Here is a 45,451-nt window from a genome sequence, read left to right on the forward strand (position 1 = left end):
GGCGACGATCCGGTCCCGCACCCGGGCGTCCACCGGCCCCGGCAGCACGCCGTCGAGCAGCGCCCGGGCGTCGGCGTCGGCCAGTCCGCGCACCCACAGCTCCGGCAGTCCGGCGAAGCCCTCCTCCGCCCGCCCGCCGGTGACCCGCTCGGCGAACACCAGCGCCACCGACTCCGCGTCCAGCCGACGCCCGACGAAGGCCAGGATCCGCTGCGACATCAGGTCCAGCCACTGCGCGTCGTCGACCAGGCACACCAGCGGGGACCGCGCCCCCGCCTCGGCAAAGAGCCCGAGCACCGCCATCCCGACCAGCAGCATCTCCGGCGGGTTCCCGGCACTCAGCCCGAACGCCACCCGCAGCGCCTCCCGCTGCACCGCCGGCAGCGCGTCGAGGTGCGACAGCAGCGGCGCGCACAACCGCTGCAGGGCCGAGTAGGCGAACTCGGCCTCGGCCTCGACCCCGGCCGCCCGCACCAGCCGCAGCGGCCCGCTCCGCTCCGCCCGTACGGCCAGCTCGTCGAGCAGCGCCGACTTGCCGACCCCGGCCTCCCCCCGCACCACCAGCACCGGACTGCGCCCGCCCCGCACCTCACGCAGCAGCCGGTCCACCACCTCCAGCTCCCGTCCCCGCCCGAGCAACCGGCCCCTCACCTCGTACGTCATCCCATCCCCGCTACGGCTCCCCCTCGGAGGAGCTCCCGCCCTTCCCACGAACACCACCCCGCCGCCGCCGAAGAGACGACGGCTCGCCTCCGCCGTGACCCCTCCGCGGACGACGGCGCCGGTCCGCGGTCAGCGGGGGTCGACGATCTCCGGCGCGAAAACGGTCCCCAGCGGTTCGGGGCCGATGTACTGCTGGCAGTTGCACGACCGGGGCTCGTACCGCAGGGGCTTGCGCTCCGCGTCCCAGGCCGTCGGCGCCTCGACCACCTCGTGGCACTTGCCCTGCTTGTCGTGCTTGGCCAGGTGATGGGTGCAGCCGCAGACGGGCTCCGGCGGACGGCTCGCCGCGTCGAGCGCGAGCTGCCTCCGCTCGGCGGCCTGCTGCAGTTCCATCTTCCGCTCGTGGCGCGTCTTCAGCGCCCCTCGGACGTTGTCGCCGAGCCAGCCCCCACCGATGATCACGGCGGGTATCAGCGCCCAGATCCAGCCACCCATGCCACCACTCCCCCTCGTCCGAACAGCGACTCAGCATACGGCCTGCGGACCGAATCGCCCCGGTGACCTGCGGTGGATGGTCGGACGTGGATGGTCGGACTTCGAGAGCCTGCGCTCCAAAGCCCCCAAGGCCGAAGGTCCTTGGGGGCGGACCGGCTTTCCCGTGCGCCTCGGAGCGCTACTGGAGGCCGACCATGGACAGGTACGCGGGGATCTTTCCGACTGTCCTCCGGGGGACGGTGACCGATTGCAGGGAGCCGTGTACCAGGTCCCGCACGATCAACTTGTAGGTCCCGCTGTCGTTGACGAGTTCGGCGGTGTACAGCACGTCCACCGACGCGTCGTCCGCGGCGGTCGGTCAGAGCAGGTATACGGGCTCGGATTCACCCATTTCACCCTCACCCGATCGACTGACTTAGTCAGCTCTTCGGATTCTCACCGACGGGACGCCAAGTACCTTTTCTCGCGGTTCGTCATCGCAGATTCGTCCGAATACTGGTCGTACAAGCGTTTCAGTCTCGGACCGGATGATGTTCTGCGGCACATGAGCAGGCGAACCCGCGTCCGTACCGGCGGCGCTGCCAGCCGGGGCCGTGCGGGTCGCTGGTGGTCAGCCTGGTCACCGTACGGCGGGTGCCCGCGCCGGGGGCGGCCCACACCCGGTTCGCGGACGCCCCGGCGCGTCGGGCATGGAACCGCGCGTCCGGGGCAGGCGCCCGCGAGGGGCGGACCCCGCCCCACCGGGCGAAAGGAGCGCACGACATGGCTACCTCCGACAAGATGCGCAACATGGCCGAGAAGGCCCGCGGCAAGGTCAAGGAGACCGTCGGCCGGTCCACGGGCGACCGGCCCATGGAGGTCAAGGGCAAGGTCGAGCAGGCGAAGAGCGATCTGAAGCAGGCCGGCGAGAAGATCAAGGACGCGGGCAAGCACTGAACCGTTTCCCGGTCGGCCGCCGGGGCGGAGGGATCGCCCCGGCGGCCGACCCCGATGAGGGGCCGCTACGGGGCCGCGGCGGGGCGGTCAGGCCGTCGGCCGGGTGGCGTCGATCCACTCCCGGCCGGTGCGGACGGCCGTCTCGACGGCGGTGAACACGGTGTCGTCGGCGGGCACGATCGCCCCAAGGCCCAGGTGCCGGGCGAGGCCGGTGGCCTCGGCGATGCGCACCAGCGGGGGCTGCACCCCGGCGAGCAGGAGTCGGCCGCCGGCGCGGTGGAGGTCGTCGGCGAGGCGTTCGAGGAGTTTGATCATGGCCGAGGAGGGGACGTCGGGCAGGTGGCGCAGGACGAGGACGAGGACGGCCCGCGGGGCGGGCTCGGGCCAGGCGCGTTCGATCGCGGGCAGTTCGGCGAAGAGGCTGACGCCGGCGTAGTCGAGGACGGTGACCTCCCCGGGCGGCAGCCGGTCGGGGACCGCCGCGGTCCGCCAGCGGCCGTCGCCGGTGGGGGTGAGTCTGAGCAGGCTCGCCTGCCGGGCGGCCTGGGCGCAGTACAGCAGCAGGGACAGCACGGCGCCGAGGATGATCGCCTGTTGCAGCGGCAGCTGGGTGGTGCCCAGGAAGGTGACCGCCATCGCGGTCGCGGACAGCGCGGAGGTGCGCAGCACGAGCCTGATGTCGGGGATCTTGCCGACGATCAGTTCGGCGCCGACCACGATGACCAGCCCGCCGATGACGGGCATCGGGATGTGTTCGGCGAGCGGGGCGAGGGTGAGCACGATCAGGGCGAGCCAGACACCGGAGAAGACGCCCGCCCAGCGGGTCCGGGCACCGGCGGAGACGGCGACGCCGGTGCGCGAGAGGGAGCCGCCGACGGGCAGCGACTGGAACAGCGCGCCGGTGGCGTTGGCGAGGCCCTGCGCGGTGAAGTCGCCGTTGACGCCGGGCTTCGTCCCGTCCGGGTTGGGCACCGAGGGGCTGATCCCGGCGGCCTGGGCGAGCGCGACCAGGGCGATCGACAGCGCCCCGCCGAGCAGGTGGGGCGCGGCGGACCAGTCGGGCGCGGTGAAGTGCGGCAGCGCGGCGGGGATGTCGGCGATGTCGCTGACCAGTTCGACGTCGGCGCCCAGGGCCGCGACACCCGCGCTGACGGTCACCATCGCGACCAGCAGCGCCACCGTGCGCAGCCGTTTGACGGCGTGCGCGAGCGCCCAGGCGGCGACGGTGGCGGCCGCGACCAGCGTCGCGGCGGGCTGCCAGGAACCGGCGTGCAGCAGCCAGTCCGCCAGCTGCGCCAGCTTGTTGTGGCCGCGCGGCCGGTAGGCGGTGGCGTCCTTGAGCACGCCGACCACGATCTGCAGGGCGATGCCGGTGGAGAAGCCGACCATCACCGCGTTGGAGACGAAGCTGAGGATCACGCCGAGCCGCAGGACGCCCATCAGCAGCATCACCGCGCCGGACAGCAGGCCCAGGACGGCCACGTTCCCGGTGTCGGCGGGGTCGAGTCCGGCGTCGCTCAGCACGCTCTGCGCGGTCAGGGCGATGGCGCTGGTGAGGGTGGTGACCATCAGCACGGTGCGGGCGGCCAGGGAGCCGACGATCACCGGGACGACGCCGGAGAACAGGCCGGCGACCGGGTTGAACCCGGCGATCGAGGCGTACGCCATGCCCTCCGGGATCGAGAACAGGCCGGTGACCAGGCCCGCCGTGACGTCGCCGGGCGTCGGCCGGCCCAGGGCACGCAGGGACGGGGCGCGCAGGGACGGGCGCCGCATCAGGCCGGGCCCCGCAGGCCGTCACCGACCACCGCCCGCTCCCCCCGCTCTGCCCCGGCCCTGCGCCTGGGTTCGGTCATGCCCGCACCTCGCGATCGACCGGCGTCCTCAGGGCGTGACGATGGCGAAGTCCGGGTCGGGGGCGGTGAGGTGGCCGAGCAGGTCGGTGAGCACCCGCGGGTCGCCGGTGAGCTCGGCCCGGCCGTCCGCCGCCAGCTTCTCCAGGTCCGCCGCGCCCAGCAGGACCGCGCGCAGGTCCGCCTCGTCGATGGCGACCGTCACCCCGGGCGGGGCGACCGCGGGGCCGGCGCCCTCGATGTGGGTGAGCACGCCGTTGTGCAGGCGCAGGGTGACCGGCCGCTCGACGCCCCGCAGGTCCCAGCGGACCGTCAGGTCGGCGTCCCAGCTGCCCGGGCCGTCGATCCGGATGGCCAGCGCGTCGAAGAGCTGGTCCAGCGTCAGCGCGGCCAGCAGATCGGGGGAGGCCGCCTGGGTCGGCGTGCCGACGGAGCCGTCGCGCAGCTCCAGCGCCCCCATCAGGTAGAAGTTGCGCCAGGTGCCGTTCTCGCTGCCGTAGCCCAGCTGCTCCAGCGCCGCCGCCTGCAGGGCGCGGGCCTCCGCGTGGTCCGGTTCGGCGAACACCACGTGGTTCACCACCTCGACCACCCAGCGGTAGTCGCCCGCCGCGAACGTCTCCCGGGCCTTGCGCACCACCTCGTCCGCGCCGCCCATGAACGCCACGTACCGGGCGGCGGCCTCGACCGGCGGGTGCTGCCACAGGTGCGCCGGGTTGCCGTCGAACCAGCCCAGGTACCGCTGGTAGATCGCCTTGGTGTTGTGGCTGACCGAGCCGTAGTAGCCGTGCGTGTGCCAGGCCCGCTCCAGGGCCGGCGGCACCCGCATCAGCTCGGCGATCTCCGCGCCGGTCAGGCCGGTGTTCAGCATCCGCAGCGTCTGGTCGTGCAGGTAGGCGTACAGGTCGCGCTGCTCGGACAGGAAGGCCACCACCCGCTCGCGCCCCCACACCGGCCAGTGGTGCGAGGCGAAGGCCACCTCGGAGTCGGCGCCGAACAGGCTCACCGCCTCGGTCAGGTACCGCGACCACACGTGCGGGTCGCGGACCTGCGCACCGCGCAGCGTCAGCAGGTTGTGCAGGTTGTGCGTGGCGTTCTCCGCCATGCACAGGGCCGCGTGGTCCGGGAAGAAGATGTTCAGCTCCGCCGGCGCCTCGGTCCCGGGGGTCAGCTGGAACACCATCCGGATGCCGTCCACCACCTCCTCCTGGCCCGTACGGGTGATGTGCGCGTTCGGCGGGACCAGCGTCACGGTGCCGGTGGAGGTGGTCTGCCCCAGGCCCGCGCCGACCTGCCCGCGCGGCCCCTTCGGCAGCGCCGCCCCGTACATGTACGCCGCCCGCCGGCCCATCGCCGTGCCCGCGTACACGTTCTCGCTCACCGCGTGCTCCAGGAAGCCCTCCGGCGCGAACACCGGCACCTGCGCGTCCTCCGGCAGCACGCCGCGCACCCCGCCGAAGTGGTCGACGTGGCTGTGGGTGTACAGCACGCCCGTCACCGGGCGCTCGCCCCGGTGCGCCCGGTAGAGGGCCAGACCGGCGGCCGCCGTCTCCGCCGAGATCAGCGGGTCGATCACCAGGACGCCGCGTTCGCCCTCCACCAGCGTCATGTTCGACAGGTCGAAGCCGCGGATCTGGTAGATCCCCTCGACCACCTCGAACAGGCCGTGGTCGCCGACCAGCCGACTCTGCCGCCACAGGCTCGGATTCACCGTGTCCGGGCACGGCTCCGACAGGAACCCGTACGCCTCCAGGTCCCACACCGTCGTCCCCCGGCCGTCCGCGACCAGCGGCTCGGCCGCCGTGCCCAGGAAGCCGCGCTTGGCGTCCTCGAAGTCCCGGACGTCGTCGAACGCGAACCGGCCGAGCACCGCACGGTTGGCTTCGGCGATACCCGGCTGGGCGGGCTCGGGCTGGGTGCGCTCGGACATGACGGGTCTCCTCGGCTGCCGGGCTTGCTGCTCCTCCGCGAGCCTCCCCAGAACCCGCCGCCCCGGCAACCCGAACGGGCCGACAGGGCGACCGGAGCCTCCCCCGGACCGGGCGTGGTGGAAGACGTCGTGCTGGCTGGTCAGTCGGTGTCGGTGGCGGCCAGCACGGCCAGGCGGCGGCGGCCCGGCGCGAGGGCGGCCAGGCCGATGTCCCATGCCACCTGCTCGAACCACTTCGTGTCGGCGGCGAACCCGTGCCAGACGCAGCCCCGCACACGTGCCTCGACCTCGTCGGGGGTGGCGCCTTCGGGGCTTCCGGCCAGCGCGGCCAGGGACTGCCAGGCGGCCAGCCGGCCGTAGGCGCCGAAGGAACCGGAGCCGTACGCCCCACCTGTCGACGCCGCGGCGAAGAGCACTCGCCATGCCTGGGCGGGCGGCTGGACGGCGACCGACAGGGCGGCCCCGTCCCCCACCCCGTGCAGACACTCCAACCCCACTCCCAGCAGCGCGTTCGGGACCGACCGGGCCTCCAGGGGGTCGGCCAGCTCGAACACCCGTGCCTCCACGCGTCCGTTGGAGTCCGCGATCCAGCCCTCCACCGCCTTGCCCATCGCCGCGGCAGTGGCCTCCGTTGTCGTCTCCTCCCACGAAGGGACGTCGACGTCGGCGAGCACCGCCAGTTCGCGGCTCTCCGAGGGGTCGTACGGTATCGACTGGCCGCGGCCACGGACGCTGTGCCTCGGCAGGTCCGCGCTTCGCTCCAACTCGGACAGGGTGAGCGGCAGCCAGCCCAGTGGGTGCTGACCCCGATGGCGCGACGTCGCCCACCCCACGATCTCCGGCGTCCGCTCGACGACCACCCGCCTGAGGACCAGTTCATGGACCAGGCAGGCCAGAAGCTCCTCCGAAGCGCTGTCGGTGAACGCCACCGCCAGGTCCTCGGCCTCCTGGCACGCGGCCAGCAGCGAGGCCGCGTAGCGATCCAGCTTCCGGTCGGCGACCTCGGCCGAGGAGACCAGCCGCGCCGCCTGGGCGACGTTCCCGGGGCCGGCGGTGGTGGTCAGCAGCCGAAGCAGATGGTCGAAGACGTTTCGGTACTGCCACACCGGCTCCCCCGAGCCGTACGTCCCGGCCAGGGCGATGCCGAGGTCCGCGGCGAAGGCGGCATCGCCTCGCGCGACCCGGTCGTCGGCCACCGCCCACACGCCCTTGACGTTCCTCAGGTCCGGCAGTTCCGTCACGATCTTCTGTATCTGGTCGGCCACGGCCCCGAGCCTACGCATCCGCCGGCTCCGGTTCATCTCATTGACGAACCGGATTCCGGACCTGACCAACCATCAGCACGCCACCACGGAGCCCGGCTCAGGTTGCGGGGAGGATGCGGCGCGTTTCGTAGGCCCACATCGCGATCTCGACCCGGTTGCGGGCGCCGAGTTTGGCCATCAGGCTGGCCAGGTGCGTCTTCACCGTGCTGAGGCTGATATGCAGGGTGTCGGCGACCTCGGTGTTGGTCAGCCCGCGCGCGACGGCGAGGAGCACCTGCTCCTCGCGGGCGGTGACGGGTGAGACCGGCTGGGCCGCGGGCCGGCCGGCGGGCAGGTCCGCGAACGCCTGGAGCAGGCGGACGGTGACGCTGGGCGCGATGAGCGCCTCCCCGTCGGAGGCCGACCGTACGGCCTGGGCCAGCAGGTCCGGTCCCGTGTCCTTGAGGAGGAAGCCGCGGGCGCCGGCGCGCAGCGAGCCGTAGACGTACTCGTCGAGGTCGAACGTGGTGATGACGACCACGGCCAGCGGGTCGGCGACGCCCGGGCCGGCGAGCAGCCGGGTGGCCTCCAGGCCGTCGAGCACGGGCATGCGGATGTCGAACAGGCAGACGTCGGGGCGCAGTTCGCGGGCCAGCCGGACCGCTTCCCGCCCGTCGGCGGCCTCGCCGACCACCTCGATACCGGGCTGGGCGTTCAAGATGATCCGCAGCCCGGTGCGGATGATCGTCTGGTCGTCAGCGACGAGGACGCGTATGGACACCGCTCTCCTTCCTCGCTCTCGGCAGCTCGGCTTCGACGTGCCAGCCCCGGTCGTTCCCCGGGCCGGCTCGTAGGGTGCCGCCGATCAGGGTCGCGCGCTCACGCAGTCCGGTGAGCCCGTACCCGTCGCGACCCCGGCCGGTGCGCCGCCCGTCGTCCCGCACGCTCACCCGCACCGTGTGCCGTTCAGCGGCGACCCGGACGACGACCTCGGTCGCGTCGACCGCGTGACGCCGCGCGTTGGTCACCGACTCCTGCACGATCCGGTAGACGGCGGCGTCCACGGCCGGGGGCAGTGTATCCAGCTCGCCGTCGAGCCCCAGGTCGACCCTGATGCGACCGCCAGGGGTGCGCACCAGGCGCTCCAGGTCCGCGACGCCGGCGGGGGGTGCCAGCTCGGCGCCGACCCCGCGGTCGCGCAGCGCGGCGACCATGGCGCGCATCTCCTCCAGCGTCCGTGCCCCCTCCTCCTCGATCCCCTCCAGCGCCTCGACCGCGGCGGACGGGTCGGTGCCCGCGACCACCCGGCCCGCCTGGGCGATGATCACCATGGCCGACACGTGGTGGGCCACCGTGTCGTGCAGTTCCCGGGCGAGCTGCTCGCGCTCGCGGGAGCGCACCTGGTCCAACTGCCGCTCGCGGGCAGTCACCCGGAACCGCACCGCGGCCCCGAGCACGCCGGGCAGCAGCCCGAAGACGAAGCCCACGACCTTCTCGACGACCGGGGTGGCGTCCGCGACGGCGCACAGCGCGCACCCCACGACGATCACCGCGCCGCCCAGCACGACCTCCCGTCCCGATCCCCACCGGGGCAGCGCGTACACCAGCACGAGCACGACCGCGCCGGTGTACAGGCCGACGGGCTCGCGCGGCGCGGCGACCAGCGCGGCCACCTGAAGCAGGATCACCGAGCCGAACGCCAGCGTGACCGTCGCCAGCGGGCGGGTCCGGCGCCACAGCGGCAGCAGGCACAGCCAGACGGCGAACACCACCGCCACCGGACGCCACACGACGTCCTCGCGCAGGGTGGCCTCCAGCGCCACGCCGGCGAGGCCCGCGGCGGGCAGCGCCCAATCCCGTCGCAGCCGGGCGGGCGCGTCGGGCGGCCGGGGTTCGGTCCACAGGGTTCGCAGGTCGTCTCGGAGCACGGTTCCCAGCCTAGGGACCGCGGCGGGCCGCGCATCGGCCGAAAGTACGGGTCGTCACTCCGCTCCGGGGCCGACGGATCCGCGGCCCGCGGGCCGATGCCGCGCGGCGCCGTGGCGGCGAACCTCGACGTCGGCGGCCGTGCAAGGACGGCCGACGAGGTGGTTGGAGGACCCGATGCTCTCGAAAGCCCTGTTGCGCCTGGGCGCAAGCGCCGCCCGCCATCCCTGGCGGGTGATCGCGACATGGCTGGTCGTCGCCACGCTCGCCGTCCTCGCCGCCGTCGCCTTCGGCGGGCGGAACGCGGACTCGATGACCGCTCCGGGGCTCGACTCCCAGCGGGCCGCGGCACTGATCGAGCGGGCCGGCACCGGCCAGGAGGGGATGACCGCCCAAGTGGTCGTCACCCCCCTCGACGGCGCCGCGACGTTCTTCGACCACGACGGCGCGCGCACCGCTCTCACCCGGCTGCAGACCGAGGTGAAGCGGCTGCCGCACGTGCTCGGCACCGGCGACCCGGCGGGGGCACTCGACGCGGGCGGGGACGCCGCCGTGCGCGGCGGCCTCGTCTCGGCCGACGGGCGGATCGCGGTCGTCCGGGTCCAGTACCCCGACCAGAGCCGGCTGTCGGCCGAGGACCTCGCCGCCCTGGTGAAGCTCGGCGACCGGCTGCGCGGTGAACTGCCCCTGCGCATCGAGATGGGCGGGAGCCTCTTCTACGCCTTCTCCGACTCCGACGGCGGCGTGAGCGAGTTGATCGGCCTCCTCGCCGCGGCCACGATCCTGTTCCTGGCGTTCGGTTCGCTCGTCGCCGCCGCGCTGCCGATCGGCATGGCGGTCTTCGGACTGACCGTCGGGGTCGCCACGATGACGGTGCTGGCGGGGGTGACGGACGTCCCCACCTTCGCGCCGGTCCTGGGCAGCATGGTCGGGCTCGGCGTGGGCATCGACTACGCGCTGTTCGTGCTCGCCAGGCACCGGGAGTACCTCGCGCGCGGGCTCGATCCCCGCGAGGCGGCCGGGCGGGCGGTGGCCACGGCGGGCCGGCCCGTGGTCTTCGCCGGCGGCACCGTCGTCGTCTCGATCCTCGGCCTGGCGGTCGCGAACGTGCCGTTCATGACGGTGGGCGGGATCGCCGTCTCGATCGTCGTGCTGATCATGGTGGTCGCGTCGGTCACGCTGCTGCCGGCCTTCCTCGGCGCCGCCGGTCCGCGCCTGGCCCGGGCCGGCCGGATCGGCCGGGCCCTCCGGCGGGACCGGGTGACGGGCGCCGCCCAGGCCGCCGACGCCGCCGACGCCGCCGATGCCGCCGGGTGGCGTCGCTGGATCGGGCACGTCAGCCGGCACCCGGTGCCGTACGCGGTCGGCGCGGCGGGACTGCTGCTGACCGCGGCGCTGCCCGTGCTCGGCCTGCGCGTCGGCCTGCCCGACGACGGCTCACTGCCCCCCGGCCGTACCGAGCGCCGGGCCTACGACCTCGTCGCCGAGGGGTTCGGCCCGGGCACCAACGGTCCCCTCGTCATCGCCGCGGACCCCGCCGGTGATCCGGGAGTGCTGGACCGACTCGCCGCCACGGTCGCGGCGGATCCGGGCATCGCCTCCGTCGCGCCGGCGCACATCGACCGGGCCACCGGCATCGCGACCCTCGTGGTGTTCCCGACCACCAGCCCCCAGGACAAGGCCACCGCCGACACCATCGCCCGACTGCGCACCGATGTCCTGCCCACGGCGATCGGGCCCGGCCCCGCCAGGGCCCACGTCGGCGGCGCCGCCGCGAACCTGTCCGACGTTGGCCGACGCACCAGCCAGCGCCTGCCGCTGCTCGTCGCCACCGTGCTGGCGATGTCGTTCCTGCTGCTGATGCTGGTCTTCCGCTCGGTCCTCGTCCCGCTCAAGGCGGTGCTGCTGAACCTGCTGAGCATCGGCGCGGCCTACGGCGTCATGGTCGCGGTCTTCCAGTGGGGCTGGGGAGGCGCGCTCATCGGGCTCGAAGCGACGGTTCCGATCGTCTCGTTCATCCCGATGTTCCTCTTCGCCATCCTGTTCGGCCTGTCGATGGACTACGAGGTGTTCCTCCTCTCCCGCGTCCGCGAGGAGTACCTGCGCACCGGCGACAACGGCACGGCGATCGTCGAGGGCGTCTCGCGCACCGCCCGGATCATCACCTCGGCCGCCCTCATCATGGTGGCGGTCTTCCTCTCCTTCGCCGTCGCCGAGGACCCCTCCAGCAAGATGTTCGGACTCGGCCTGGCCACCGCGATCTTCATCGACGCCACGGTCGTCCGCATGGTGCTGGTCCCCGCGACCATGACCCTCCTCGGCCGCACCAACTGGTGGCTGCCGAAGTGGCTGGACCGGCTACTCCCCCATGGCCCGGTCCACAGCGACGACATGCACGACCCCGACGGCACCGACGCCGATTCCGACCGCACTCCGGCCATCTCGTCACTCTGAGCTCCATGGCCCTGCCTGCGCGGTACTCGGAAAGCCGGGTCACAGTGGTGGGGAGGCAGCGCGGAGGCCCGCTCCTCGGGGGACGAGGTGCGGGCCTCCGGGGCGTCCGGGGCAGTGGACACCGTTCAGAAGGTGGGACCAGGTCAGGGGACGGGGACCCGGACGGGGTCCGGGGCCGGGTGGGCGGTCGGGGTGCGGTGCGGGGTGGGGCGCAGCGGCCACCAGAGGGGACGGCCGAGCAGGGCGGCGACGGCGGGGACCAGGACGAGGGACAGGACCAGGGCGGACAGCAGGATGCCGAGGGTCATCGCGAAGGCGACCTGTTCGCTGCCCGGGGTGGTGGCGAGGGTGGCGAAGGAGCCGGCCAGGACGAGCCCGGCGGTGGCGATGGCGGGGGTGGTGTGGCGGACGGCGCGGGCGACGGCGGCGCGGGGCGAACCGGGGTGGCGCATCTCCTCGCGGATGCGGTCGGTGATGAGGATGTTGTAGTCGGTGCCGAGCGCCACCACGAACAGGAACAGCACCAGGGGGAGGGTGAAGCTGACGCCCGGTTCGTCCAGCAGGTGCTGGAAGAGCAGGGTGGCGGCGCCGAGGGTGGCGGCGAAGCCCAGGCCGACGGCCAGCATCAGCACCACCGGGGCGAGCAGGCTGCGCAGGAGCAGCAGCAGGATCAGGGCGATGAGGGCGGCGGCGACCGGGAACACCACGGTCAGGTCGTGGTCGACGGCGGTGGAGACGTCGGCGAAGACGGCCGCGGTGCCGCCGACGTGGGCGTTCAGCCCGGCGGGGGTGTGGGCGGCGACCGCGGCGCGGACCGGGCCGGAGGCCAGCTCGCGGGCCCGCGCGCTCTGTGCGTCGACGGTCAGGAAGAGGTCGATCCGGGCGGCGCGGTGGTCCCCGTTCAGGACCGCCCCGCCGACCTGGCCGACGCCGTCGACCTTGCCCAGGGCGCGGGAGAGGCCGTCGAGCCGGGCGGGGTCGAGGGTGGCGCCGTCCTTGGCGGTGAGGTAGACGCTCGTCGGGTCGGACACGCCGGCGGGCAGCGCGCGGGAGATCTCCGCGGCGGTGGCCGACGCGGCCGTTCCGGAGTCGCCGCCCTGGCCGTAGTCCATCCGGATCCCGGTCATCCCGGCGGCCAGCGCGCCGAGCAGCGCGACGGAGGCGCACAGCAGCGCCAGCGGCCGCCGGGCGACGAGGGTGCCGAAGCGGGCGGCGAGGCCCTCGCGCGGCTCCCGCCGCAGGCTGCGGGAGGGCCAGAACATCTTGCGGCCGCAGGCGGCGAGCAGGGCGGGCATCAGGGTGAGGCTGCCCAGCAGCATGACGAGCACCGCGACGGCGATGGCCGGGCCGAGCGAGCGGAACTGGCCGAAGCTCGCCACACCGAGGGTGGCGAAGGCGGCCACGATGGTCAGCGCGGCCGAGGTGATCGCGGTGCCGACCCGGCCGGACACCTCGGCGGCCGCCGCGCGGGCGGGCTGGTCGGGCCGGGCCCGCAGGTGCTCGCGGAACCGGAAGAGCAGGAACAGCAGGTAGTCGATGCCGATGCCGAGCAGGACCACCGAGATCAGGCCCGGGGTCGAGGCGTCCAGCTTGAGTCCGGTGAGCGCCGCGGCACCGGCCACGGCGCCGCCGGCCGCGCCGCCGATCATCGCGACCGCGAGCAGCGGCAGGACCGCCGCGAGCACGCTGCGGAACACCAGCACGTTGAGCAGCACGATCAGCACCGTGACGAGGATGCCGCCGACCGTCGCGGCGGTCCGGTTGTCGTCGGCGGAGTCGGCGGCCTCGGCCAGGCCGCCGGTGAACCCGGTGCGCATCCCGGCGTCGGCGAACCGCGCGCGGGCATCGTCCCGGAAGGTCCGGTAGACGTTCTGGACGCCCTCGTCGCCCGCGTGCCCGGTCAGTTCGACGGAGAGCAGCTGGAAGCTCCGGTCGGGCGCGGTCATCGCCGGTGCGACCCGCGGCGTCTGGGAGTGGTCGGGGACGAGGAAGGCCGGCTGGTCGTCCTTCCTGGGCATGACGACCCGGCGTTCGCCGAGCTTCACCGCCTCGGCCTCGATCCGCTGCTGGTCGGCGGCGGTGAGCACCTTGCCGTCGGCACGGGCGACCAGCACCGTGACCGTGGTGGCACCGGGCTTCACCCCGAACTTCTCCTCGGCGATCCGCAGGGCGGCGGCCGAGTCGTAGCCGCGGGGCAGGAAGTCCCCGGTCTGGGACTGGGTGACGCGGCCGAGCAGCATCGGCCCCAGCGCGGTCAGCCCGAGCCCCAGCACCGCCCACAGGGCGATGATCTTCCAGGCGTGTCTGGTGGAGAATCCGGTCAGTGCGCGGATCACTATGTCCTCCGGCTGATGGACGCGAACGTCGGCCTCGTCGCCGGGGGTTCCCGGCCGGGTTCCAGACCATCAGGCGGGAGGGGTGCCGGGCGTCCGAGCAGCGGACGATCCGGGTCCGGGCCCCCACTCCCCGGACCCGGCCGGACCTGGGACCGTGCTCCTGGTCCGGGCCGCCGGACCTCGGCCGCGGGGACCACGCCGGGCCCCGCGGGGCGATGCCAGAATGGGGCATCAGCACTGATCAGCCGGGGAGGACCGACATGGACGGGCGTCAGCGCCCCGACGCGGCGGGCGTGGACGACCGCAGGGACGACCGCAGGGACGACCGCGCGGACGACCCGCTGCCGGGCGGCCGGCGGCCGGGCCGCTCCGACGGCCCGCCGTGGACCCAGGCCGACGCGCTGGTGGCCGTCGGCGCCGGCATGCTCGACCTGCTCGCCTACCTGCTCTTCAACCAGGTGAACGGCGCCCACACCGTGAGCGTGCCGGGCTTCGTCATCGTCGCGCTGGCGGGCCTGCCGCTGGTCGCCCGACGCCGCCACCCGATGCGCGTGCTCGCCGCCGTCCTGGTGCTCGAAGCCGTGGCCAACCTGCTGGCCCCGATGGGCCCCCACTTCGGCGCCGTTCTCGCGGTCGGCCTGTACTCGGTCGCCCGGCACCGCCCCGTCGGGGTGGCGGTGGCCGCCGCCGTGGCGACAGCGGTCTCGACGGCGGTGAGCCAGAGCCACTTCCGCCTCCCGACCTGGGAGGGGTACGTCGCCGCGCCCCTCTCCTCGCTGCTCGTGGCCGGCGGCGGCTTCGCGGTCGCGCGCTGGCAGCGCGAGGTCGCCGCCAACCGCCGGCTGCTGGCCGACCGCGCGGTCGCCGAGGAACGCCGCCGCATCGCACGGGAGTTGCACGACATCGTGGCCCACCACATCACCACCATGCAGCTGATGGCCGGAGGCGCCCGCGCCAACCTCACGAACCCGGAGGTGGTCCGGGACGCCCTGGTCACCCTGGAGTCCTCCGGACGACTGGCCCTGCGCGAGATGCGCCAGCTGCTGAACGTCCTGCGGGCCGGCGACGAACCGGACACCGCCCCACCGCCGCCCCAGCCCGGGGCGGACGACCTCGACCGCCTGGTGGACGAGTCCTGCCGGGCCGGACTGCCGACCGACCTCGGCGTCCACGGGCCCCGGCGCCCGCTGCCGCCGACCGTCGGCCTGACGGTGTTCCGGATCGTCCAGGAAGGCCTCACCAACGCCCGCAAGTACGCGGGGCCCGCCCGCGCTTCCGTCCGGCTGACCTACCGTCCGGACGGGATCACCGTCGAGGTGCGGGACGACGGCGCGGGCGTCCCTGCCCAGGACGGCGGGCCGGCCGGTGACCGGGGCAGCGGCTACGGCCTGGTCGGCATGCGGGAACGCGTCGCCCTGCACGGCGGCACCCTGGTGACCGGCCCGCGGCCGGACGGCGGGTTCGCCGTACTGGCCGACCTGCCACTGGCCCCGGACGAGAACGCCGAAGCGGCCGTCCAGCACGGCGAGCCCGGAACCGACTCTCCCTCTGCCGGGCCGGCCGTCCGACACGCGGAGGCACGGCGATGACCGCCGGGACGCCGCGGATCCGGCTCCTCGTCGTGGACGACCAGCCGCTGGTCCGACGCGGCCTGACGCTGATCCTCTCCCCCGACCCGTCCTTCGAGGTGGTGGGCGAGGCCGAGGACGGACGGCAGGCCGTCGAACTCGCCCACCGACTACGCCCCGACGTCGTCGTGATGGACATCCGGATGCCGGTCCTGGACGGGGTCGGCGCCACGGAGGAACTGGCCCGCACCCTGCCGGACTGCCGGGTCCTCGCGCTCAGCACCTTCGACATGGACGAGTACGTGGTGGCCGCCCTGCGCGCCGGCGCCTACGGGTTCCTCCCCAAGGACGTGTCCCCGGAGGACCTGGGCACGGCGATCCGCACCGTCCACGCCGGGGAGGCGGTGGTCGCCCCCCGGCTGCTCACCCGGCTGATCTCCGCCTACGTCCGGACCCCGATCGGCGCTCCGCCACCACCGGCCGTCACCCCGGGCGACCTCACCCCACGCGAGGTCGAGGTGTGGCGGCTGATGGCCACCGGCCTCGACAACGCCGGGATCGCCCAGGCCATGGACATCAGCCACTCCACCGTGAAGAACCACATCACCAACGTCTTCGGCAAACTCGACGTCCGCGACCGAGCCCAGGCAGTCATCGCGGCCTACGAGTCCGGCCTGGTCACCGCCCGCACGGGGAGCGGCGACGGGGGCAGCGGGGCCGGCTAGCCGTATCGCACCGGCGACGAGAGCACCCGAACCCCGGGAGTCCACCATGACCGCACGACCCCACCGCTTCACGGGTCGCACCGCCCTGGTCACCGGGTCCTCCCGCGGGCCCGGCATGCTCCTGCGGGCCCGGCATGCTCCTGCGGGCGAACGCCTCCGTGGACAGCGGGCGAGATCGCCCCGTGATAGGTCGCGCTCGCGCGGCGAAAAACCGCCCTTGGGGTGAATGTGGGAATCAGGTTAGGTTCTCCTCAGTCCGCACCGGCAAATCGAGCCACCTCCATGGCGGGCTCGATCGACCGGCCGCGGACACTGCCGACGAGGTGTCATCCCACCTCCAGCCTACGCAGGGGGTCCAAAGACCGCCCGGACGCGCCACTTGTCCCGAATACAAACATCCACCGACTCCCCACTATCGGAGGACTACGAATGACTGCTTCCCCTGGCCGGCCACAGGGCCCGCGCCCGTCCCCGGGCGCGGCCGTGCCGGCCCGGGCCGCCACCGCCCCCGGGGCCGGCGGCTTGACAACAACGCAGGCCGCGACGGTCACCACCATGTTCGCGAGCGTCCCAGGCCGACCCCGCCGGACGGCGGGGTGTGAGCGGACGGCGGGGTGTGAGCACCGCACCCCCGGATGCTGCCCCACCCGGCGCCCGGAGGACCGGCGCCGGAAACCTGAAACCGGCCCGGATATCGGAAACATCCGGAATTCATTCGCGGTCCGGTCCGTCGCCCGACGGCTTCGGAGCGGTCGTTCCGCCGTCCATTGCCGGGCCGCGGGCGCTCCGATTCGATATCCGGATAAGGAGACCCGGCCCTCCACCAGCCGTCTCAGGAATCGGAGCGTCCATCGCGCCCCCGAATCGACCGGCAAACCGGGGTCGCTCCACTCGTCGGTCGTTCGTGCCTGTCGCCACCGGGGGTCAATCGTGTCGCCTGTCAGCATCCGTCCGTCGGTCCTGGTCGTCGAGGCGAACGTCCTGCTGCGCACGGGGCTCCAGACCCTGCTATCCGCCGAGGGCGACCTCACCCTCCACCCCGCCGTGGACGGCCTGGACGAGGCGCTGGAGGTCCTGGCGGGACAGCGGGTGGATGTCGTGGTGTACGGCGCGGGCGAGTCCGTGGCCGACACCGAGCGGGCCCTCGGGCGGCTGCTCGACCGGGGCACCCGGGTGGTCGTGCTGAGCCGCCAGGAGCAGCCGGGCGAGATGGAGATGTACCTCGGCTCCGGGGCGAGCGCCTACCTGACCGAGGACGCCGCCGGCGAGTACCTGTGCCCGGTGATCCGGGGCCTCACCACCGACCGGGAGCGGGTGTACATCATGGCCTCGCGCTCCGGCCTCGGCTGGATGGCCGGACGGCGTGGTGGTCGGCTCTCCGGTCGGGAGCGCGAGGTCTTGGGGCTGGTCGCGAACGGGCTGAGCAACTCGGACATCGCCAGGCGGCTCTGCATATCGCCCGGGACCGTCAAGCGCCATCTCAGGAACGTCTTCGTCAAGCTCAACGCGGTCTCCCGGATCGACGCCGTCAACAAGGCCCGCGCCGCCGCCATGCTGGTGCCGGTGGGCCGGGCCTGACCGAACCCGGCCCGACCGAACCCGGCTGGGCCGGGCCGACAGGTCTGACCGGTGGGCCCGGGCAGCGGGCCGACCACGGACTGGCCGGCCCGGCCGCATCAGGGGGCGGCCCTCACGCCGACCGGGCCCGAGGGCCCTGCTCCACCGTCCGCGCGGCAGCCGCCCGGGACTGCTGCCGCGCGGGCACGGTACCGCTCAACAGCTCGTTGTGCAGGTCCCGCACCGCCCGCGACGGGGTGATCCCGAGGTCCTCGTCGAGCCTGCGGTAGAGCGTGCGGTAGACGTGCAGCGCCTCGCTGCGGCGCCCGGCGGCGTCCAGGGCGAGCATGAGCTGTTCGTGATACCACTCGTTGAACGGCTGACTGTGCGTCAGCATCCTCAGCTCAGGGACGAGTTCGCGATGGCGGCCGAGTAGCTGGTCGGCCAGGATGCGTCGCTCCAGGGCGCGAAGGCGCATCTCCTCCAGGACCGCGACGTGGCCGGCGAGCACACCACCCACCGGGATGTCGGCCAGCGCGGTGCCCCGCCACAGGCCCAGCGCCAGCCGCAGCCGCTCCGCGGCGGCCTCGGGGTGCCCGGCGGCCAGCAGGCGGTCCCCTTCGGCGTGCAGGCGCTCGAACTGCTGGGCGTCGAGCTCCTCCTCGCTCAGCAGCAGCACGTAGCCGGGGGCCTTGGTGAGGATGACGTCGTGCCCCTTGGGGCGGCAGAGCTTGCGCAGTTGGTAGATGTACGTCTGCGCCGTGGTGACCACCGTCCGCGGCTGGCTGCCGCCCCAGATCTCCTCGATGATGAGGCCGAGGTCGACGATCCGGTTCGCGTTCATCAGCAGGATCGCCAGTGTCCAGCGGACTTTCAACGCGCTCGGGGTGCACGGAATTCCCCGGTCGAGGACTTCCAACGGGCCCAGGATGTTGAACTTCACCATGCCTCCGATGTCGGCCGGAATTTCCTCGAACCCAGGTATATCCGGGCTTCCGGCGGGGCCTCAAGAGGAATCCGTACAAGGTGGCAGCACCGTATTTCCGAGGTGACACCGGCGCATTTCCGGATCGGCCTGGCGAACTGTCCCGAGGGAAACACTCCCCGCCGATCGACCCCCGCCGATGGACCCCCGCCGATCGGCTGTCCATCCGTCAAGTGCTGTTACACTCGGGTCGGTTGGACTATCAGGCCCTGCCACCGCCAGACCCGCGAGGAGAAGGACGTGCCCCGAAAGATCCGTGTTGCTCCGGTTATCCGTACGAAGACCGAAGAACTAGGGGAACTCCGTCTTGTCAAGCGTGAACATCGGAATCCTGGCGCATGTCGACGCCGGTAAGACCAGCCTGACCGAGCGGTTGCTGCACACCGCCGGCGTCATCGACCGCGTCGGCAGTGTCGACCGCGGCGACACCCAGACCGACTCGCACGAACTCGAACGCCAGCGCGGCATCACCATCCGGTCCGCGGTGGTGTCCTTCACCGTCGGCGACGTGAAGGTCAATCTCATCGACACTCCCGGCCACCCGGACTTCATCTCCGAGGTGGAACGGGCCCTCGGCGTGCTCGACGGCGTGGTGCTCGTCGTCTCGGCCGTGGAGGGGGTGCAGGCGCAGACCCGGCTGCTGATGCGCACGCTGGTCAAGATGCGCATGCCGGTGATCCTCTTCGTCAACAAGATCGACCGCCTGGGCGCCCGGTACGAGGGCCTGCTGGACGAGATCCGCTCCGAGCTCTCGCCCACCGTCGTGCCGCTGACCAGGGTCGAAGGGCTCGGCACGCCCGAGGCGCACGCGCTCGCCCGGACCGTCGGACCGGACGATCCGGAGTTCGCCGCCGAACTGGCCGATCTCCTGGCCGAGCACGGCGACGAGTTCCTGGCCCGTTACCTCGACGACGAGGCGTCCCTGACCGCGCGGGACTACACCGAGGAACTGGCCCGGCAGGCCCGCCGGGCACAGGTCCACCCGGTGTTCTTCGGCTCGGCCGTGGCCGACGCCGGCATCGGCGCACTGGTGGACGGGATCACCAGGCTGTTTCCGGTCAATCACGGCGGCGCCGACGGTACGCTCCACGGCACCGTGTTCAAGATCGAACGCGGCTGGGCGGGCGAGAAGGTCGCCTACGTGCGGCTGCGGACGGGCACGCTCGGGCCGCGCTCCAAGGTGTCCGTCTTCCGGCGCGACCAGCACGGCGCGGTCGTCGAACTGCCCGGCCGGACCACCGTGGTCGAGGTGTTCGACCGGGGCTCCGCGGTGGTGGAGGAGCAGGCCCGGGCGGGTGACATCGCCAAGGTCTGGGGGCTCAAGGGCATCCGGATCGGGGACCGGCTCGGCTCCGACGAGGGGCTGGACGGCGAGCACCTCTTCGCGCCGCCGAGCCTGGAGACGGTGATCCGGCCGGCCCGGCCCGGTGCGATGCCCGAACTCCACGACGCGCTGCTGCAGTTGGCCGACCAGGATCCGTTCATCAACGTCCGCAAGGACGACGAGGAGCAGGAGATCTCCGTCTCGCTCTACGGTGAGGTGCAGAAGGAGGTCATCGCGGCGACCCTCGCCGACGACTACAAGCTGGACGTGGTGTTCGAGGGCACCCGGATCATCTGTGTCGAGCGCCCGATCGGGGTGGGCGAGTCGGTGGAGGAGATCGACTACCGGAGCAGGAGTTTCTTCTGGGCCACGGTCGGCCTGCGGGTCGAACCCGGGGAGCCGGGCTCGGGGGTCGTCTTCCGCCGGTCGGTGGAGCTCGGCTCGCTGCCGCACGCCTTCCACAAGGCCGTCGAGGAGGCCGTCCGGGCGACCCTGCAGCAGGGGCTGCACGGCTGGGAGGTGCTGGACATCCTGGTGACGCTCACCCACTCCGGGTTCGCCAGCCCGGTCAGCGCGGCGGGAGACTTCCGCAAGCTCACCCCGCTGGTGCTGATGAACGCGCTCAAGCAGGCGGGTACGCAGGTCTTCGAGCCGGTCAACCGGTTCGAGCTGGAGGTGCCGGCCGAGAGTGTCAGCACCGTCCTGCTGAACCTGGTGGAGTGCGGTGCGACCCCGGAGACGACCCGGGGGCAGGGCAGCAGCTGCTTGGTGGAGGGGACCATTCCGGCCCGCACCGTCCAGGAGTTCGAGCAGCGGCTGCCCGGGCTGAGCCAGGGCGAGGGCGTGCTGGTCACCCGGTTCCACAGCTTCCAGCCGACCGTCGGTCCGGTGCCGAGCCGGCGCCGCACCGACCTCAACCCGGCGGACCGGAAGGAGTACATGCTGCGGGTGTTCGGCCGCATCTGACGGGACGCCGGAAGGGCCCGACCACTGCTCCGGTGGTCGGGCCCTCGGTCGTCACGGCAATTCCCCGGGTCAGTCGAGCAGTGCCACCGCTCGCGTCCAACCCGCCCCCGCCCCAGCGATTTTGACCGGGAATGCCTGCACGGTGAATCCGGTCGGCGCGGGCAGCGCGCCCAGATTGGCCAATCGCTCGATCTGGCAGTATTCCCGCTGACGCCCCGCGAAATGCGCGGGCCACAGCACGGAATGATCCCCGGTGCGCCGGAACTCGGAGAGCATGTGCGTGAAAGGAGCGTCCAGTCCGAAGGCGTCCGTCCCGATGAGCCGCACCCCGAGATCGAGCAGGAGGTTCGTCGCCTCCCCGTCCAGACCCGCGAATTGGGTGAAGTACTCCGGAGTACCCGCGCGTTGGTCGGCGCCCGTGTGCAGCAGCACGATCTCCCCGGCCCCCGGGCAGTGGCCGATGTCGTCGAACGCCCGGCGCAGCCGGTCCGCGCCGATCACCCCGACCCCCGAGTCGGTGAGGTCGAGGACGACGCCCGGGCCGGTGAACCATTCGAGCGGCAACTCGTCGATGTGGCGCGGAACTCCGTACGCGGCCTTGCTGCCGTAGTGCGACGGCGCGTCGACGTGCGTGCCGGTGTGGGTGGTCAGGGTCAGGGTGTCCAGCGAGAGCAGTTCGCCGTCGGGCAGGTCGGCGATGTCGAACTCGATGCCGTGGTTGCGGAGCATGCCCTCGGCCATGTGGCGCGCGCCGTCGGCCGGCGTCATCACCTCGTGCCGGATGCCGTCCACCTCCCAGGCGCTGCCGTCGATCGTCGAGGAGAGGTCAATGACGCGCATGCGCGGCTCCGTCCGGTAGCAGATCGCAGGCCTGGAGGACGTCGAGGTAGCGTTCCGGCCCGCGGCCCCGCGCGGCGACGTGGCCGTCCGGCCTGATCAGCAGGAACTCGCCGGGAGTCAGCCCGAGTTCGCCACGCAGCGTGCCGTCGGGGTCGGGTAGGACGCCCGGGCCACCGGGGTCGGCGACCGTGCGGACGGAGACGGCCGCACCGAGCAGCCGTTCCACCCGGGCGAGTGCCTCCCGGTGTCCGGTCTGCCCGGCGGCCACCGAGGTGGCGAGCAACGTCCAGCGGGGGTCGGCGAGTTCGGCGCAGAGCGCGGACCAGCCGGGATGCCCGGCCGCTGTCGCCGCGTCGCAGCCCACCCGGTCGCCGGGGGCGAGGCGGCCCGCCGACGCCGGGTCCGGCCGGGTGAGCGGGCTGTCGGGGTAGGCCAGGGCGAGCCCGCAGAAGCCGCGGATCATCCGGCCCTCGACCTTGCGCCGCAGCGGCGGTATCCGGCGCAGCGCGGCGGTGCCGACGGTGAGCAGGGCCGGGGCGACGGCGGAGCGCAGCGAGACCAGGGCGGTGGCCGTGCGGGTGGAGCGGAGCAGGACGGCTCCGGTCGGCACCCGCTCGGCGTCGTAGCTGTCGAGGAGTCCCGGTCCGGCGTGGCCGCGGATCACGTCGGCGAGTTTCCAGGCGAGGTTGTAGGCGTCCTGGATGCCGCTGTTCATGCCCTGCCCGGAAGCGGGGCTGTGCACGTGGGCGGCGTCTCCGGCCAGGAAGCAGCGGCCCTCGCGCATCCGGGTGATCTGGCGCTGCTGGACGGTGAAGACGGAGAGCCAGGTGGGGGTGCCGACCTCGACCGGGCGGCCGAGCGCCCGGCCGATCTTGCCGGCCAGGCGGCGCCGGACGAGCTCGGGGTCGTCGGCTCCGTCGGTGTCCGCGGTGTCCACCACGCGCCACTTGCCGGGTCCGGGAAACGGGACGAGCAGCAGGGTTCCGGGGTCGGTGTGCAGCAGGTGGTTGCTGTCCGGCGGCAGGTCGGCGTCGAGGGTGACGTCGGCGTTGAGCCAGACCTGGGTGGAGTCGCCGATCAAGCGGATGCCGAGCTGCTTGCGCACGGTGCTGCGACCGCCGTCGGCGCCGATCAGCCAGGGCACCCTGGTCTCCTCGGTGCGCCCGTCGGCGTGGCGGAGGGTGGCGAGCACGGCGTCGTTGTCGGGATGCAGGGCGGTGAGTTCGACGCCCCACTCGACACTGACGCCGAGTTCGGCGGCTCGCGCGCGCAGCACCTGCTCGGTGACCACCTGGTCCACCATCAGGCTGAACGGGTAACGGGTGTACAGGGAACGGTAGTTGGTGTCGAAGCGGACGAGGATCCGGCCGCGGCGGTGCATGGTGAAGTGGGTGACCCGCCGGCCCAGGGGCAGCAGTCGGTCGACCACCCCCATCTGGTCGAGTACCTCCATGGTCCGGGCGTGCACCGCCAGGGCGCGGCTGCTGGTCGCCGGGCCGCCGGCGGCGTCGATCAGCCGGGCCGGTACGCCGCGGCGGGCGAGTTCGTGGGCCGCGGTGAGGCCGACCGGGCCGGCGCCGACGATCAGGACGGCCGGGGCGGGGTCAGCCACGGCGTTCCTCGGCGAACCGCTTGGCGAGCCCGAGGGTCGCGCGGCTGTTGCCGCCGGCGGCCTCGCGGATGAAGCGGCGGGCGGTGGCGGTGGTGGCGTCCGGGCCGAGGACGGCGGGGATCGCCTCCGGGTTGAGGACGACGGCGTGCCAGGAGGTGACCCGTACGCCGTGCTCGGTCGGCTCGACGGTCCAGCGGCCGGTATGCGCGGCCATCATGGAGGGGGTGCGCAGCTGCTTGTAGGTGATGCCGGTGCCCGGGAAGCAGATCCGGACCGACTCGGTGGTGTGCTCGGATCCGTCGGCGGTGCGGGTGTCCATGGCCATGTGCTGGATGCCGCCGGCTTCCTCGCGCAGGTCGAGCCGGGCGACGTGGGGCAGCCGGGCGGGCCAGGCGGCGGCGTCCTGGAGGAAGTCGTAGACCGTGTCCGGGGCGGCGTCGACCAGCACCGAGTCCTCGAACTCGAATTCCAGGTCGGCGAGTTGGGTCCACCGTTCGGCGAGGGACTTGATGTTGCCGAGTTCGCTGCGGCTGTTGCGGTCGGTCGCCTCGGTGATCCAGCCCAGGCCCTGCGGGTCGTCGTCGATCGCGCTGAACTCGTGGGTGAGGGTGAGGATGGCGCCACCGGGGCGCTCGGTGACCTGCCACTGCCCGGCCATCGAGGCGACCGGGGGCGAGGAGGTCTCCTGGCGGAAGCTGATCCGGCGCCGGGCGGCGTCGAGGTCGCGGCGGGAGGTCCACTGCTTGACCTCGCCGTTGGCCCGGGCCCAGATCCGCAGGCGCTCGGCGCCGGGTACGAGCTCCGTGCGCTCGACGTGGAGGGTGGGCGTGAAGCGTTGCGGCCAGGCCACGGCGTCGGCGATGACGGTGTAGACGACGTCGGCGGGGGCGTCGATGTCGATCTCGTGCATGGTGCGCTGGGTGGTGGTCATGTGTCGGACCGGCCTTCCGTCTGCGGGGTGAGTGGGATGCGGCTCAGTAGATGCCGAGGCCGCCGCAGACGTTGATCGCCTGCGCGGTGACGGAGGCGGCGGCGGGCGTGGTCAGGTAGTCGACCATGCCGGCCACCTCCTCGGCGGTGGAGTAGCGGCCGAGCGGAATCTTCTGCTCGAAGCGCGCGAGCACGTCCTCCTCCGTGGTCTCCCAGGTGTCGGCGTACGCCTGGCGGACGCGAACGGCCATCGGGGTTTCGACGTAGCCGGGGCAGACCGCGTTGACCGTGGTGCCGGTGACGGCGAGCTCCTTGGCGAGCGCCTTGGTGAAGCCGATGACGCCGGCCTTCGAGGCCGAGTACGGGGCCCCGAGCGGGACGCCCTGCTTCCCGCCGGTGGAGGCGACGGTGATGATCCGCCCGTGGCCGGCCGCCTCCATGCCGCCGGTGGTGAGCACCTCGCGGGTGACCCGGAAGACGCTGGTGAGGTTGGTCTCGATCACGTCCTGCCAGAGCTCGTCGGTGATGGTGGACGTGACGCCGCCGCCGTTGCGTCCGGCGTTGTTGACGAGCACGCCGATCGGGCCGAAGCGGTCCACGGCGGCCCGCACCGCCTCCGCGACGTCCTCCTGGGAGCGGACGTCGGCCGCCAGGCCGTCCACGTCCAGGCCTTCGCCGCGCAGCCGGGCGACCGTCTCGGCGACGGCCTGCGGGGTGCGGGCGCAGATGAAGACGCGCAGCCCGCGCCGGGCCAGCCGGACGGTGCTGGCCAGTCCGATTCCACTGGTCGCCCCGGTCACCAGGGCGACGTCACCGGTTTTCACCGTGCTCATCGCATCGATCTCCTGTCTCGCTCGCGAATCCCGGGCCCGTCCTCCGAGCCCTGGCCCGACCCTGCCCGGCCGGCTTCGACTGCGCTTCGAGCGGGCCCGGCACGCCGCCGGCTCCAACGGGATTCGAAACGGAGGTGGGAGCGTCGGCGCTGCCCCACCCCCCGACTATCCGAGGAGGCCCGGAGAATGACCGCAACGCTCTACGAGGAGGTCCAGCACTTCTACGGGCGGCAGATGCGCCATCTCGACGAGGGCGAGGTCACCGAGTGGGCCACGACCTTCACCGAGGACGGCGTGTTCGCCGCCAATGCCCGCCCGCACCCGCAGGAGGGGCGCGGCGCGATCGAGCAGGGCGCGCGGGAGGCCGCGGAGCGCCTGGCCGCCGCCGGGGTCCGGCACCGCCACTGGCTCGGGATGCTGGAGGTCGCCGAGCAGCCGGACGGCAGCGTGCTGGCCAGGACGTACGCCCTGATCGTCGCGACGCCCGAGGGCGGCCCGGCCGCGGTGCACCTGAGCTGCAGCTGCGAGGACCGGCTGGTGCGGGTGGCCGGAGAGCTGAAGGTCCGGCACCGCCAGGTGTACCGGGACGACCTGCCCGCCTGAGAGGAGGCCACCGTGGACCTCCCACGGGACAGTACGACCTTCGGTCCGCCCCTGGACGGCGTGGCCGAGCTGATCGGCGGGCCCCGGATCGACGACCTGCTCCGGCGCGCCGCCGGACGGACGCCGCGTCACCCCGCTCTGGTCGCCGGCGACCTGGTGCTCGACCACGCGCGTCTGGACCACCGGGTGACCGAGTGCGCCGAGGCGCTGCGCGGCGCCTTCGGCGGCCCCGGCACGGTGATCGCGATCGCCGCCGAGCCGACCGTCGAGTTCGCGGTCACGTTCCTGGGCATCTCGCGCTCCGGGAACACCAGCGCCATGTTCAACCCGCTCGTCCCGGACGACACCCTGGTGCACGTCCTCGCCTCCTGCGGTGCGCGGGCGGCCGTGCTGTCGCCCCGGATGCACCGGCGGATCACGGCGCTGCGCACCCGGCTGCCGCTGCTGCGACAGCTGGTGCTGACCGCCGATGCCGGTGACGGCACGCCCGTCCTGGCCGGGCTGGAGCGGGCCGCCGTCCCGGCCGGCGAGGTGGTGGAGACCGCCTGCCTGCAGTTCACCAGCGGCACCACGGGCGCGCCCAAGACGGTGCGGCTGAGCCACCGCAACCTGCTGGTGAACGCCGCGCAGTCTGCGCACGCCCACCGGCTCACGGCGGACTCCGTCTCGCTCAACAACCTGCCCTCGTTCCACCTCATGCACCTGAACGTCGCGCTGGCCGTCGGCGCGACGCACGTGCTCTCCCCCGAGGAGGACCGGGAGGCGCTGATGGGGCTGGCCCGCACCTGGCGGGCTTCGCACCTGTACAGCCTCCCGGTGCGGCTGTCCCGGCTCGCCGGCGACGAGCGCCTGCCCGGCTTCCGGATCCCGTCGCTGCGGGCCGTGCTGTCCGGGGGCTCGGCGCTGCCGCCCCGGACGACGGTGGCCCTGTCGGAGCACTTCGGTGTCCCGGTGGTCCAGGGCTACGGCCTCGCCGAGACCTCGCCGTCGACGCACTTCGACCTGCCGGAGAGCCCGACCGTCGGCTCCAGCGGGCCACCGGTGGCCGGGACGGCCTGCCGGATCGTCGACGTGCGCAGCGGCGCGGTGCTGCCGATCGGCGAGCGCGGCGAGATCCAGGTCAGGGGGCCGCAGCTGATGCTGGGCTACCTGGGTGACGCGCCCGCCGACGCCGTCGACGCGGACGGCTGGTTCCGCACCGGCGACGTCGGCCGGATCGACGAGGCGGGCCGGCTCTTCGTCGTCGACCGGATCAAGGACGTCTTCAAGTGCGACAACTGGCTGGTGTCGCCGAGCGAGATCGAGCGGGTGCTGATGCGCCATCCGGCCGTCGCCGACTGCGTGGTCTTCGACCACCCCGACGAGCTGAGCGGTGCCGTCGCCGTCGGGCTCGTGGTGCCGCGCGGCGAGGGCGTCGACCCTGCCGCCCTGACCGAGTTCGCCAACGCCCGCCTCCCCTACTACGAGCACCTGCGGCAGCTGCGGCTGGTGGAGGGCATCCCGCGCTCCGCCACCGGCAAGGTCCAGCGGCGCGAGCTGCGCGACCGGCTGTTCGGCTCCCGCTGACCCCGCACCACCCACACCATCACCGGAGGACAACCGTGTTCACCTTCATCAACCGCTTCAGCGTCACCGGGGACGTCGCCGAGTTCGAGGCACTCGTCGGGGAGATCAGCGATTTCATGAGCACCCGGCCCGGGTTCCGCTCGCACCGGCTGTACCGGTCGGCGGCGGACCCCGCGGTGTACGTCGAGACCGCCGAGTGGGACGACGCGGCCTCGCACAAGGCGGCGACCGCCTCGCCGGAGTTCCGCTCGCGGGTCGGCAAGGTGATGGGCCTCGCCCAGGCCGAGCCGGCCCCGTTCGACCTGATCGCGCAGCACGGCGCCTGAGAGGAGCGGACCATGACGACGAGCGGCGACATCATCGCGCAGCCGGTCATCCGGCTGCGCGAGCTCGCACTGAGCGCGGCCGGCGCGGCCGCCGTCCGGGCGGCGGCCCGGCTGGGCCTGGCCGACGCGCTGGGCGAGGAGCCCGCCGGCGCGGCCGAACTGGCCGCGGCCGTGAACGCGGACCCGGGCACCCTGCAACGGCTGCTGCGCGCGCTCACCTGCTACGGCGTGTTCGCCGAGCAGCCGGACGGCCGGTACGCGCACACCGACGCCTCCCGGCTGCTGCGCGAGGACACCCCGCGCACCCTCAAGGACATGGTGCTCTGGGGCACCGAGCCGTGGACCTGGGAGCTGTGGGGGCACCTCGACGAGGCGGTGCGCACCGGCAAGGCGGTCTTCCCCGAGCTGCACGGGGCGGACTTCTTCGACCACCTGCACGAGCACTCGCCGGAGTCGGCGGCGGTCTTCGACCGGGCGATGACCCAGTCCAGCCGGCTCTCCGCCCTGGCGCTGGCCGACCGGCTGGACCTGAGCGGGGTCGGCACGGTGGTGGACATCGCCGGCGGCCAGGGGCACGTCCTGGCCACGCTGCTGGAGCGCAACCCCCGGCTGCGCGGCACCCTGCTGGACCTGCCCGACGTGGTGGCCGGGGCCGACCCGCGGCTGCGGCCGGGCGGTGCGCTCGCCGACCGCGCGACGCTGCTGGCCGGTGACTGCCGTCGGGAGATCCCGGTCGCGGCCGAGGTGTACCTGCTGAAGAACATCCTGGAGTGGGACGACGAGAGCACCGTCCTGACCCTGCGCAACGTCGTACGGGCGGCCGCGCCGGGCAGCCGGGTCATCGTGGTCGAGAACCTGGTGGACGGCAGCCCGGAGCTGAAGTTCACCACCGCGATGGACCTGCTGCTCCTGCTCAACGTCGGTGGCCGCAAGCACACGCAGGCCGGCCTGGTCTCGCTGGTCGAGGAGGCGGGCCTGACCCGGGCCGAGGTCCGCCCGGTCAACTCCTACCTGCACCTGGTCGAGAGCGTGGTCCCGGAGCGGACCGGCTGACCGCGACGGCCGCTGCCCCCGGACGAGTCCGGGGGCAGCGGCCGTCGGGCGTCCCGACCCGTTCGGCACACCGCCCCGAGCAGCACGGTGCCCCGCCGGCACGCGGCCGGCGGGGCACCGGGATCGGCGCGTCATCAGCCCCCGGCCAACCGCTTCACCGCCTGCTCGACCCGCTCGTCGGTCTCCGTGACGGCCACCCGGACGTGCCGCGCGCCCGCCTCACCGTAGAACTCCCCGGGCGCCACCAGGATGCCGAGATCGGCCAGCGCGCCGACGGTCGCCCAGCACGGCTCGTCCCTGGTCGCCCAGAGAAACAGCGCACCCGCCGAGTGCTCGATCCGGAACCCGGCGTCCACCAGTGCCGTGCGCAGCAGCTCACGCCGCCGGGCGTAGTGCTCGCGCTGCCGCGCCAGGTGGCAGTCGTCGCCGAGCGCGGCCGCCATCGCGGCCTGCACCGGGGCGGGCACCATGTGACCGGCGTGCTTGCGCACCTCCAGCAGCGTCGCGATGACCTCCGGGTCCCCCGCGGCGAAGCCCGCCCGGTAGCCGGCCAGGTTGAACCGCTTGGACAGCGAGTGCACGGCCAGCACGCCCCGGTGGCTGCCGCCGCTGACCTCGGGGTGCAGCACCGAGCGGGTCTCACCCTCCCAGACGTGGTCCAGGTAGCACTCGTCGTTCACCACCAGGGTGCCCCGTTCGCGCGCCCACTCGACGATCGCGCGCAGTTCGGCGGTACCCAGGACCCGGCCCTCCGGGTTGGAAGGGGAGTTCAGCCAGAGCACCCGGGGGGCGGGGCCGTCGTGGCTCAGCGGCGAGTCGGTCCGGACCAGCGTGGCGCCGGCCAGCCGGGCGCTCACCTCGTAGGTGGGGAAGGCGAGTTCGGGGACGAGCACGATGTCGCCGGGGCCCAGGCCCAGCATGGTGGGCAGCCAGGCGATCAGCTCCTTGGTGCCGACGGCCGGGATCACGGCGTCCGGCTCGACGGCCGCCCCCTCGCGGCGCAGCAGCCACGCCGCGACGGCCGCCCGGAGCTCGGGCGTGCCCTCGGTGGACGGGTAGCCGGGCGCGTCGGCCGCGGCGGCGAGGGCCGCGCGGACGGCGGGCGGGGTCGGGTCGACCGGGTCGCCGAGCGCCAGGTTGACCAGCCCGTCGGGGTGGGCGGCCGCGCGCTTGCGGTAGGGGAACAGGACGTCCCAGGGGAACTTCGGCAGCCGCTCGATCATGCCCGCACCCCGTTCCCGGCGACGTTCCCGGCGACGTTCCCGGCGACGTCGCGGGCCAGCGGCGGGGCCTGGCAGTCGGAGTCGATGCCCCAGCAGACAATCCGCTCGGGGGTGATCCGGATCAGCTCGTCGTCGACGTGCGGCAGGATCTCCCTTCCGCCGCTGGGCAGCGCGACCGCGGTACCCCGGATCTCGATCCCGCGGACGACCCAGTGCTCCGCGTCCAGCACGTCGTCCACCACCAGCGAGACCCGCGGATGCGCCTGGACGTGGCGGTACTTGAGGCTGCGGGCCATGCCGCGCCCGGTCACGTCGACGGTGCCGAGCTCGGCGTTGTAGTGGAATCCCAGGGGAACGACGTGCGGCTGTCCGCGGCCGTCCACGGTGGCCAGACGGGCGAGCGGCTGCGAGGCCAGGTAGGCGGCCTCGTTCGCGGTGAGTGGCATGGCTGTCCTCTGTCGGTGGGTCAGGGTCCCCGCCGACGCTAGGCACCCCGCTTCGAGTCGCCTTGGTGCCGGCCGCCCGGGCGGCGAGCGTCGCTGGACTCCGGCTCGAAGTGCGGCTGACAGCGTGGGCCCGTCGTACCGGACCGAGAGCGGAGGCCGTGTTGGACTGCGATGTGGTGGTGGCGGGAGCGGGGCCGACCGGCCTGATGCTCGCCTGCGAGCTGGCGCTGGGCGGAGCCCGGACGATGGTGGTCGAGCGACGCGCGGAACCGGAGAAGCACTCCAAGGCCATGGGCATGCAGGGCCGCACCGTGGAACTGCTCGAACTGCGCGGGCTGCTCGACCGCTTCAAGGAGGGCGCGGGAGTGCTCCAGGGCGGCAACTTCGCCAGCCTGGGGGTGCCGATGCGGTTCGAGGAGTTCGACACCCGCCACCCGTACGTGCTGCTGGTGCCCCAGGTGCGCACCGAGGAGCTGCTCGCCGGGCGGGCCCGCGAGCTGGGCGTACGGATCGTGCGCGGCGCGGCCGTCACCGGCTTCTCCCAGGACGAGGACGGAGTGACCGTCGGGACCGGCATCGGCCCGCTGCGGGCCCGTTACCTGGTCGGCTGCGACGGCGGTGGCAGTACCGTCCGCGAGCACGCCGGGATCGGGTTCACCGGCCAGGACCCCCACATGTACGCACTCATCGGCGACATGCGCTTCAGCGGCGAGCTGCCACGCGGCGAGGGCCTCGGGCCGATGCGCCCGGTGGGCCTGCTCAACCCCGAACGGCGCTCCTGGTTCGGGGCGTTCCAGCACCAGCCGGGCGTCTACCGGGCGACGGTCGCCTGGTTCGGCGAGCCCTTCCCCGACCGCCACGCGCCGGTCACCGAGGAGGAGATGCGCGCCGCGCTGATCGAGCACACCGGCGGCGACCACGGGATGCACGACGTCACCTGGCTGTCCCGGCTCACCGACGTCTCCCGGCTGGCCGACGCCTACCGCAGCGGCCGGGTCCTGCTGGCCGGCGACGCGGCGCACATCCACCTGCCGGCCGGCGGCCAGGGCCTCAACCTCGGCGTCCAGGACGCCGTCAACCTCGGCTGGAAGCTCGCGGCGACGGTCCGCGGCCAGGGCACCCCGGAACTGCTGGACAGCTACGAGGGCGAGCGCCGCCCGGTCGCCGACGGGGTGGTGCGCAACACCCGGACCCAGGCCGTCCTGATCGACCCGGACCCCCGGTACGACGCTCTGCGGCAGACCTTCCGCGAGCTGATGACCCTGCCCGACACCAACCGGTACATCGCCGGCATGCTCTCCGGCTTCGACGTCACCTACGGCACCGGAGACCACCCGCTCATCGGCCGCCGGATGCCGGACGCCGAACTGCTCACCGCCGACGGTCCGCGGCGGATCAGCGACTGCTTCACCGGGGCCCGCGGCCTGCTGCTGCTCCCCGAACCGGCCCCGGCCGACCCGCCGCTGGCCGCCTGGGCGGACCGGGTGGACACCCTGACCACCAAGGGCGCCGGACCGGAGCCGGCCACCGCCTACCTGATCCGCCCGGACGGCTACGTGGCCTGGGCCGGCGACCCGGCCCGCCACGACGAGTTCCACCACGCCGCCGCCACCTGGTTCGGCCCGGCGGCCTGAACCTCACCGACTCACCGCGAAGGAAAGCACGATGACATCGACCACCGACAGCCCCGCCGCCCGCGCGCGCCGGATCGTCGCACTCAACACCGCCTACTTCCGGGCCAAGGCGCTGCAGAGCGCGGTCGAGCTCGGCATCTTCGAGCTGCTCGCCGACCGCGCCGCCGACGTCGAGCAGCTCCGCGCCGAACTCGACGTGCGGCACCGCCTGTTCAAGGACTTCCTGGACGCCCTGGTCGGCCTCGGACTGCTCGACGAGCAGGACGGACGCTACCGGGCCTCGGAGCTCGCCCGCGAGTTCCTGCTTCCCGGCGGCACCTACCTGGGCGGCACCGCCCGCCAGCACGCCCGGCTGCACTACCACGCCTGGGCGCAGCTGACCGACGCGCTGCGCGACGGCAAGGCCAAGTCGGCCGTGGCCGCGCAGGGCCAGTTGGCCTACCCGAAGCAGTACGAGGACCTCGACCGCGCCAAGCAGATCATGCTGCACATGGACGCCCACAACGGCTTCACCGCCGACGAGCTGGCCCGCGAGATCGACTGGAGCCGGTACACCTCCTTCGTGGACGTCGGCGGCGGGCGCGGCAACGTCGCCTCCCGGATCGCCACCGCCCACCCGCACCTGCGCGGCGCGGTCTTCGACCTGCCGGCGCTGCGCCCGCTCTTCGACGAGCTGGTGGCCGGGGCCGGAACCGCCGAGCGGGTCGCCTTCCAGGGCGGCGACTTCTTCGCCACCGACCTGCCGGAGGCGGACGTGGTGATCTTCGGCCACGTCCTGCCGGACTGGCCGGTGGCCGACCGCGGGGAGCTGCTGCGCCGCGCCCACAAGGCGGTGCGCCCGGGCGGGCTGGTGGTCCTGTACGACGCCATGATCGACCCGGACGAGCGGGACCCGGAGGTCCTCCTGCAGCGGATCAACCACACCATGATCCGGGACGAGGCCGGAGCCTACTCGCTCCAGGAGGCGCGCGAGTACCTGGTGGAGGCCGGCTTCACCGTCGACCGGATCACCGCTTCCGACACCATCACCCGCGACCACTTCGCCATCGGCGTCAAGTCGGCCTGAACGGAGAGGAGTTCGACGTGACCACAGACCAGGGACAGCAGACCGGGCAACCGTACGACGTCGCCATCATCGGCAGCGGCCTGTCGGGCACCATGCTCGGCTCGATCCTCGCCAAGCACGGCTTCCGGGTCATGCTGCTCGACGGCGCCCATCACCCCCGGTTCGCCGTCGGCGAGTCGACCATCGGGCAGACGCTGGTGGTCCTGCGGCTGATCTCGGACCGGTACGGCGTGCCGGAGATCGCCCACCTGGCGAGCTTCGAGGACGTCCTGGCCAACGTCAGCAGCGCGCACGGGCAGAAGAGCAACTTCGGCTTCATGTTCCACCAGGACGGCCAGGAGCCGGACCCGCACGAGACCAGCCAGTTCCGCATCCCCTCGATCGTCGGCAACGCGGCCCACTTCTTCCGGCAGGACACCGACGCCTACATGTTCCACACCGCCGTGCGTTACGGCTGCGACGCGCGGCAGCACTTCCGGGTGGAGGACATCGAGTTCGACGAGGCCGGGGTGACCGTGGCCGGCGCCGACGGCAGCACGGTCCGGGCCCGCTACCTGGTCGACGCCAGCGGCTTCCGCTCCCCGCTGGCCCGGCAGTTGGGGCTGCGCGAGGAGCCCAGTCGGCTCAAGCACCACGCCCGCTCGATCTTCACCCACATGGTCGGGGTGGACCCGATCGACGACCACGTGGACACGCCCGCCGAGCTGCGCCCGCCGGTGCCGTGGAACGACGGGACGATGCACCACATCTTCGAACGCGGCTGGATGTGGATCATCCCGTTCAACAACCACCCGGGAGCCACCAACCCGCTGTGCAGCGTGGGCATCCAGCTCGACGAGCGGAGGTACCCCGCCCGGCCGGACCTGACGGCCGAGGAGGAGTTCCGGTGCCACGTGGAGCGCTTCCCGGCGGTGCAGCGGCAGTTGAAGGGTGCCCGCAGCGTGCGCGAGTGGGTCCGGACGGACCGGATGCAGTACTCGTCGACCAGGACGGTCGGCGAGCGCTGGTGCCTGATGTCGCACGCGGCCGGCTTCATCGACCCACTGTTCTCGCGCGGGCTGTCCAACACCTGCGAGATCATCAACGCGCTGTCCTGGCGGCTGATGGCGGCGCTGCGCGACGACGACTTCGCGAGCGAGCGCTTCGCCTACGTGGAGCAGTTGGAGCAGGGCCTGCTGGAGTGGAACGACAAGCTGGTCAACAACTCCTTCATCTCCTTCTCGCACTACCCGCTGTGGAACTCGGTGTTCCGGATCTGGGCCTCGGCCAGCGTCATCGGCGGCAAGCGCATCCTCAACGCGCTGACGAAGACCAAGGAGACCGGCGACGACACCCACTGCCAGGCGCTGGACGACAACCCGTACCCAGGCCTGTGGTGCCCGCTCGACTTCTACAAGGAGGCCTTCGACGAGCTCACCGAGCTGTGCGAGGCGGTGGACGCGGGGCGCATGAGTGCCGAGGAGGCCGCGGCGGTGGCGGAGCAGCGGGTCCGCGAGTCGGACTGGATGCTGCCGGCGCTGGGCTTCAACGACCCCGGCACCCACCACATCAATCCGACCGCGGACAAGATGATCCGGATCGCGGAGTGGGCCACCGGCCACCACCGCCCGGAGATCCGGGAACTGCTGGCCGCGAGCGCCGAGGAGGTCCGGGCGGCGATGCGGCGCGGGTGACGGCGGACAGGCGGCGGGGGCCGCGTCCGGGAAGCTCTTCCCCGGACGCGGCCCCCGCCGTTTCCCATGCCCGCTCAGCCCTCGGCCGCCAGGGTCAGGGCGGCGGTCCTCGGATCCTCCTCGACGGGCCAACGGGCGTAGGAGCGGCGCCAGTACATGAGCGGGCTGGACACCTCGGGCCGGGGGCCGCCGGCCAGCACGGCGCCGATCACGATGGTGTGGTCGCCCGCCTCCACGGCCGCGGCGACCCGGCACTCGGCGTGCGCGACCACGTCGGCCGGCATCACCGGCAGCCCGCCGGCGCTGCCGGGCTCCCACCGGACGTGCCGGAAGCGGTCGTCCTGCCGCGAGGCGAACCGCGCGGAGGTGGACTCGCCGCCGCCGCGCAGCACGTTGACGGCGAACTCGCCGCGCTCCAGCAGGGCCCGCAGCACCCGGCTCTCCCGGTTGATGCACACCAGCAGCAGCGGCGGGGTCTTGGAGACGCTGCACGCGGCGGAGCAGGTCACGCCGTACGGCTCGCCGTCCGGTCCCAGGGTGGTCACGACGGTGACCCCGGTCGGCAGTGCGCCCATGATGGACAGGAAGGTCGGGCCGTCCACCATGCCTGGGGGCAGGTCCAGCGGCAGGGGCAGGGGTACGGGGGGCATCGGTCCTCCACTCTCGGCGGGTCGGTGTCCCCCATGCTCGCGGGGCCCCTTCGAGTCGCCGCCGGGTCACCGTCGGGCCGAACTGCCGTGGAAGGCCGCCCGATCGCCGCCCGATCGCCGCCGGATCGCCGCCGGATCGCCGCCGGAAAGCGCGTGCCCCCGGCACGGGGGCGACCGGGGGCACACGGATCAGGGGGACGCAGGTGCGGCGCTCACTCCTCGTCGCGCAGCTCCCGCAGCGGGAAGGTGAGCACGAAACCCACTGCCAGGATCAGGCCGCCGACCAGGAACATCGTGCTGAAGCCCGCAGCGAAGGCGTCGACCGCCGAGGCGGTCAGCCGACCGGTGGAGTCCGGGTCGGAGAGCGCCTGCCGGACGGCCTCGTCACCGTCCGCCGCCCCGCCGATCCGGTCGGCTGCGACGCCGAACAGCACCGACATGAACACCGCGGCGCCGGTCGTGCCGCCCATCTGCCGGAAGAGGCCGGAGGCGGCGTTGGCCACGCCCAGCTCGGACTTGGGCGCCGCGCTCTGGATGGCCAGGGTGATGACGGTCTGCGAGAGCCCGATGCCCAGACCCAGCCACGCGGCGATCAGCACGATCACCGCCAGCGGGGTGTCCACCCCGACGGCGGACAGCGCCAGCAACGCGCCGGCCATCGACCCGAGGCCGGCGATCGCGGGCTTCTTGTACCGGTTCCGCTTCTTGATGATCTTCGCGCAGACGATCTGCGAGACGATCGCCCCGGTCATCACCGGGATGATCACCAGTCCGGCGACGGTGGCGCTGCGGCCCTGCACCAGTTGGAGGAAGAGCGGCAGCGTGGAGACCGTACCGAAGATGCCCACCCCGATGGTGAAGTTGACGGCGGTGGCCAGGGTGATCCCGCCGCGCCGGAACAGCCGCAGCGGGACCATCGCCTCCAGCCCGCGGGCCCGCTCGGCCAGCACGAACAGCACCAGACCGACCAGCGAGACCGCGAACAGCGCCAGCGAACGTACCGATGCCCAGCCCCAGCCGAGGCCCTCCTCGGCGACGATCAGCAGCGGCACCAGGCAGAGCGCCAGGGTGAGCGCACCCCGGTAGTCGATCGGGTGGTCCACCCGCCGGTGCGGCAGGTTGAGCGCCTTGCGCACGCTGAACAGGGCCACCAGGCCGAGCGGCACGTTGATCAGGAACGCCCAGCGCCAGCCGGTCACGCCGAGGATCTCCCCGGCACCCGCGAACAGGCCGCCGACCACCGGGCCGAGCACACTGGCCGCGACCCAGGCCGACATCAGGTACGAGAAGTAGCGGCCGCGTTCGCGCACCGGGGCGAGGTCGGCGATGACGGCCGTGGGCAGCGACATCAGCCCGGCACCGCCGAAGCCCTGCACCACCCGGGCGACGGCCAGCGCCTCCATCGAGTTCGCCAGCGCACACGCCGCCGAGCCGACGATGAAAACCACGATTGCCGCGAGGTAGAGCGGCTTGCGGCCGTAGATGTCGGACAGCTTGCCGTAGAACGGCATCGCGATCGTGGAGCTGACCAGGTAGCCGGTGATCACCCAGGCCTGGACGGTCTGCCCGTGCAGCTGGTCGCCGATCGTGCGCAGCGCGGTGGAGACGATGGTCTGGTCGAGCGCGGCGAGCAGCACGGCCAGCAGCAGGCCGGAGAGCGCCGTGATGATCTGGCGGTGCGTGAAGCCGGCCGGGCCGCCGGCCTGGTCCGGGGCGGCCTCGTCGGTCTGCGAGGCGGCGTTTGCCATTCCTGTTTCTCCCAGCGGTTCCGATCGTCCGGCCGTGGTCCGGTCGGCGGCGTGTGTCCGACGCGACTCGCCGAATCGACAAGGTCTTGTCGAATTGACAGTAGTGGGTGCCGGAGCAGAATGACAAGTTCTTGCCGAAACCCCGGATGGACTGCGGTTAGGCTGCCCCCATGACCGACCTCTCCCCCACGGCCGAGACATTGAGTGACATCACGACTGAGCTGTTCGCCGTCAACGGCGCCCTGCTGCGCGCGGGCGACGCGCTGTCCGCCCGCTTCGGGCTCACCTCCGCGCGCTGGCAGGTCCTCGGCCTGCTGCACGACGGACCGCAGAGCGTCGCCCGCCTCGCACGCGAGCGCGGACTGCGCCGGCAGGCCGTCCAGCAGACCGTGGTCAAGCTGGTCGAGGAGGGCCTGGTCAGCACCTCCCCCGACCCGGCCGACCGGCGGGCCCCGCTGGTCGCCCTGACCGCCACGGGGGCCGACGCCCTCGCCCGGATCGAGCCCGCCGAACGGCACTGGATGGAGCACCTCGCCGGCGGCCTGGACCCGGACGACCTGAAGGCCACGCAGCGGCTGCTGCGTGGCCTTCGGTCGGTCCTGGCCGAGGGGCTGCCCCCGTCGGCCACCGGCGACGCGGACGCCGCCGAGGTCACAGATCCAGCGTGACCTCGTACTCGGCGAGCCAGGAGTTGAGCCACAGCACCAGCTCCAGGCTGCCCCGGTCGTAGGGCCGGCTCACCGCGCCGGTCGGGCGGCCGGCCGCCGCGCGGGCCCGGTCGAGGTCCAGCAGCGGCAGCACCGGGGCGTCGGGATCGCCTACCACCCGCGTGAGCTCGGCCCGCAGCACACCCTCGTAGCCCGGGTCCTGGGTGGCCGGGTACGGGGTCTTCACCCGTTCGACCACCGAGCGCGGCAGCAGATCGGCCACCGCCGCGCGCAGCAGGCTCTTCTCCCTGCCGTCGAAACTCTTCATCGCCCACGGCACGTTGAAGACGTACTCGACCAGCCGGTGGTCGCAGAACGGCACCCGCACCTCCAGGCCGACCGCCATGCTCATCCGGTCCTTCCGGTCGAGCAGCGTCTGCACGAACCGGGTCAGGTTGAGGTAGCCGACCTCACGCATTCGCCGCTCGGTGTCCGACTCCCCCGGCAGCACCGGGACCTCGGCGATCGCCTCGGCGTACCGGGCGGCCCGGTAGCCGTCCGGGTCGAGCTTGTCCAGCAGGCCCGGATGGAACAGCGAGCTGCCGCCGAAGTAGCGCGCCGAACCGGGGGTGAGCCACGGGAAGGTGGCGGCGCGCAGGGCCAGCGGGTTGCGGAACCAACGGTAGCCACCGAACAGTTCGTCCGCGGCCTCGCCGGACAGGGCCACCGTCACCTGTTCCCTCACCCTGCGGAAGAACAGGTACAGCGAGGGCCACATGTCGCCCCAGTACGCGGGCGGCAGGTCGGTGGCGCGCAGCACGGCGGCGCGCACCGCCGGATCGGTCAGCCCGGGGCTGTCCAGCAGCACCTCCAGGTGGTCCGCGCCCACGTGCCGGGCGAGCTCGCGCACGTACGGCGCGTCCGCCTCCCGCCGGACCGCGTCGGAGGCGAAGCCGTCGGCCGCGCCCCGGAAGTCCACCGAGAAGGAACGCACCGGCCCGCCGAGGGCGGCCAGCGCGGTCACCGCGGAGGAGTCCAGCCCGCCGGAGAGCAGCGTGCCGAGCGGCACGTCCGAGACCAGCTGGCGGGTGACGGTGTCGGCGAGCAGCTCGCGGACGGTGCCGATGGTCGTCGGCAGGTCGTCGGCGTGTTCCCGGGCCTCCAGCCGCCAGTACGTCTGCCGGCGCACCCCGCCACGCCCGACCCGTACCAGTTGGCCGGGGCGGACCTCGGACAGCCCCGTGAAGACGGCCGCCTCCGGCGTCTTCACCATGTCCAGCACCTCGCACAGGCCCTCCGCACCGACCCGGCGAGGCAGCGTGCGGTCGGCCAGGACCGCCTTGGGCTCCGAGCCGAAGCGCACGCCGGCGGTGGTCGGCCAGTAGTAGAGCGGCTTGACGCCCATGCGATCGCGGACCAGCAGCACTTCCTCGGCCTGCTCGTCCCAGACGGCGAAGGCGTACATCCCGTTCAGCCGCTCGACCAGCGCGGCGCCCCACTGGAGGTAGCCGCGCAGGACCACCTCGGTGTCGCAGGCGGTCCGGAACTCGTGTCCGTGCGCGGTGAGTTCGGCGCGCAGCTCGCGGAAGTTGTACACCTCCCCACTGAACGTGATCGCCGCGCCGCGGCCCCGGTGGCGGGCGGTCATCGGCTGCTGCCCGTGCTCCGGGTCGATGACGGACAGCCGCCGGTGGCCGAGGCCGACCGACCGGCCGAACCAGAGCCCCTCGGCGTCCGGCCCCCGGCAGGCCATGGTGTCCGTCATCGCCTGGAGCAACTCCCGACGGTGCTCGGGCGGGGTTTCGTAGTCGACCACCCCGACGATTCCGCACATGATCAGGCGGCCTTGGCGGGACCGAGGTTGACCGCTTCCAGCAGCAGGCGCGGCGTGGTGGCCTCGACCACGGTCTCGTCCGGGAGCACGATGCCACGGTCCCGCTCGATGGTGTTGACGGTGTTGAACAGGGCCAGCGAGTCGTAGCCCAGGTCGGCGAAGGGCACGTCCAGGATGCCGTCGAGGTCGACGCCACCGTCGACGCCCGCGGCCTCCTTCAGCACGGCGACCAGCTCGTCAAGGGTGAACTCTGCCATGGGGATTCCTCACGTCGGTTGGTTCGGACGGGTACGGGTTGATCAACTGGTCAGCACGAGCGCGCTGTTGAAGCCGCCGTGCCCACGGGCGAGGACCAGCGCGGCGTCCAGCCGGGCCGGCCGCGGCCGGTCCCGGACCAGGTCGAGGTCCGGGTCGGCCGGCTTGCCGACGTGGACGGACGGCGGGATCACCGCGTCGCGCATGGCCAGCAGCGCCGCCGCGACGTCCAGCGGGGCGCCGCCGGCCAGCAGTCGGCCGGTCATCGTCTTGGGGGCCGTCACCGGCACCCCGCGCGGGCCGAACACCGCGCTCAGCACCTCGGACTCCGCCCGGTCCCGGTCGGCCACCCCGCTGGCGTCGGCGAAGACCACGTCGATGTCGGACGGGCCGATCCCGGCGTCGGCGAGCGCCGTCTCGATCGCCCGCCGCAGACCGGGCGGACGGCCGGAGCCCGGCCGGGGGTCGAAGGTCGCCGCGTAGCCCGCGATCCGCCCGTAGTGGCGGTGCTGCCCACGCTCGGCAGCCCGCTCCGGGGTTTCCAGGACGAGCAGCGCGCCGCCCTCGCCCGGCACCCCGCCGGAGGCGTCCGCGTCGAACGGCAGGTAGGCCCGCTGCGGATCCCTGCGCGGGCTCACCGTGCCGCTGCGGGTCAGACAGAGCCACGACCACGGGCAGAGCGAGCCGTCCACCGCGCCGGCCAGCATCAGCGCGGTGCCCTCGCGGACGTGCCGGCGAGCCTTGGCGAGCGCGTCCAGGCCTCCCGCCTGCTCGGCCACCAGCGCCGAACCGGGGCCGCGCATGCCGTGCCGGATCGAGATCTGCCCGGTGTTGACCGGGTAGAACCAGGCGAAGGACTGGTAGGCGCTGACGTAGGCCGGGCCCTTGCCCCACAGCGCCGCCAGTTCCTTCTGACCGAACTCGAAGCCACCCGCCGAGGCGGCCGTGACCACCCCGGCGGAGAAGTCCGGCATCGCCGCCGGATCCGCCCCCGCGTCGGCGAGCGCCTCCTGCGCCGCGACCAGGGCCAGCCGGGTCATGTGGTCGGTCTGCGGCAGCAGCCGGCCCGGCAGGTGGTCCTCCGGCGTGAAGTTCACCTCCCCGGCCACGTGCGCCCGGTACCCGGCGGAGTCGAAGCGGGTGAGCGGCCCGAGACCGGATCGGCCGGCCAGCGTGGCCTCCCAGTACTCCGCCGCACCCCAGCCGTTCGGCGCCACCACGCCGATCCCGGTCACCACCACGTCGGTCATGCCCTGCTCCACTCCGGCTCGGCGAGCACGATCGCGCTCTGGAAGCCGCCGAAGCCGCTGGCCACGCTGAGCACCGTGGGCACCCGCTGCTCCCGCGCCGTCAACGGCACGTAGTCCAGATCGCACTCGGGGTCGGGCACGTGCAGATTGGCCGTGGGCGGCACCACCGAATGCTCGATCGCCAGCGCACTGGCGGCGAACTCCAGCGCGCACACCGCGCCCAGCGAGTGCCCGATCATCGACTTGATCGAGCTGACCGGCACCCGGTAGGCGTGGTCGCCGAGACTCTTCTTGAACGCGGCCGTCTCGTGCCGGTCGTTCTGCTTGGTCGCCGAGCCGTGCGCGTTGACGTAGCCGATGTCCTCGGGGTTCATCCGGCTGCGGTCGAGCGCGACCCGGATCGCCTCCGCCATCTCGTTCCCGTCCACCCGCAGCCCGGTCATGCTGTAGGAGTTGCAGCGCCCGGCGTAGCCGGTGACCTCGGCGTAGACGTGCGCACCGCGCCGGCGCGCGTGCTCGCGCTCCTCCAGGACGAACATCGCCGCACCTTCGCCGAGGGCGAAGCCGTTGCGGGTCAGGTCGAACGGGCGCGAGGCGCTCTCCGGTTCGTCGTTGCGCGGGGTGGTCGCCTTGATCGCGTCGAAGCAGGCCACGGTGATCGGGGAGATCGCCGCGTCCGAGGCTCCGGCCAGCATCACGTCGGCCGTGTCGTCGAGGATCAGGTCGCAGGCGTGCGCGATCACGTCGATCCCGGAGGTGCACCCGGTCGAGACCACGCCCACCGGACCCTCGGCCTCCGCCAGCCAGGCCAGTTCGGTCGCCATGGAGGACGGCACAAAGTAGTCGTAGAGGTAGGGCACGCCGTGGGTGTCCTCGACGAGGTGCTTGCGGCCCCCGTCGCTGACCACGGCGAACTCGCGGTCCAGGCTGATCGTCATCCCGCACGCCGTGCCGGCCATCACCCCGGTCCGTACCGGGTCGTTGACCTCCGACACCCCCGAGTCGGCCAGCGCCTCGCGGGCCGCGACCACCGCGAACTGCGTGGTACGGTCCCACTTCCGCATCTGACGCGGCGTCAACCCGTGGGCCTTCGGATCGAAATCGCACTCCGCGGCGACCCGGGACCGGAACGGTGCCGGGTCGAAGGTCGAGATCGTCCGGGTCGCGGTCCGGCCCGCCGTCAGGAGGTCCCAGAACGCCTTGGTGCCCACCTCGCCGGGGGCCACCACGCCGATCCCGGTCACCACCACGCGCCGCCGTCCGATGTCAACTGCCACCGCCGCACCTCCCGTTCGTCTCCGTGCTCGTCTCCCTGCTCGTCTCCGACGACATGCCCGATGCCCTCCTGTCCGGTCCGTCCGCCCTGCCCGCACACTCGGGCGGGTCAGGGACTTGAGCCGGATCAGATCGTCCTGGCAGGCGTTCGCGGCGACTTCGAGCCGCCGTCCACCCCGCGCGCCCGGCAGCGTGCCCGCCGCCCGCCACTGCGCCACCGTCACGGAAAGGCGACGCGAACCGGCGTCGAAGCGCACCGCCTAGCGTCCGGCCACATGGACATCGACACCGACATCTGCGTGGTCGGCGGCGGGCCGGCCGGCCTGACCCTCGCCCTGCTCCTGGTCCGCTCCGGCCTCCGGGTCACCGTGCTGGAACGCAGCCGCTCGCTGGACCGGACGTACCGCGGCGAGATCCTCCAACCCGGCGGCCAGGCACTGCTGGACGAACTGGGCGTCCTCGCACCGGCGCGGGAGCGCGGCGCCGTCGAGCACGACCGGTTCCTGCTGGAGGAGCACGGGCGGATCCTCATCGACGGCGACTACCGCCGGCTGCCGGGGCCGTACAACTGCCTGCTCAGCCTGCCGCAGCGGCACCTGCTCACCGAACTGCTGGCCGCCTGCGAACAGTACGACGGGTTCCGGCAGTTGGCCGGCGCCAAGGCGACCGCGCTGGTCGAGGAGGACGGCGCCGTCCGCGGGGCCGTCGCGGGCGGGTCGGCCGGCACGCCCGCGCAGGTGGTGCGGGCGCGCTGCGTGGTCGCCGCTGACGGCCGGTTCTCCAAGGTCCGCGGCCTCGCCGGGATCGGCTACCGGCGCCAGGAGCTGTTCAGCCAGGACGTCCTCTGGTTCCGGCTGACCGCACCGCCGCATCCGGACACCCGGCGTCCGTGCGACGTCCGGGTCTTCCGGGCCGGCGGCAACCCGGTGCTGAGCTACCGCTCGGTGCCGGACGCGCTCCAGCTCGGCTGGACCCTCCCGCACGGCGGCTTCCGCCCGCTGGCCGACCGCGGCATCGGCCACATCGTCGAGCAACTCTGCCGCGCGGCGCCGGAGTACGCCGAACGCATCCGGGCCGAGATCACCGGCTTCGCCGACCTCTCCCTGCTGGACGTCTTCTCCGGCAGCGCCGAGCAGTGGGTGCGCGACGGCCTGCTGCTGATCGGCGACGCCGCCCACACCCACAGCCCGATCGGCGCCCAGGGCATCAACCTGGCCATCCGCGACGCCGTGGCGGCCCACCCCGTCCTGGTCGAGGCTGTCCGCAGCGGCGACGCGGGCGTGGCCCGGCTGAGCCGCTACGCCGAGTTGCGCCGGCCCGAGGTGGAGCGGATCACCAGGATCCAGCGGATCCAGAGCCGCATGATGCTCTCCACCGGCCGGTTCTCCTCGACGCTGCGCCCGCGGATGGCGGCACTGATGTCCAGGACCCCGCTCTACAGCGCCCTGCTACGCCGGATCGCCTTCGGCACCGCCCCCCTCCGGCTGCGCACCGACCTGCTCGCCGCCCCCGAGCGATGACCGGCGCCTCCCCGCACCCGACCACACCCGCGCGCGTTCGCGGGCTCCGCGAAATGCTCCGAACACCGGACACCGGACACCGGATGGTCGACATGGCTCTGCATGCGCGGTCAGGACGGCAGGGTGATGGACTGGGCGTGGTGGAAGACGTCGTGCTCGTCCCAGAGCTTCTTGGCCGCTTGCAGGCGGGGGTAGTTCTGCTTGTTATCACGCGATCGACGTCTCTGCCCAGCTCAGGGGCATGATCCACCATCCGGAGTCAGCAAAAGGTCAGCAAGGCTCCGGGGGTCAGCCATCATGGCAAGCACACGTCTCATTCGCGGCATGGGCAGCTTCTTCAAGGAGTGCGAGCACCCCGAGTCCCGCTGGAGCAAGTGCCCACACAATTACACGATCAGGTACCGCAACGCATCGGGGCGGCAGACCGAGGAGTCGGGCTTCTCCAATCAGGATCTGGCGATAGCCCGGCTCGCCGAGGTCTACCACGCCCGCAAGAACTCCCCGATGAGCCAGCACAAGGCCGAACGCATCAAGAAGTACGGTGGCATGCAGTTCTCCGCCTACACCGCCGAATGGCTGAAGGGCCAGCGGCACCAGAGCCCGACCTCGTTGCGGAACATCGATTCCATCCTCAAGAACCGCCTCCTCCCGGCCTTCGGCAGCCGCCGCATGGGCACCTTCGACCACAAGGTCGTGGAAGCGTTCATCACGGACATGGAGCGGAACGGCATCGGCCTGGCCGCCCAGAAGAACGCCTTCATCCGGCTGAAGGCGATCCTGCAGGATGCACACCGGCTCGGCCTCTACGAGGACAGCCCACTGGAGGGCGTGCAGCCCCCGCAGTACGACGCGGAGCGCGCGGTGATCCCGTCCCTCTCCCAGCTGCACGGGATCCGGACCGCTGGCGACGACGTCTTCCGCCTGGTCGCGGAGCTCATGAGCGGTTGCGGCCTGCGGAACGGCGAGGCCTACGCCGTCAACACCAACAACATCGTCGCCGACGACATCTACCGCGTCAGCGAGCAGGTCAACCAGGCCACCAAGCACTACGCCCGCCTGAAGCACCGCAAGGCGGACGAGTACCGCGATGTACCGCTGCCGACGCGCACCAGGCACGCCATCGAGTGGTACGCGGACACCCACGGGACCGTCGACGGCTACCTGCTCTGCAACCCCAAGGACATCACGCTCGCCATGCCGCACCACATCATCAGCGGGCAGTGGCAGCGGATCAAGGCATCCGGGCAGGTCGACGTCCCCGAGGGCATGGTCCTCTACGGGCTGCGCCACTTCTTCGCGTCGAACTGCCTGAGCAACGGCATACCGATCACCGACGTCGCGGAGTGGATGGGCCACCGCGACGTCAAGATCACCTTCAAGTACTACCGTCACCTCATGCCGGGCTCCATCAGCCGCGCCGCAGAGCTCCTCAACCTCGGCCTGGCCGCCTGAACACGCGGGGGTGCGGGGGCCGGGGGGGGGGCCCCCCCCCCCCCCCCCCCACAAAA

At 72.9% G+C, this 45,451-nt stretch carries 38 protein-coding genes and 1 pseudogene; 16 read left to right on the forward strand and 23 right to left on the reverse strand.

From position 1 onward, the window contains the following. The 3 genes from AB0N76_RS13085 to AB0N76_RS13095 all read right to left on the reverse strand — a co-directional run. Positions 1 to 663 (reverse strand): ATP-binding protein (locus tag AB0N76_RS13085; RefSeq protein ID WP_363556297.1); only part of this gene is annotated, 663 nt, incomplete at its 3' end. Positions 664 to 792: 129 nt separating this feature from the next. After that, on the reverse strand, positions 793 to 1,158 hold the full coding sequence (locus AB0N76_RS13090; protein ID WP_363556299.1) for a hypothetical protein: 366 nt from the start codon (positions 1,156 to 1,158) through the stop codon (positions 793 to 795). Positions 1,159 to 1,336: 178 nt separating this feature from the next. Then, the gene (locus tag AB0N76_RS13095; protein WP_363556301.1) at positions 1,337 to 1,492 is read right to left on the reverse strand and encodes a hypothetical protein; all 156 of its coding nucleotides are present in this window, start codon (positions 1,490 to 1,492) and stop codon (positions 1,337 to 1,339) included. A 428-nt stretch (positions 1,493 to 1,920) separates the two neighbouring features. Here AB0N76_RS13095 and AB0N76_RS13100 point away from each other — a divergent pair, with 428 nt between their 5' ends. Continuing rightward, positions 1,921 to 2,094 (forward strand): CsbD family protein, encoded by a 174-nt coding sequence (locus AB0N76_RS13100; RefSeq protein WP_363556303.1) that lies wholly within the window; start codon positions 1,921 to 1,923, stop codon positions 2,092 to 2,094. A gap of 87 nt (positions 2,095 to 2,181) precedes the next feature. Here AB0N76_RS13100 and AB0N76_RS13105 read toward each other — a convergent pair whose 3' ends face one another. The 5 genes from AB0N76_RS13105 to AB0N76_RS13125 form a co-directional block, all read right to left on the reverse strand. Next, positions 2,182 to 3,870, reverse strand: a complete 1,689-nt coding sequence (locus AB0N76_RS13105) for a SulP family inorganic anion transporter (protein ID WP_363556305.1) — start codon at positions 3,868 to 3,870, stop codon at positions 2,182 to 2,184. Positions 3,871 to 3,978: 108 nt separating this feature from the next. After that, positions 3,979 to 5,874, reverse strand: a complete 1,896-nt coding sequence (locus AB0N76_RS13110; RefSeq protein WP_363556307.1) for an alkyl sulfatase dimerization domain-containing protein — start codon at positions 5,872 to 5,874, stop codon at positions 3,979 to 3,981. Positions 5,875 to 6,014: 140 nt separating this feature from the next. Continuing rightward, positions 6,015 to 7,139, reverse strand: coding sequence for a DUF6183 family protein (locus AB0N76_RS13115; protein WP_363556309.1), 1,125 nt, complete (start codon positions 7,137 to 7,139; stop codon positions 6,015 to 6,017). Between the two features lie 97 nt (positions 7,140 to 7,236). Continuing rightward, positions 7,237 to 7,899 (reverse strand): response regulator transcription factor, encoded by a 663-nt coding sequence (locus AB0N76_RS13120; protein ID WP_363556311.1) that lies wholly within the window; start codon positions 7,897 to 7,899, stop codon positions 7,237 to 7,239. Continuing rightward, entirely contained in the window at positions 7,874 to 9,046 is a 1,173-nt protein-coding gene (locus tag AB0N76_RS13125; RefSeq protein WP_363556313.1) for a histidine kinase, read from the reverse strand. Before AB0N76_RS13125 ends, AB0N76_RS13120 begins: the two co-directional genes overlap by 26 nt. Before the next feature lie 175 nt (positions 9,047 to 9,221). Here AB0N76_RS13125 and AB0N76_RS13130 point away from each other — a divergent pair, with 175 nt between their 5' ends. Beyond that, the gene (locus AB0N76_RS13130; RefSeq protein WP_363556315.1) at positions 9,222 to 11,498 is read left to right on the forward strand and encodes an MMPL family transporter; all 2,277 of its coding nucleotides are present in this window, start codon (positions 9,222 to 9,224) and stop codon (positions 11,496 to 11,498) included. A 143-nt stretch (positions 11,499 to 11,641) separates the two neighbouring features. On the opposite strand, the gene AB0N76_RS13135 is transcribed toward AB0N76_RS13130, so the two are convergent. Next, the gene (locus tag AB0N76_RS13135) at positions 11,642 to 13,834 is read right to left on the reverse strand and encodes an MMPL family transporter (RefSeq protein WP_363556317.1); all 2,193 of its coding nucleotides are present in this window, start codon (positions 13,832 to 13,834) and stop codon (positions 11,642 to 11,644) included. Positions 13,835 to 14,094: 260 nt separating this feature from the next. Between AB0N76_RS13135 and AB0N76_RS13140 the strand changes: the two genes are divergently transcribed. The 3 genes from AB0N76_RS13140 (at position 14,095) to AB0N76_RS13150 (ending at position 17,705) form a co-directional block, all read left to right on the forward strand. Beyond that, positions 14,095 to 15,423 carry a sensor histidine kinase gene (locus AB0N76_RS13140; RefSeq protein WP_363556319.1) on the forward strand — a complete coding sequence of 443 codons (1,329 nt, stop codon included), beginning with the start codon at positions 14,095 to 14,097 and terminating at the stop codon, positions 15,421 to 15,423. After that, positions 15,420 to 16,127, forward strand: coding sequence for a response regulator transcription factor (locus AB0N76_RS13145; RefSeq protein ID WP_363556321.1), 708 nt, complete (start codon positions 15,420 to 15,422; stop codon positions 16,125 to 16,127). Before AB0N76_RS13140 ends, AB0N76_RS13145 begins: the two co-directional genes overlap by 4 nt. A 930-nt stretch (positions 16,128 to 17,057) precedes the next feature. After that, positions 17,058 to 17,705, forward strand: coding sequence for a response regulator transcription factor (locus AB0N76_RS13150; RefSeq protein WP_363556323.1), 648 nt, complete (start codon positions 17,058 to 17,060; stop codon positions 17,703 to 17,705). A gap of 112 nt (positions 17,706 to 17,817) precedes the next feature. On the opposite strand, the gene AB0N76_RS13155 is transcribed toward AB0N76_RS13150, so the two are convergent. Further along, positions 17,818 to 18,630, reverse strand: coding sequence for an AfsR/SARP family transcriptional regulator (locus tag AB0N76_RS13155; RefSeq protein ID WP_363556325.1), 813 nt, complete (start codon positions 18,628 to 18,630; stop codon positions 17,818 to 17,820). Between the two features lie 355 nt (positions 18,631 to 18,985). On the opposite strand from AB0N76_RS13155, the gene AB0N76_RS13160 reads away from it, so the two are divergent. Beyond that, positions 18,986 to 20,959: a translation factor GTPase family protein gene (locus AB0N76_RS13160; protein WP_363556327.1), complete on the forward strand. Its 1,974-nt coding sequence runs from the start codon at positions 18,986 to 18,988 to the stop codon at positions 20,957 to 20,959. A gap of 69 nt (positions 20,960 to 21,028) precedes the next feature. Here the strand turns inward: AB0N76_RS13160 and AB0N76_RS13165 are convergent, their stop codons facing one another. From AB0N76_RS13165 to AB0N76_RS13180, 4 genes are read right to left on the reverse strand one after another with little or no spacing between them, the layout of a single operon-like run. Further along, a complete protein-coding gene (locus AB0N76_RS13165) occupies positions 21,029 to 21,799 on the reverse strand; it encodes a cyclase family protein (RefSeq protein WP_363556329.1) in 771 nt (256 codons plus the stop codon). Beyond that, the gene (locus AB0N76_RS13170) at positions 21,786 to 23,411 is read right to left on the reverse strand and encodes an FAD-dependent monooxygenase (protein ID WP_363556331.1); all 1,626 of its coding nucleotides are present in this window, start codon (positions 23,409 to 23,411) and stop codon (positions 21,786 to 21,788) included. The genes AB0N76_RS13165 and AB0N76_RS13170 overlap by 14 nt, the downstream gene beginning before the upstream one ends. After that, positions 23,404 to 24,342: an aromatase/cyclase gene (locus AB0N76_RS13175; RefSeq protein WP_363556333.1), complete on the reverse strand. Its 939-nt coding sequence runs from the start codon at positions 24,340 to 24,342 to the stop codon at positions 23,404 to 23,406. The genes AB0N76_RS13170 and AB0N76_RS13175 overlap by 8 nt, the downstream gene beginning before the upstream one ends. 43 nt (positions 24,343 to 24,385) lie before the next feature. Beyond that, positions 24,386 to 25,174 (reverse strand): SDR family NAD(P)-dependent oxidoreductase, encoded by a 789-nt coding sequence (locus AB0N76_RS13180; RefSeq protein ID WP_363556335.1) that lies wholly within the window; start codon positions 25,172 to 25,174, stop codon positions 24,386 to 24,388. Between the two features lie 186 nt (positions 25,175 to 25,360). Here AB0N76_RS13180 and AB0N76_RS13185 point away from each other — a divergent pair, with 186 nt between their 5' ends. Genes AB0N76_RS13185 through AB0N76_RS13200 form a run of 4 tightly spaced genes read left to right on the forward strand, consistent with a single transcriptional unit; the run spans position 25,361 to position 28,722 of the window. Then, on the forward strand, positions 25,361 to 25,777 hold the full coding sequence (locus tag AB0N76_RS13185) for a nuclear transport factor 2 family protein (RefSeq protein ID WP_363556337.1): 417 nt from the start codon (positions 25,361 to 25,363) through the stop codon (positions 25,775 to 25,777). Positions 25,778 to 25,789: 12 nt separating this feature from the next. Further along, entirely contained in the window at positions 25,790 to 27,343 is a 1,554-nt protein-coding gene (locus AB0N76_RS13190; RefSeq protein ID WP_363556339.1) for a class I adenylate-forming enzyme family protein, read from the forward strand. A 35-nt stretch (positions 27,344 to 27,378) separates the two neighbouring features. Then, entirely contained in the window at positions 27,379 to 27,669 is a 291-nt protein-coding gene (locus AB0N76_RS13195) for an antibiotic biosynthesis monooxygenase family protein (RefSeq protein ID WP_363556341.1), read from the forward strand. 12 nt (positions 27,670 to 27,681) lie between these two features. Further along, positions 27,682 to 28,722 (forward strand): methyltransferase, encoded by a 1,041-nt coding sequence (locus AB0N76_RS13200; protein ID WP_363556343.1) that lies wholly within the window; start codon positions 27,682 to 27,684, stop codon positions 28,720 to 28,722. Positions 28,723 to 28,856: 134 nt separating this feature from the next. Here the strand turns inward: AB0N76_RS13200 and dapC are convergent, their stop codons facing one another. Continuing rightward, a complete protein-coding gene (gene dapC / locus AB0N76_RS13205; RefSeq protein ID WP_363556345.1) occupies positions 28,857 to 29,945 on the reverse strand; it encodes a succinyldiaminopimelate transaminase in 1,089 nt (362 codons plus the stop codon). Beyond that, entirely contained in the window at positions 29,942 to 30,391 is a 450-nt protein-coding gene (locus AB0N76_RS13210) for a PPOX class F420-dependent oxidoreductase (protein WP_363556347.1), read from the reverse strand. The genes dapC and AB0N76_RS13210 overlap by 4 nt, the downstream gene beginning before the upstream one ends. A 161-nt stretch (positions 30,392 to 30,552) precedes the next feature. On the opposite strand from AB0N76_RS13210, the gene AB0N76_RS13215 reads away from it, so the two are divergent. Genes AB0N76_RS13215 through AB0N76_RS13225 form a run of 3 tightly spaced genes read left to right on the forward strand, consistent with a single transcriptional unit; the run spans position 30,553 to position 34,764 of the window. After that, positions 30,553 to 32,025, forward strand: a complete 1,473-nt coding sequence (locus AB0N76_RS13215) for an FAD-dependent monooxygenase (protein ID WP_363556349.1) — start codon at positions 30,553 to 30,555, stop codon at positions 32,023 to 32,025. 31 nt (positions 32,026 to 32,056) lie between these two features. Continuing rightward, complete coding sequence (locus AB0N76_RS13220; RefSeq protein WP_363556351.1) at positions 32,057 to 33,091, forward strand: methyltransferase; 1,035 nt, start codon at positions 32,057 to 32,059, stop codon at positions 33,089 to 33,091. Positions 33,092 to 33,108: 17 nt separating this feature from the next. Next, on the forward strand, positions 33,109 to 34,764 hold the full coding sequence (locus AB0N76_RS13225; RefSeq protein ID WP_363556353.1) for an FAD-dependent monooxygenase: 1,656 nt from the start codon (positions 33,109 to 33,111) through the stop codon (positions 34,762 to 34,764). A 74-nt stretch (positions 34,765 to 34,838) separates the two neighbouring features. Here AB0N76_RS13225 and ctcQ read toward each other — a convergent pair whose 3' ends face one another. Both ctcQ and tcr3 read right to left on the reverse strand, forming a co-directional pair. Next, entirely contained in the window at positions 34,839 to 35,414 is a 576-nt protein-coding gene (ctcQ, locus tag AB0N76_RS13230) for a flavin reductase CtcQ (RefSeq protein WP_363556355.1), read from the reverse strand. Positions 35,415 to 35,626: 212 nt separating this feature from the next. After that, complete coding sequence (gene tcr3 / locus AB0N76_RS13235) at positions 35,627 to 37,162, reverse strand: tetracycline efflux MFS transporter Tcr3 (RefSeq protein ID WP_363556357.1); 1,536 nt, start codon at positions 37,160 to 37,162, stop codon at positions 35,627 to 35,629. Between the two features lie 170 nt (positions 37,163 to 37,332). Between tcr3 and AB0N76_RS13240 the strand changes: the two genes are divergently transcribed. Next, positions 37,333 to 37,830: a MarR family winged helix-turn-helix transcriptional regulator gene (locus AB0N76_RS13240; protein WP_363556359.1), complete on the forward strand. Its 498-nt coding sequence runs from the start codon at positions 37,333 to 37,335 to the stop codon at positions 37,828 to 37,830. On the opposite strand, the gene asnB is transcribed toward AB0N76_RS13240, so the two are convergent. From asnB to AB0N76_RS13260, 4 genes are read right to left on the reverse strand one after another with little or no spacing between them, the layout of a single operon-like run. Beyond that, positions 37,814 to 39,643, reverse strand: coding sequence for an asparagine synthase (glutamine-hydrolyzing) (asnB, locus tag AB0N76_RS13245; RefSeq protein ID WP_363556361.1), 1,830 nt, complete (start codon positions 39,641 to 39,643; stop codon positions 37,814 to 37,816). The two genes, AB0N76_RS13240 and asnB, sit on opposite strands and share 17 nt — an antisense overlap. Positions 39,644 to 39,645: 2 nt before the next feature. Beyond that, positions 39,646 to 39,900: an acyl carrier protein gene (locus AB0N76_RS13250; protein WP_363556363.1), complete on the reverse strand. Its 255-nt coding sequence runs from the start codon at positions 39,898 to 39,900 to the stop codon at positions 39,646 to 39,648. A gap of 42 nt (positions 39,901 to 39,942) precedes the next feature. After that, entirely contained in the window at positions 39,943 to 41,148 is a 1,206-nt protein-coding gene (locus AB0N76_RS13255; RefSeq protein WP_363556365.1) for a ketosynthase chain-length factor, read from the reverse strand. Next, positions 41,145 to 42,413 (reverse strand): beta-ketoacyl-[acyl-carrier-protein] synthase family protein, encoded by a 1,269-nt coding sequence (locus AB0N76_RS13260; RefSeq protein ID WP_363556453.1) that lies wholly within the window; start codon positions 42,411 to 42,413, stop codon positions 41,145 to 41,147. The genes AB0N76_RS13255 and AB0N76_RS13260 overlap by 4 nt, the downstream gene beginning before the upstream one ends. Positions 42,414 to 42,698: 285 nt before the next feature. Between AB0N76_RS13260 and AB0N76_RS13265 the strand changes: the two genes are divergently transcribed. Continuing rightward, positions 42,699 to 43,943: an FAD-dependent oxidoreductase gene (locus tag AB0N76_RS13265; RefSeq protein ID WP_363556367.1), complete on the forward strand. Its 1,245-nt coding sequence runs from the start codon at positions 42,699 to 42,701 to the stop codon at positions 43,941 to 43,943. Positions 43,944 to 44,053: 110 nt separating this feature from the next. Here AB0N76_RS13265 and AB0N76_RS13270 read toward each other — a convergent pair. Continuing rightward, positions 44,054 to 44,134 (reverse strand): annotated as a pseudogene (locus tag AB0N76_RS13270) (BBE domain-containing protein); the annotation flags it as partial. A gap of 133 nt (positions 44,135 to 44,267) precedes the next feature. On the opposite strand from AB0N76_RS13270, the gene AB0N76_RS13275 reads away from it, so the two are divergent. Next, complete coding sequence (locus AB0N76_RS13275) at positions 44,268 to 45,395, forward strand: tyrosine-type recombinase/integrase (protein ID WP_363556369.1); 1,128 nt, start codon at positions 44,268 to 44,270, stop codon at positions 45,393 to 45,395. Positions 45,396 to 45,451 lie beyond the last annotated feature (56 nt).

It is taken from the genome of Kitasatospora sp. NPDC093806 (assembly GCF_040683335.1).
Classification (GTDB): Bacteria; Actinomycetota; Actinomycetes; order Streptomycetales; family Streptomycetaceae; genus Kitasatospora.

Coding starts and splice junctions, on each gene's coding strand:
- AB0N76_RS13090 (WP_363556299.1), bottom strand. CDS start 1,158: ATGGGTGGCTGGATCTGGGCGCTGATACCCGCCGTGATCATCGGTGGG.
- AB0N76_RS13105 (WP_363556305.1), bottom strand. CDS start 3,870: ATGCGGCGCCCGTCCCTGCGCGCCCCGTCCCTGCGTGCCCTGGGCCGG.
- tcr3 (WP_363556357.1), bottom strand. CDS start 37,162: ATGGCAAACGCCGCCTCGCAGACCGACGAGGCCGCCCCGGACCAGGCC.
- AB0N76_RS13185 (WP_363556337.1), top strand. CDS start 25,361: ATGACCGCAACGCTCTACGAGGAGGTCCAGCACTTCTACGGGCGGCAG.
- AB0N76_RS13220 (WP_363556351.1), top strand. CDS start 32,057: ATGACATCGACCACCGACAGCCCCGCCGCCCGCGCGCGCCGGATCGTC.
- asnB (WP_363556361.1), bottom strand. CDS start 39,643: ATGTGCGGAATCGTCGGGGTGGTCGACTACGAAACCCCGCCCGAGCAC.
- AB0N76_RS13255 (WP_363556365.1), bottom strand. CDS start 41,148: ATGACCGACGTGGTGGTGACCGGGATCGGCGTGGTGGCGCCGAACGGC.
- AB0N76_RS13165 (WP_363556329.1), bottom strand. CDS start 21,799: ATGCGCGTCATTGACCTCTCCTCGACGATCGACGGCAGCGCCTGGGAG.
- AB0N76_RS13210 (WP_363556347.1), bottom strand. CDS start 30,391: ATGCCACTCACCGCGAACGAGGCCGCCTACCTGGCCTCGCAGCCGCTC.
- AB0N76_RS13145 (WP_363556321.1), top strand. CDS start 15,420: ATGACCGCCGGGACGCCGCGGATCCGGCTCCTCGTCGTGGACGACCAG.
- AB0N76_RS13110 (WP_363556307.1), bottom strand. CDS start 5,874: ATGTCCGAGCGCACCCAGCCCGAGCCCGCCCAGCCGGGTATCGCCGAA.
- AB0N76_RS13175 (WP_363556333.1), bottom strand. CDS start 24,342: ATGACCACCACCCAGCGCACCATGCACGAGATCGACATCGACGCCCCC.
- AB0N76_RS13130 (WP_363556315.1), top strand. CDS start 9,222: ATGCTCTCGAAAGCCCTGTTGCGCCTGGGCGCAAGCGCCGCCCGCCAT.
- AB0N76_RS13140 (WP_363556319.1), top strand. CDS start 14,095: ATGGACGGGCGTCAGCGCCCCGACGCGGCGGGCGTGGACGACCGCAGG.
- AB0N76_RS13100 (WP_363556303.1), top strand. CDS start 1,921: ATGGCTACCTCCGACAAGATGCGCAACATGGCCGAGAAGGCCCGCGGC.
- AB0N76_RS13250 (WP_363556363.1), bottom strand. CDS start 39,900: ATGGCAGAGTTCACCCTTGACGAGCTGGTCGCCGTGCTGAAGGAGGCC.
- AB0N76_RS13155 (WP_363556325.1), bottom strand. CDS start 18,630: ATGGTGAAGTTCAACATCCTGGGCCCGTTGGAAGTCCTCGACCGGGGA.
- ctcQ (WP_363556355.1), bottom strand. CDS start 35,414: ATGCCCCCCGTACCCCTGCCCCTGCCGCTGGACCTGCCCCCAGGCATG.
- dapC (WP_363556345.1), bottom strand. CDS start 29,945: ATGATCGAGCGGCTGCCGAAGTTCCCCTGGGACGTCCTGTTCCCCTAC.
- AB0N76_RS13265 (WP_363556367.1), top strand. CDS start 42,699: ATGGACATCGACACCGACATCTGCGTGGTCGGCGGCGGGCCGGCCGGC.
- AB0N76_RS13180 (WP_363556335.1), bottom strand. CDS start 25,174: ATGAGCACGGTGAAAACCGGTGACGTCGCCCTGGTGACCGGGGCGACC.
- AB0N76_RS13275 (WP_363556369.1), top strand. CDS start 44,268: ATGGGCAGCTTCTTCAAGGAGTGCGAGCACCCCGAGTCCCGCTGGAGC.
- AB0N76_RS13200 (WP_363556343.1), top strand. CDS start 27,682: ATGACGACGAGCGGCGACATCATCGCGCAGCCGGTCATCCGGCTGCGC.
- AB0N76_RS13240 (WP_363556359.1), top strand. CDS start 37,333: ATGACCGACCTCTCCCCCACGGCCGAGACATTGAGTGACATCACGACT.